Raw genomic sequence first — 57,671 nt, 5'->3', positions numbered from 1 at the left:
GCTGCACAGCTGTTCAATGCTCTGCCCGCTAAGGCCGCTCGCGGCTTCGGCGCGCTGCAGGAGAAGCAGGACGCATAGATTCGGCTCTTTGCCGGTTCAACACCAATAAGATCCGCTCTTTGCGCGACTGCGTGAGAGCAAACATCAAGGAGATACACAATGGCTAAGCTTTCAACAGAAGAGCTGCTTGAGCAGTTCAAGGGCCTGACCCTCATCGAGCTCTCCGAGTTCGTGAAGGCATTCGAGGAGACCTTCGACGTCTCCGCTGCAGCTCCGGTTGCAGTTGCTGCTGCTGGCCCCGCTGCCGCTGCAGAGGTCGTCGAGGAGAAGGACGAGTTCGACGTCGTCCTTGAGTCGGCTGGCGACAAGAAGATCCAGGTCATCAAGGTTGTGCGCGAGCTCACCGGCCTGGGCCTCGGCGAGGCGAAGGCTCTCGTTGAAGAAGCTCCCAAGAACGTGCTCGAGGGTGCGAAGAAGGAAGCTGCTGAAGAAGCAAAGGCAAAGCTTGAAGAGGCAGGTGCGGGCGTCAAGCTCGTCTAGTCTTTTCGCTGACGCGAATCGGGGCGGCTCTCCTTCGGGAGGGCCGCCCTTTTTTATGCGTATTGCGGGATCATCTGCTAAGGTGATCCGGCTGCTGGACTCTATGGGGGTTTCATGTGACTCCTGGACACCAGCATTTGAACTACAGAAAGGACCCTAGTGGCCCTCATTTCTTTGATTGCCCAGTACGCGAAACGCTACTGGGTCTTTGTTGTTGCGGTGGTGATCCTGCAGCTGCTTTCGACGATCGCGGCCCTGCTGCTTCCGAGCCTGAACGCGAAGATTATCGACACCGGCATCGCCAAGGGTGACACCGGCTTCATTTGGAGCACCGGCGGGCAGATGCTCCTCATCTCCCTCGGCCAGGTCATCACTGCCATCATGGCGGTCTACTTCGGTGCCCGCAGTGCGATGGGCGTTGGGCGAGATCTGCGTCGTGCCGTGTTCCGCAAGGTCGATTCGCTATCGACTCTGGAAACGACAAAGTTTGGTGCTGGAACGCTCATTACCCGCGGCACGAACGACGTGCAGCAGGTCCAGATGCTGGTGTTGATGGCCCTGAACTTCATGATTTCGGCGCCGATTATGGCCATCGGCGGCATCATCATGGCGCTGCGGGAAGACGCGGGCATGTCGTGGTTGGTGTGGGCGTCTGTGGGCCTTCTCGCGGTGATCGTCGGCTTCCTGGTGTGGCTGCTGCTGCCCTTGTTCCGGGTGATGCAGGAGCGGGTCGACTCGATCAACGGCGTGCTGCGCGAGCAGATCATGGGCATCCGCGTCGTCCGCGCGTTCGTGCGTGAGAACTTCGAAGCCAAACGGTACGGCAAGGCCAACGCCGACATTACCGAGGTCTCCGTGAAGGTCGGCAACATCTTTGTGCTGATGTTCCCGGTCATCATGATGGTGCTGCACTTCGCGACGGCAGCCGTGCTGTGGTTTGGTGGGCACCGCGTTGAGACGGGCGCCGTTGAGGTGGGATCACTGACCGCTTTCCTGCAGTACCTCCTGCAGATCCTGATGGCCGTCATGATGGGTGTCTTTATGACCATGATGATCCCGCGCGCTGTCGTCTGCGCTGAGCGTCTTCGTGAGCTGTTCGATACAGATTCAACACTGTCGTTCCCGACCGCAGAGGCTCACCCGACCCCGCACGCCGGCCGTGTCGAGTTTCGCGATGTCACCTTTGGCTTCCCCGGCGCCGAAATGCCCGTTCTGAAAGACGCGAGCTTCGTCGCCGAGCCCGGCACAACGACCGCGATTATCGGGCCGACCGGCGCGGGAAAGACGGTGCTGCTGAATCTCCTGCTGCGGCTGTATGACGCCGACACCGGTGAGATCACGATCGACGGTGCTCCCGTCTCCGAACTCACCCGATCCCAGATGGCCACGGCGATCACGCTCGTGCCGCAACGTCCCTACCTGTTCTCCGGCACGATCGCCTCGAACCTGCGGTTTGGGCGCAGCGAGGCCAGCGACGAAGAACTGTGGGAGGCGCTGCGTATTGCGCAAGGCGAAGACTTTGTCCGGGCGAAAGAACTGCAGCTCGAAGAGACGGTGTCGCAGGGTGGCACCAACGTCTCTGGTGGGCAGCGGCAGCGACTGTCGATCGCTCGCGCGCTGGTGGCGAAGCCGCGGGTGTATCTGTTTGACGATTCGTTCTCCGCTCTCGACGTGGCGACCGACGCGCGTCTGCGCGCGGCGCTGCCTCGCGCGACGGCGGGGGCGACCACGATCATCGTCGCGCAGCGCGTTTCGACGATCACCGAAGCCGATCAGATCCTCGTGCTCGAAGACGGCGAGATCGTGGGACGCGGCACCCACAGCGAGCTTCTCGCAAGCAACAGTGTGTATCAAGAGATCGTTCGGTCTCAGCTCGAAGAGGCGGAGGCGGTCTAATGGCGCGCAAAACGAAGAACTCGGCCAAGCTCGCCGAGACCGAAGCGAAGGTCGCCGAGGCGATCGAACTTGAGCTCCCCGATGACTATCAGCCCGACGGTGACGATTGGTACGGCGGTCAGGCCGCGAAGAAGGCGAAGCATTTCTGGCCCGCTGCGAAGCGATTGATTGGCCTGCTGGCGCCCGAGAAGTTACTGTTCTCGGTGGTCGTCGGACTCGTGGTGATCTCGGTGGTGCTGACCGTCATCGCACCGCGGGTCCTCGGCCAGGCCATGGACGTGATCTTCAACGGTGTGCTCGGTAAACAGCTCCCCGCAGGCGTACCGCTTGATCAGATCGTGGCAGGTCTGCGCGACAAGGGCGAAGACCAGTTCGCGGATGTGCTGGAGGGATCGAACGCCGTGCCCGGCGAGGGCATCGACTTCGGTCTGCTCAGCCGCCTGATCCTGGTGGTGCTTGCCCTATACCTCGTTGCCTCGTTCCTGATGTGGCTGCAGGGTACATCCTCAACGGGCTTGTCATGCGGATCGTCTACCAGCTGCGCCAAGACATCGAGACGAAGATCAACCGTCTCCCGCTGAGCTACTTCGATAGCCGGCAGCGCGGCGATGTGCTGTCGCGGGTGACGAACGACGTCGACAACATTCAGCAGGCACTCCAGCAGGCGTTCTCGCAGCTGGTGCAGTCGGTGCTCACGGTGATCGGGATCGCGGCCATGATGTTTATCGTGTCGTGGCAGCTCGCGCTGATCGCGCTGATCGCGCTCCCGCTGTCCGGAATTATCGCCGGTGTTGTCGGCACGCGCGCGCAGAAGCTCTTTGTTGCGCAGTGGAAGAACACGGGCGATCTCAACGGCCACATTGAGGAGTCCTTCACAGGGCACGAGCTTGTGCGCATCTTCAACCGTGATGCCGAGATGCTTGAGGAGTTTGACCGCCGCAACGAGGGACTCTATGAGGCGACCTACAAGGCGCAGGCGCTGTCGGGCACGATCATGCCCTCGATGCAGTTCGTGCAGTACCTCAGTTACGTGCTCATCGCGGTCGCGGGTGCGTTGAAGGTGACCGCGGGTCAGATGTCGCTCGGCGATGTCACGGCGTTTATTCAGTACTCGCGCGAGTTCTCGCAGCCGATTGGTCAGATGGCGGGCATGGCGAACATGCTGCAGTCGGGCGTGGCCTCGGCGGAGCGCACTTTCGAGCTGCTCGATGCCGAGGAACAGGATCCCGACACCGCGACCGAGCATCTGCCCGCGCGCAGCGACGGCCACGTCGAGTTCGAAAACGTGAACTTCAGCTACGATCCCGAGCAGCCACTGATCGAGGATCTGTCACTCGAGGTGAGCCCGGGCCAGACGGTCGCGATTGTTGGGCCAACCGGAGCGGGGAAGACCACGCTTGTGAACCTCGTGATGCGGTTCTATGAGCTCAACGCGGGCGGATCCTGGTCGATGGCGTGGACATCACCCAGCTCTCGCGCGACGAACTGCGCGGACAGGTCGGCATGGTGCTGCAGGATGCGTGGCTGTTCGAGGGGACGATCCGCGAGAACATTCGCTACGGCCGTCTTGACGCCACCGACGAAGAGGTGATTGCAGCGGCAGAAGCCACCATGGTGGATCGCTTCGTGCGGCAGCTTCCCGAGGGCTACGACACCGTCATCGAGGAAAATGCCTCGTCGCTATCGGCCGGTGAGCGGCAGCTGCTGACGATCGCAAGAGCCTTCATCGCGAACCCGTCACTCCTGATCCTCGACGAGGCAACCTCCTCTGTGGACACCCGCACCGAGGTGCTGGTGCAGACCGCCATGAGTGCGCTGCGCGCCGAGCGAACCTCGTTTGTGATCGCGCACCGCCTGTCCACGATCCGCGATGCCGACTCGATCCTGATGATGGAGAACGGACGCATCGTGGAGCAGGGGTCGCACGACGAACTGCTGCAGCGCCAGGGCGCCTACTATCGTCTCTACCAGGCGCAGTTTGCCGGTGAAATCGAGGATCCCGAAGTGGACACCGCGTCGGCGGTCGCCCCCGAACAGCACCCCGAGTAGGCTGCGGGCGTGAGTGAGCGCGCACGGAACGAGCCGGCGCTCCGGATCGTTTCCAGGGGGTGTCCCGCAGCACTCATCGGCATCCGCTAGACTGTTCAGGCCCCCCATGTGGCGGTATCCAGGCGAACTCCCCCAGGACGGAAACGGAGCAAGGGTAGTCTGGCTCTATCGGGTGCATGGGGGTCTTTGCTGCCCGCTGGCAGCCTGTTGTGGGTTCGGTCGCTCCTGTTGTGTGCGCAATTCGTTCTTATCCGGGCGCATAAGAACAACCTGCGCACACGCCACAGCGCAAGTTACACGCCAAAGAGCGTCAGGGTGTAGAGCACGAAGATCGCCAGGTGTGCGGCACCGTGCAGGGCCGTGGTGCGCTTGCGCGCGAACGTCACGATCGACAGCAGCAGCGTCGCCCCCAGCAGCACAAGGTTGCTTGGAGACTCCGCGAGCGTCACGGTCTGCCCCGTAAGGATCCCGATCGTGAGCACCGCCGGGATCGTCAGCCCCACCGTCGACACGAGCGCGCCGTGGCAGAGGTTGTTCACCCGCTGCGCCTCACCCGCCGCCGCCGCGCGAATGGTGGTGATGGTCTCCGGGAGGAACACGATCATGGCGATCAGCAGCCCCGAAAGCGCGATGGGGGCACCTAAGCGGTCTAGCCCGGTATCGAGCAGCTCGGCCATGTCGTGGGACAGCAGCACGATCGGGATCACCGTCGCGATCAACAGCAGTGTGCGGGCGATGAGCTCGTTTCGGTGCATGCCGAGCATCGCGAGAACGGAGGTCCCGGATCCTGACCCGGCGGGGGCGTCGGATCCCGCCGACACCTCCTGAAAGTCGGCCTTCTGCGCCCCCATCTGCCGCACCAGGAAGAATGCGTAACACGCCACCGTGAGCGCCGCGATCGGGATCGCCTGAGCCGGCGTGTATGCTCCATCCGCGCCAATGAGCCCCGGCAGCGCAAACGCGAGGGCCGTGAGTCCGAGCAGTATTGCGAGGTAGATCAAGGTCCCCCTGCGATTGTGGCGCAGGCCACGCTTGCCGTCGCCCTGATCCCGCGCGCGCCGGAGTCCGCCAACAATCAGCGCGACCCCGATGACGAGGTTGAGGATGATCATCGACACGGCCATCACGGAGTCACGAGCGATAGTGGGATGCTCGCCGGGTGACAGCATCACAGCCGAGATCAGGATCACCTCAATCGAGACGATCGAGAGGGTCAACACGAGAGTGCCGTAGGGGTCTCCGAGACGGTGCGCAAGATGCTCCGCCTCAATCACCACGCCAAATGCGCAGACAAGGATCACGCCGACGATGGCGGTAAGGAGCCCGGCGAGCGCGGCCCCGGGGAGCGCGGACGGAGGGGTGTTCTGCAACACCAGGAGGGTGCCGAATGCTCCCCAGCCAAGAAGCAGGCGCAGGATCGCGCCGGGAGTCAAGATCGCGCGGAGTGGGGTGTGAGATCGCGGCGGCGTAGGGGATTCAGGGGCAATCATGGATCGAACCGTATCTGCCGGGCCGTCCCCGCACTGTGCTTCTCGCAAGCTGGCCGTCCGGCTTGCACCTTCCTCAGAGATTCTAGCGAGCGGCACTGTGCGGCGCCTGACTAGTCTTGACGTGTGACCAGATCCCGAAGCGCCGCCGTGATTGGCGCCGGCCCCAACGGGCTCGCCGCCGCTGTGACTCTCGCGCGAGCCGGGGTTCCTGTCACGGTGTATGAGGCAGCCGAGACGATCGGCGGCGGCACGCGCACGGCCGAGATCGTCGAGGCCGGGGTGCTGCACGACGTCTGCTCGGCGATCCACCCGATGGCGCTCGCCACCGAGTTCTTTCGGCAGTTCGAGATCACGCGGCGCATGGAGTTCGTCATCCCCGACGCCTCCTACGCGAATCCCCTCGCCCGAGTCCGGGCGGCGCAAACCCGCAGGCAGCGCTCGCCTACCGCGATCTTGAACGCACCTCCCACGAGCTTGGGCGCGACGGCAAAGCATACGCCCGCTTCTACCGTCCGTTACTCAATCGCCTGGAAGGGGTCGTAGGATTCACCCACGGCGGCGGCATGCTGCGGGTACCCGGAGATCCTGTCGCGGCGGTCCTCGCCGCCCTGCGCATCGCGGAACAGGGCACCCCGCTCTGGAACCTCCGCTTCCGTGATGAGGCTGCGCCCGCGCTCATCACCGGGGCAGCTGCCCACAGCCCCGGCATCATGCCGAATCTCGCCACCGCGGGGTGGGCACTGTGCTCGGCGCGCTCGGGCACGCGGCGGGCTGGCCGGTGCCGGTGGGCGGATCCCGAGCCATCACCGATGCGCTCGCCGCAGACCTCCTCGTGCACGGCGGCAGGATCGAGACCGGCCGCGCAATTACCGACATGCGTGATCTCGGCGAGAACACCGTCACCCTGTTCGACACCTCCGCGCGCGGCCTGCTGCAGATCGCAGGATCCCGTCTCCCTGCGAAGTACCGCCGCGCACTCTCCAAGTTTCGCTACGGCAGCGGGCCACGAAGGTCGACTTCGTGCTCGACGGGCCGATTCCGTGGGCGGATCCGCGGGTCGCGCAGGCCCCGACAGTGCACCTCGGGGGGAACCGCGCGGAGACGGCCGCGGCAGAGCGCGCGGTGGCCCGGGGCGAGCACCCGGAGCGACCCTACGTGCTGCTCGCCCAGCCGGGGAGTGGGATCCCGCGCGCAATCCAGCGGACGTGAACGCGGTGTGGAGCTACACGCACGTGCCGAACGGCTCGAATCTGGACGTTTCCGCGCAGGTGATCGCGCAGATCGAACGGTTTGCACCGGGGTTTCGGGATCGGATCCGGGCGCTTCACGTCACGACGGCGGCAGATTATGCCGGCTACAACCGCAATTACCACGGCGGTGACTTCAGTGCCGGTGCGGTGTCGCTGCGGCAACTGCTCGCGCGGCCCGTGTTCGCGCGCGATCCCTGGCGCACACCGGCTCGGGGGATCTATTTGTGCTCCTCGTCAACCGCGCCCGGGCCGGGAGTCCACGGGCTTTCGGGGTGGTACGCTGCCCGTTCAGCGCTCCGGCACGAGTACGGTCTCCCCGCCCGGACCTGTCGCTCCGCTGACGCTGCGTTGATCCCGTTCGCGCTCGCCGCATATTCTTCTGCGACGACGGGGTGCGTCGACACGCGGCACTAGACTGGAAGTCGTGGCAGCAAGCATCTACTTGACCTCTGCCGAGGGACGTACCGGGAAGAGCGCCGTGGCGCTCGGGGTCCTCGACGCACTCCTTCCAGACGCACCGCGGGTGGGGGTGTTTCGACCGCTTATTCGCGCCGGTGCTGAACGTGACCGGGTGCTCGAATTGCTCCTCGCACGGGCAACCGCCGAGGTGCCATATGAGGCCTGCATCGGTGTCACCTACGAAGAGGCCAACACCGATCCCGATGCGGCGATGGTCAAGATTGTGGCCGCCTATCAGTCTCTGAAGGCGCACTGTGACGCCGTGGTGGTGGTCGGTTCAGACTTCACCGACGTTGCCGTGCCCACCGAGCTCTCGTTCAACGCGCGGGTCGCCGCGAACCTCGATGTCCCGGTGATGCTCGTGCTGAGCGGCCGCGAGAGCGATGGTCTGGAGCAGCTCGGCCAGATCCCGGCCCGCACCCCCGAAGACATCGCGCAGCTCGCCGAGATCGGCCTGCACGAGCTTGAGAAGGGCCACGCCACCGTGCTCGCCGCGCTGGTCAACCGGGCGGATCCCGAGCGCCTTGAGCAGATTCAGGATCGCGTCACCCGCTGCCTCCCCGACGGTGTACCCGTCTGGACGGTGCCGGAGCAAGTGCTGCTGGTCGCGCCCCCGGTGTCGGCCGTGCTCGATGCGGTCGAGGGTGAACTGGTGCGCGGAAGTGCCGAGTTGCTGGCGCGCGAGGTGCGCGAGATCGTCGTCGCCGGTATGGCGATGGAGCATGTGCTGCCGCGCCTGCTCGAGGGCTCCGTGGTTGTGATCGCGGCGGATCGCTCGGAGACACTGCTCGCGGTGTCGATGGCGCACGAAGCCCCGACCTTTCCGACGATCGCCGCCGTGGTGCTCAACGGTGATTTCGAGTTGCCGCCCGACGTGGAGAGACTGCTCGACGGCATCGATTCGACGCTGCCGGTGATCCGCACGAGCTTCGCCACCTTCGAGACCGGGCGTCGCATTATGCAGTCGCGCGGCCTCATCACCGAGGAATCTCCGGCCAAACTCGACGTCGCTTTGTCACTCTTCGAACGTCACGTGGATGCCGCCGTGCTCCGCGAGCGGCTGCGGCTGCACCGCGGCGGGATCCGCACCCCGGTGATGTTCGCCTACGAGCTATTCCAGCGGGCGGCCGATGCCGACGCGCACATCGTGCTTCCCGAGGGCGGTGATGACCGGATCCTGCGGGCCGCGAGTACGCTCCTTGCCCGGGGGGTAGCCAGGCTCACGATCCTGGGCGACGAATCGGCCGTGCGGAAGCGGGCGGGCGAGCTCGGGCTGTCGATTATTGATGCTGAGGTGCTGGATCCGCGCCTGTCGCCGCTGCGCGAGGAGTTCGCGGCGGAGTATGCTCGGCAGCGCGCGCACAAGGGCGTCACGCTGGAGCGTGCGCTCGAGGTGATGCAGGACGGCAGTTACTTCGGGACGATGATGGTCCACCTCGGCTACGCCGACGGGATGGTGTCGGGTGCGGCGAACACGACCGCGCACACCATTCGCCCGAGCCTCGAATTTATCAAGACCAAGCCGGGCGTTTCTGTCGTGTCGAGCGTGTTCTTTATGGCTCTTGCGGATCGCGTGCTGGTCTACGGTGACTGCGCGGTGAACCCCGATCCGACGGCGGCACAGCTGGCCGACATCGCGATTTCCTCGGCCGAGACCGCGGCGCAGTTTGGGGTGGAGCCGCGGATCGCGATGCTGTCGTATTCGACCGGCGAATCCGGATCCGGCACCGACGTAGACAAGGTGCGTGAGGCGACGGCGCTGGCCCGGGCCGCGCGCCCCGACCTCCTGATCGAGGGGCCACTGCAGTACGATGCGGCGAGCGATCCGCGGACGGGCGCCTCGAAGCTGCCGGGATCCGAGGTCGCGGGGCGGGCCACCGTGTTCATCTTCCCCGACCTGAATACGGGCAATAACACCTACAAGGCGGTGCAGCGGTCGTCCGGCGCGGTGGCGGTGGGACCGGTGTTGCAGGGCCTCAACAAGCCTGTCAACGATCTGTCTCGCGGTGCGACCGTCGAGGACATCCTGAACACGGTCGCGATCACCGCGGTTCAGGCGGGCGCGATGAAAGCTGCGGAGGAAGCGCTATGACGTCGGTGCTAGTGATCAACAGCGGATCCTCTTCGGTGAAGTATCAGCTGGTTGATGCCGATACCGGCGAGCGGTACGCATCGGGACTGGTCGAGCGGATCGGCGACGCGCTCGGGCGGATCCAGCACCGCTCGGGCGATACGCTTGACGAGCGGGAGCTTGCCGTGCCGGATCACGCCGCCGGGTTCGCGGCGATGCTCGACGCCTTTGCGCGCGCGGGAGCCACCGTCTCTGAACTCGGGATCTCCGCCGTTGGGCACCGGGTTGTGCAGGGCGGCAGCGAGTTTGTTGCGCCCACACTGATCACCGACCAGGTTGCGGAGAGGATCCTCGCCCTGGGTGCACTCGCCCCGCTGCACAACCCCGCGCACTACCAAGCGATCGTTGCGGCACGACAGGCCTTCCCCGATGTGCCTCACGTTGCGGTGTTCGATACGGCGTTCCACCAGACGGTCCCCGCCGCGGCACACACCTATGCGATCGATGCCGAGGTTGCGGCCGAGCACGGGATTCGCCGCTACGGGTTCCACGGAATCTCGCACCTCGTCGTGTCGCGGCGAGCAGCGGCGTATGTGGGGCGTCCGGTGGCTGAGCTCAAGCAGATCGTGATGCACCTCGGGAATGGCGCGTCGGCGTGCGCGATCGATGGCGGGCGATCCATCGATACCTCGATGGGGCTGACCCCCCTCGAAGGCCTCGTGATGGGGACGCGCAGCGGCGACATCGATCCCGGCCTGATGCTGCACCTTCTGCGTGCCGGATACGACGCCGCGCAACTCGATAACCTCCTCAATAAGCGATCCGGGCTGATGGGTCTTGCGGGTTCGAATGATTTCCGTGATCTCTTGGCCGCGGCCGACAGCGGTGATGCAGCGGCGCAGCTCGCCTTCGACGTGTACGTGCACGCGATCAGGCGCTATCTCGGGGCGTATCTTGTGGCGCTTGGCGGGGCCGACACGATCGTGTTTACCGCGGGTGTCGGCGAGAACTCGGCTGAGGTTCGTGCGGCTGCCTGCGCGGGGCTTGAGTGGTGCGGCGTGCGGATCGATCCCGATCGAAATGCTGCCGCGTCGCGCGAGGCGCGGCGGATCAGCACTGATGACTCCAAGATTGCGGTGTTGGTGGTGCCCACGGACGAGGAAGCGGAGATCGCGCGTCAGGCGTGGCAGCTCGTTTCTGGGTGAGCGCCCACCCTAGCTGCGAGTGACCACCATCCCTGCGCGTTGGTATGGTGGTCACTCGCAGGATTGGGTAGACCTCACCGTTTCTTAGCGGTGAGTTCGGGATCGCCTGCCTCGAATGTCGGTGCCCCCGGGTAGCATTGGAACGTGGTTGCCGCACTGTATCGCCGTTATCGGCCAGAAACCTTTGCCGAGATGATCGGCCAGTCTCAAGTGACCGATCCTTTGATGACTGCGCTCCGCACGGGGCGCATCGGTCACGCGTATCTGTTTAGCGGCCCGCGTGGCTGCGGCAAGACGACCTCTGCCAGGATCCTGGCCCGCTGCCTGAACTGTGCTGAGGGGCCAACGGACACCCCCTGCGGGACCTGCCCGAGCTGTGTCGAGCTTTCACGCGACGGCGGTGGCTCGCTCGATGTCGTCGAAATCGACGCTGCCAGCCACGGTGGTGTCGACGACGCGCGTGATCTGCGTGAGCGCGCAGTGTTCGCGCCGGCGCGAGACCGCTTCAAGATCTTCATCATCGACGAGGCCCACATGGTGACGGCGGGCGGCTTCAACGCGCTGCTCAAGATCGTCGAGGAGCCCCCGCCGCACGTGAAGTTTGTCTTCGCGACCACCGAACCGGAAAAGGTGATCGGTACCATCCGATCCCGCACCCACCACTATCCCTTCAGGCTGATCGCGCCCGGCGCACTTATTGACTACATTCAGTCGCTGTGCGACAGCGAGGGCGTGCAGGTCGAGCCTGGCGTACTCCCGCTGGTTGTGCGGGCGGGCGGCGGATCCGCGCGGGACACGCTCTCAATCTTGGATCAGCTCATTGCCGGTACCGACGGCAACACCGTGTCGGCCGAACGGGCCGCAGGGCTCCTCGGTTTCACCCACACGGAGCTGCTCGATGACGTCGTGGTGGCGTTTGGTGCCCGCGACGCGTCGGCAGCGTTCACCGCGACGGATCGCGTGGTGCAAACCGGGCAGGATCCGCGCCGCTTTGTCGAAGACTTGCTTGAGCGTCTGCGCGACCTCATTGTGGTCAGCGCGACGACCGTTGACGGCGCTGCGGCCGTGTTTCGTGGGGTGCCGCAGGATCAACTCACGCGCATGTTTGACCAGGCGCAGTCGTTTGCGCGCGGCGAGCTGTCGCGTATCGCCGACACCGTGAGTGCTGCGCTCGACAAGATGGCGGGAGCCACAGCGCCCAAGCTGCAATTGGAACTGATGATCGCGCGCGTGATGGTCGCGATTGAGCAGCACGCTGGCGCGCAGGCCACTGCGGTTCCTGCGGTTCCTGCTGGGAGAGTACCGGCCGCGGCGCCCGTGGCGACTGCACAGGCCGCACCGGCTGCGGTTCAGGGAGGCCCTGTTCCGGCGTCGGGACCCGCGCCAGTTGCCCCGAATGGCGAGGGTTCTGCGCCCGCTGCGCCCGCGTCTGCGCCGGTCGCCGCTCCGAATCCGAGGCCGGCGGCCCCCAACGCCGCCGAGACCGCAGCATCGATCCGGCAGTTTCTGCGTGAGGGTGATGCCGCGGGTAACTCAACTCCGCACCCGAATGAGGGGGCAGCTGGCTTTGGCCGTCCGATCTCTGATGTGCTGAGCCCCACTCAGATCGAGAGCATCGGAAGCGAGCATACCGCGAAAGCTGCTCCGGCACCGGCTCCGGCAACTACTCCTGCTGCGCCGCAGGCCGCACCAGTGCCGAGCGGGTCAGCACCCGCAGTATCCGCAGCAAGCTCAGCTGCTCCGGCCGCAGGTGCGCAGCTTGCACCCGATGACACAGCGGATGCTCCAGGGTTTGCCGATCTGATGGAGCTGTGGCCCGACTTCCTTGAGGAGATCCTCGAGCGTGACCGCGAGGCATGGAACGCGGTTCGCGCGGTCACCCCGCTCAATTTTGAGGGCGATGTGCTGTCCATTGGCATGGCTTCGCAGTCTGATCTTGCGGCGTTCAAAGCGGTGGGAGCAGGACCGCTTCGTGAGACGATTTTGTCTGCCGTCGGGGTCAGCGTGAAGTACTTGCCGAAGCGCCTCCCCGAGGGGCACACTGCGGGGCAGGGCGGTTCGCCGGAGACCACAGGGGCGCCGGCTGACGCAGAGGAGCCTCATCGAGCGGGGCCTCCTGCTCCCGATGATCTCGAACAGCGCGCGGCCGCAAGGTTGAGTGCGCTTGGTCCCGCACTTGCAGCTCCAGCATGGGCGGATCCGCCCGTGGCCGGGGAACTGAAGACTGTCGGAACTGAATCTGAAAACGAAGTCGCGTCGCGTGTGCCCGGCCCTGAGACTGCCGCGTCTGAGGAAACTGTGTCTGAGGCATCCGTGCCTTCGTCTCCTGACCCCGAGACCTCTGCGCCCGCGGTCCCACAAGGCAGCCCGGAGCAGAGTGATGATGTCGAGCCGAGCCTGGGGGATGCAGATCCCTACCCAGACGGTGACCCCTACCCGGACGGAGACCCCTACGCGGGGGGCGAGAGCGATTCCGCCCCGGAGCACATCGAAGGAGCTCCGGCTCCGGCTGTGCCTGCTGCGTCCGCGCCCGGGCCTGCTGATCCTGATCCTGCACCTGCTGAATCTGCACCTGCTGCGTCTGCATCTGCACCTCCTGCGTCTGCAGCTCCCGCACCCGTACCTCCTGCGCCCGCTGCTGAAGAAACTTCGCGCCCTGCTCCGTCTTTCACGAGATATGGCGAGGCCGTCGTCCGCGAAGTGCTGGGCGCGCGTTTTATCGAGGAGCGTCCACTTCCACCCCGGCTGGAGGCCTAGCCCATGTATGACGGCATTGTCCAAGACCTGATTGACGAGTTCGGCAGGCTGCCCGGGATCGGTCCAAAGTCCGCCCAGCGGATCGCCTTCCACATTTTGCAGACCCAGAACTTCGATGTGACCCGTCTAGCTGAACTGCTCACTGACGTCCGCGAGCGGGTGCGGTTTTGTGATGTCTGCGGCAACATCACAGAAGAGGAACGCTGCTCGATCTGCCGTGATCCTCGCCGAGATGAAACCCTGATTTGTGTCGTCGAAGAGCCCAAAGACGTTGTGGCGATTGAGCGCACGAGACAGTTCCGTGGCCTTTACCATGTGCTCGGCGGGGCGATCAGCCCGATCGACGGTATTGGACCCGATGATCTCAGCATCCCCAAACTGATGCAGCGTCTCGGATCGGGTGAGGTGAAAGAGGTGATCCTGGCCACGGACCCGAACCTTGAGGGTGAGGCGACTGCGGCCTATCTCTCACGTCTGCTTACGGCGATCGAGGTGCCGGTTTCCCGTCTTGCTTCGGGATTGCCCGTCGGCGGCGACCTCGAGTTTGCCGACGAGATCACCCTCGGTCGCGCGTTTGAGGGACGCCGCACCGTCGAGTAGCCGCGACCCACCCGGTCCTCGTGTCCGCAGGTCATGTGCCGATACAAGAGTGCAGCCAAATCGATAGTCTGAGGCGCGCCAACTATCGATTTTGTCACCGGTTTTGAGCCTCGCCTGCAGCGGCTGATCCCCCAATTTTACCAATTATTGGTACAATTCGTGTATGGCCACCAACACTTCGATCAGTCTCGACGAGCACTTCTCATCGTTCCTTGCCCGCGAGGTTTCGACCGGGCGGTACCGTTCTGCGAGTGAGGTCGTACGTGCGGGTCTGCGCTTGCTCGAGGACCAAGAGAATCAGATGGCCGCCCTGCGTGCCGCGCTCGTAGCCGGAGAAATGAGCGGCGAAGCTGAGCCTTTCGACTTTGACGCATTCGTCGCTGCGAAGAAGGCGTGAGCGGTTACCGGCTGACTCCGGCCGCACAACGGGACCTCTCCTCGATTTGGGACTACACCTTCGAGATCTGGAACGTGCAGCAAGCAGAGACCTACTTCCTTGACATCAAGGAGGCCATCGAGCGCGTCGCGCGCGACCCGGATCGTGGGCGAAGCTGTGACGATATTCGTGAGGGGTACCGACGCTATGCGGTAGGAAGCCATCTGATTTTCTATGTCTTGCAGGGGGATCGCATTGACGTGATGAGGATCCTGCATCAGCGCATGGATCCAACCCGGCATGTGTGAGTTCACCCCGCTTCAGGTGTCACGAATGTGTACGTAACTCTTGGGAAGTACACATTCGTGACACCTGAACGGGGAAGCAAGGGCTACGGACCCGCCGTCACACGCATATTCCGTCCGGTAGACTGGCGGCTGGCCAAGAATTCTAGGAGGAACCCGCGTGGCGTTGATCGTGCAGAAATTCGGGGGTTCGTCCGTTGCCGATGCGGAGAGCATCAAGCGTGTGGCGAAGCGGATCGTCGAGGCACGTCGCGCGGGTAACGATGTTGTGGTCGCGGTCAGTGCGATGGGTGACACCACCGACGAGCTGCTCGATCTTGCCGCGGCATGCACGCCGATTCCCGCCCCCGTGAGCTCGATATGCTGCTCACCGCGGGCGAGCGAATCTCGATGGCGCTGCTCGCGATGACCATCAAGGGCATGGGCGTTGAGGCGCTGTCGTTCACCGGCAGCCAAGCGGGCATGATCACGACCGCCGAGCACGGATCGGCGAAGATCGTCGACGTCACTCCGGGGCGTGTGCGCGAGGCGCTTGATCAGGGCGCGGTCGCGATTGTGGCTGGGTTCCAGGGGTTCAGCCGCGATTCCCGCGATATCACCACCCTCGGCCGCGGTGGATCCGACACCACCGCTGTTGCGCTCGCCGCCGCGCTCGGCGCGGATGTGTGCGAAATTTACACCGATGTTGACGGTGTGTATACGACGGATCCTCGTCTTGTTCCGCTCGCGCGCAAGATCGACTCGATCACCGCCGAAGAAATGCTTGAGCTTGCCGCTTCCGGCGCTAAGGTGCTCCACCTGCGTGCCGTCGAATACGCTCGCAGGCACGGAGTTGTGCTGCACGTCCGTTCCTCGTTTTCAAGCGAAGAGGGCACGATCGTCTATGACCCCGCAAAGGGGCATCCGAAGGGAGAACAGGTGGAAGAGCCGGTCATCACGGGTATCGCCGCGGAGAAGGACGAAGCAAAGATTACGGTTGGTGGCGTCCCAGACGTGCCCGGTAAGGCCGCACAGATCTTCGAGATCGTCGCGACCACCCACGCCAACATCGACATGATCGTGCAGAACGTCTCGGCGGCCGACACGAATCGCACCGACATTTCCTTCACCGTGCCCACCGGTGACGGCAAGCGTGTGATCGAAGCGCTCGAAGCTGAGCGTGACGCGCTTGGCTTTGAAAACCTGCAGTATGACGACCAGATCGCGAAGGTCGCCGTCGTCGGCGCTGGGATGCGAACGAGCACCGGCGTTTCGGCCAAGCTGTTCCGCACGCTCTACGAGGCCGACATCAACATTGAGATGATTTCGACCTCAGAGATCCGGATCTCTGTGGTCACTAGGGCCGATCTCATGGCGAAGGCGGTACGCGTTCTGCACACCGCGTTCGGTCTTGACGCCGACACCGAAGCAACCGTCTACGCCGGCACCGGCCGCTAAGGAGCAACACCCATGTCAGCAGGTCTTTCGATCGCCGTAGTTGGAGCAACCGGCCAGGTCGGCGCGGTGATTCGACGCCTTCTTGACGAGCGAGATTTTCCGGTCGGTTCGCTGCGTCTGTTTTCGAGTGCGCGCTCGGCGGGCAGCACGATTGAGTTCCGCGGGCAACAGATTGTTGTTGAAGATGTGGCGGTCGCAGATCCCGCAGGCATCGACATTGCCCTGTTTTCTGCAGGTGGCGCGGCTTCAAAGGCCTACGCTGAGAAGTTCGCCTCGGCTGGCGCGACCGTGATCGACAATTCGAGCGCCTGGCGTCTCGATCCCGAGGTCCCGCTCGTTGTCAGCGAGGTGAACCCGCACGCGATCGACGAGGCCGTGAAGGGCATCATCGCGAACCCGAACTGCACGACGATGGCGGCGATGCCGGTGATGAAAGCGCTCGACGCTGAGGCCGGGCTGGAACGTCTGATTGTGACGACCTTCCAGGCGGTTTCAGGATCGGGCCTCGTGGGTGCCACCGAGCTCTCCTCGCAGGCCGCCGCCGCGCTCGAAAGCGGCAACTTGGAGCGCCTCGTGCACGACGGCACCGCGGTTGATTTCCCGGCACCTCGGGTGTACACGAAGACGATCGCGTTTGACGTGCTGCCGCTTGCCGGATCCATCGTTGATGATGGCCAGGGGGAGACCGACGAGGAGAAGAAGCTCCGTAACGAGAGCCGCAAGATCCTTGAGCTGCCCGAGCTGCTGGTGTCCGGCACCTGCGTGCGCGTGCCGGTGTTCACCGGCCACTCGCTGTCCATCAACGCCGAGTTTGCGAGGCCCATCTCGGCCGATCGCGCCCGCGAGGTGCTTGCCGCGGCTCCCGGCGTGGAGCTGAGCGACGTGCCGACCCCGCTTGAGGCAGCGGGCAAGGATCCGAGCTTTGTGGGCCGTATCCGTGAGGATCAGTCCGCGCCCGCTGGCCGCGGACTTGCGCTGTTCATCTCGAACGACAACCTGCGCAAGGGTGCCGCGCTGAACGCCGTGCAGTTGGCGGAGCTTGTCGCGGCGCGCAAGCTCGGCTGAGCTCGCCCCATACACACATACACACAATCACGCCCCCCAATCACGCTCCGCCCCGCGCGTAACCACGGCCCCACTGTGTGCGCAAATCGCTCTTATGTGCCCGCTTAAGAACGATCTGCGCACACGCTGATCGTGGCTCGTGCCTTAGGGGCTTCGTGGCTCGTGCCTTAGGGGCTTCGGGCTTTCGGACGTTCCTGCGTTCGGGAGGTCGGGCGTCCTTGCTCCCGGGGGTCGGGGCGCGATTCTTCGATGCGCGGTGCAGCGGACCAATTTGCGGACCACTCCGTGCACCATTTTGGGGCTGCCCGGGTCTGTGAATTCCCCTCACTGAGTGGCGTGGCCGCACACTCAGAATGACACGGCGTACCGTGCAGTCAGACACCCTTTCCGGCTGCGGGCGCCGCAAGCAAGGGGGAGAAGACCATGACTCATGAAGCGCATCACAGCGTTGCCACGCCACGCATGTCCGGCCGTCTGCGCTCGGTGCTTGTGAAGGGTGCGCTCCTCGCACTCGCCATTTCTGTCGGGACGCTGCCGATGAGCAGCACCGCCTTTGCGGTCGCGGGCAACGATTCCGGCAGCGGTGAGGTCACCCCGGGCGTGAGGACGTACGGCGAACCCGAACTCGCCAACTGCGGCACCATCTACGGACTCAGGCTCGAACGCCCCCACAATGTTGAGCGGATCGACCCCGTGAGTGGGGATTCCACGGTCCTGTTCAGCATGGGGGATTCAGTGCGGCAGCTCAACGGCCTCGCTCTTGACCGCAACACCAAGACGTTTTGGGCGGTGCAGCAGAACGGCACGGGAAAACCAGGGACCACCACCACACCTTCCGTGTTCTCCTACGACACGAGGACGAATACGGAGAAATCGTACACGGGTGCGAAGCTTCTGACGCCCCAGCCTCGGGAGGGGATCGTTGCGGGTGCGTTCAACCCGAGCAGCAATATCTTCTACTACGGCCAACTCCACGACAACAGCTTCTACGTCTACGGTTTCGACGCCGAAGCTCAGCAAGCGATCCCGGGCATCGTCGCAATCATTGAGGTCGGTCAGTACACGAACGGTGACTTCGCGTTTGATAGCGCAGGCAGACTGTACATTGCCGCTGACGGCATGCTGCTCGTCACGCAGAGTGCCCTTCCGGCGACGGGGTCCGAGGATCCGCCGCGGATGGTCGCGCGGGGCATCGCGAAGCTCTCAGACTCCCCCTTGGCTCCGGCGCTTTCGGCAGTGACGGGACTCTCTATGTCGCCGACGCAAGAGGCACCGTGCTCACGGTAGATCCTTCTTCGGGAAAGACTCTGCACACGTCACAGCTGGAACCGAGCAGCAATTGGCTGTCTGACTTCGCGTCGTGTTCTGCTCCGCGGACGTTGACGCTCATGAAAGACCTTCCCGAGGGGCGCGCGAACCCTACAGACCAGTTTATGCTGACGATCGATGGCGGCGGTCTCGCGTCCGGCAATGTTGGCACCACGACCGGCAGAGAACCGGGGATGCAGGATCGTGACTTTAACGCCTACGCAGGGCCGGTCGCGGTGAAACCGGGCGAGACCTATACGCTCTCCGAACTCGGTGTTAATGGCGCGCAGGAAGAGGATTATGCCTCGCGTTGGTCCTGCAAGCAGGGGGAGGAGGAGATCGCGCACGGGCGAGGCGTAGAGGGCTCGGTGACGATCCCGGAGTCGCCGGCAAACGGCACCGATGTGGCGTGTACCTTCACTAACGCCATCGTGGGCGGGCTGAGTGCGAGCAAGAGCGCGGTCCCCGCCTCCGGCACTCCTGTGCAGGCGAACGACACGATCACCTACACGCTGCGCTTTGCAAACTCCGCCTCGACTCCTGCAACGGTCGACACGACGGATGACCTCAGCGACGTGCTGGGGAACGCGACGATGATTCAGGACCCGGTTTCCTCCTCCGGCACGCTCGCCGTGGTGAGAACGGGCAAGAAGCTCGCGATCACGGGCGCCCTTGCTGCGAAGTCAACGGCGACGGTGAGCTACACCGTGCGGGTGCACGAGAAGAGTGAGCGGGCGAGCAACACGGTCACGAACACCCTTCAGGGTTGCGCATCTCCAGAAGACTGCACTACGGAACACCCTGTCGCGGCGCTCGGTGTCGAGAAATCAGCCGAGGCAGAAATCGGTGTGGTGAACTACACGGTTACTGTCACGAACACGGGCGAGATCGCCTACACCGCGGACAAACCGGCCACGATGACGGACAACCTCGCGGGCCTAGTCAAAGTGGGCGCCGTGTACCGGGGGACGTGCGGTCAAGCTCGGGGACGGCGAGCGTGGTGAATGACGTACTGAGGTGGTCCGGCCCACTCGCAGTTGGCGAATCCGTGACAATCACCTATTCGATCAACACGGCGGGCGTTGACGTCGACGTGTACACCACTCTGCCCAATAGCGCGTGTGTGCCGCTTGCCGGGCAGGATCCCGAGTGCGCTTCGCTCGTCACGCCCGTGCCACCAGCAACCCGGGAGACCCCCGCGTGTGTTGGCCCGGATTGTGCGGACCTTCTCCCCGAATACACGAAGGTGCTCGAAGGGGTTGGCGCCACGCTGAACGCGGACGGAGAAGCGGACTACGTGGTGAGCATCAGGAATCCCTACGATGAACTCCTGCACGTGGAACTCGTCGACTATCTGAGCGACGTCCTTGATGATGCGACGATCATCGGCCCGCCGACCGTCTCTGTTAGCACCATCTCCGTTGATCGCACCGACGCTGCCGCATGGGTGATTCACGGAGAGTTGCAGCCGGGGGAGACGGTGCAACTGCGCTACCGGATCAAGGTGCACAGCCCGAATGCGGCGGGGAACAGGATCCTTGACAACTACATTGTGCCGTCGACGGTGGACAAACCAACGGCGTGTACCCCAAAGCCCAGGAGGATCAGCACTGCACGCACCATACGGTGCCGGATCCGCTGCCCCCGGAGGGGAAGATGAGCGCTGGCAAATCCGCGGATCCCGCGGCGGGATCGCCGCTGCACACGGGAGACCTCGTCACGTATACCTTGAGTTTTGTGAACGGTACCTCGTCCGCAATCGACATCGACACCTTCGATGATCTGAGTGGAGTGCTCAATCACGCGGAGATCGTGATGCAGCCGACGGCGTCGAACGCGGGTCTTGATGCCGTGTTAGCGTCAGACCGCATCTTGATTACCGGCAAGCTGCCTGCAGGATCCCGCTCCACCGTTACCTACGCGGTGCGGGTGCTTGCGAACGATTTCCGCGTCACGAGCGAGATGGTGAACACCTTTGCGGGGTGCACCCCGGGTGAAACCTGTGAAACTCGACACCCGATCCCCCCGGCGAAAAAGCCACCAAAATCACCGAAAACACCGACATCGCTGCCCCAGGCACCATCGGGACCTCCGGTGCCCGGAGGATCTGAGTCGCCGGCGCCCCCGCCACAGGGTTGGTGAACACCGGAATTGACAGCTTGCCTGTCCTGTGGCTTGGTGCGGCGGCTGTCTGGGGCGCAGGAATCGCGTTTGGAACGCAACTGATGCGCCTGAGAAAGGGGAAGTGAAACCCGGGCGTTACCCGGAGAGAAAACGCCCCTGCCTCGCATAGCAGTTTCACTGATGACCGAACATGTTATGTTGGCTAGATCAGGCCGCGCTCCGGCAACGTCGATGCCCAATACTCAAGGACGCATGTTTACACAGATTCCAACCCATCAGGAGACCTTGATTTCAAGGCCGCGCCTACTCACAATGATTGGTATTCGCCCAGGGATCACTGTCATTGAAGGCCTGCCGGGCGCAGGCAAGACGCTGCTCGCCACTGAATGGGCGGAAAAGCACGCCGAAACGAGCAGCACCTACTGGGTCAACGCGATTGGGCGCACCACCGTGGAGCGAGTGCAGGATCTTTTTCGCGAGATTGAATCCTTGGGAACTCGGGAACCGCTGGGCACCGGTGAGTCTGTGGGAATCGTGATCGATAACCTGATGGTTCCCCTCGACGCATCGCTTCGAGCAATGGTCGAGGCCCTGCTCATTGCGCGCCCCACCACGCAGCTTGTCATTTGCTCGCGCTGGGGAGGAACGCCGGTGTCAGGGGGAAGCTGGGGACAGAGCCCCGTCTCGGTGATTCGGCATGAACAGATGTGCGCCACACGCGAGGAGAACCGGCAGTTCGTTGAGCAGCTCAGGGGAGGGGCTGAAGAGGGGCTGGCCGACGTCATGTGGCAGCAGTTTCGCGGGTGGTATCTCCCCACAAAGATCGCGATTGAGACGGGCGGAGTGTCAGGAATCCAGCAGACACATCAGTACGTCACCTCAGACCTGATCCCGAATCTCGCCTCGCCCGGACTGGTCGCGATGTTTCTGCTCGCACGCCGGCTTCGCGGATTCACCCCTGAACTCTTGACTACATTGCTTGCGAACCATCAGATCCTTAGGGATGTGACCGGGGGAGCGAGCGCAGAAGACATTATTTCTTCGTTGATTACGTGCGGTCTCCTCACGCGGAGCCACATGTCTCACACCTTCCCGCTCTGGGTCGTTCCCGCCTGCCTCGAACACACCGCTGGCACGCAGCGTTTCACGAGCGAAGAGTACGTCAGGGTGAGTGAGTCGACGATGCGGTTTTGGTCGCAGCAGAATGAGACCTCCGCCGTCACGGCAATGCTTCTCGCGAACGCGCGAGACGCGCGGGCGTGGCGTACGCTCGAAAAAATTCGGGTCAGGGAGGGGGCGGCGCTGTTTCGTCAATTCCCGCGTGCCTCCATTGAAGCGCTGTATGGTCTCCCGGCTTCCCTGTCTCGTTCCTTTCCGCAGTTATGGGCCACCAGCCACCTCATCACCGCGATCATCGATGGCGCGCGGGCGAAGGCCGTTACTGAGGTACCAGCCGATGTTGGCGCAGGATCCACCGGGGGTGGGCCGCGAACGGGGAAGGAGAGTTCTGATCCCGTAGCGCTTCTCCTCGGCGCTACCGACCATATTGCGAGGCTCCTACGGGCCGGTCGTGCCGAAGCCGCGCTCACCGAAGCGCACGCGACGCATGTGCGTTTTCGGAAGGTGGGGCGGGCGCTCGCCACGCCCGAGCGGGTCATGTTTCTTGCCTGGTTTGAAATGCACTGGGCGATGGCTGAAATACACAATATGAATCGAGAACTCGGGCTGACCATCTTGCGTCGTGCCCGCAAGCATGCGCGGCAATCTCAGCTTGACCTATTGACGGTATCTGTGACCTCGCGGTTGGCGCTCCACTGCGTCTTTGTGGGCTACACCGTCGAAGCTGGTGAACTCCTTGACGAAGTGCGAGACAGCGCGACACACTTGGAGCAGGTGCTTCCAGAAGTTGAACTCGAGACCGCCCTGGTGTCGGCGGCGCAGTGCACAACTCGACTCGATGCTGCCGGCGCACTCTGGCACTTGAACTGTGCGTCTCAGTTCGGGGAAGAGTTTGAATCTTGGCCGTTGCTGGCTCTCATCAAGACCCAGCACGCCCTTTACTACGGCAGCCCCCGGGTGATGCTGGACGAACTGCAACGTCTGCGGCGGAAGATTGATCAGCGGATTGAAAACTCCGCGCGAAGCAGAATTATCCTCGCGCGGTGCGGGGTCGATCTGCTGTTGAGCCTTGGCGAGACAACCCGGGCAAAAGAGATCCTCGAAATGATGCCGCAGGGGAACCCTTTCCTCTTCGTTCCTCAAGCGCGACTTGCGTTGATTGAAGGCGAAGATTCCGCGGCGCTCGCGCTCGCAGCTTCAGGCAAATGGCAGGAGTCCGTGTCGCGGCGAGATCAGCTCGAGCTTGCCATCATCGAGGCCGAAGCTGCAGACCGCGTCGGCAAGCCCGACATTGCACGGGCTGCCTATATGCAAGCTGTTGAAATGTCAGACGCGATGCGCGTATATACGCCGTTTCTCACCCTTTCCGACGAGCGCAGAGCGGCGCTCGATGCGTTGCTTGACGAGCAGCGACGACGGCCATTCAACCGTCCGAAGGAGGCAAGGCCGGAGGTGTATCCCAGCGCGCAGAGCGCAGTGGCGCTGACCCCTCGAGAACTCGTGGTCTTGCGGGCCTTGAGTGAAGAAGAAAGCCTTGCTCTGGTCGCCCAGAAGCTGTCAGTGTCGGTGAATACGGTGAAGAAGCAGAGCGTTTCCTTGTATCGGAAGCTTGGTGTTCATTCACGTACCGAAGCGATGGCCGAAGCTTTGCGCAGAGGCATCAAGCTCTAGGGGATGCAGGACACGAGCCGGTGGTGGCGGCTCAATGCGGACCAATATAGGGACCACAGTCGATACCATAATTTCACCCTTGCTGCCCTTCGCTGGGGGTGGACGCACCGGGCCCGGTCACACTGTAATTGTGGTTCTCGTAGGGCGAGCGAGAGTAGCGACCGAGTCCCCCCGTACAGCATGTAACCACATGTTTCGTTCGCTGCTCTCGCCCGGTTTACGAGAAGTCGAGTCGCGGTGTTCTGCGAATGTGGCAGTCGGAGTCAGGGCACTAGGGGCGCGCCGCCTCGAGGGTGATCAGACTGGCCTCGGGTCGGCAGGCGAAGCGCACCGGGGCGTAGATGGAGTTGCCAAGACCCGCGCTGACGTTTAAGAACGCGGCGCGGTGGGCGTCGTACCAGACGCTCAAGCCGCGGGCCTGCATCGTGGGGAGGTCGCAGTTCGAGGTGAGCGCACCGACGCCCGGCACGCGCACCTGACCGCCGTGGGTGTGGCCGGCCAGGATCAGATCGGCACCGTCGCTGAGAAGCTCGCCGAGTGGGCCTTGGTAGGGGGCGTGGACGACGCCGATCTGAACGGGCGGGGAGGTTGTTTCTGAGCCCTCGGCCCGCAGCGCGGCCCGAGCTTGCCGCATCAGCTCGACATCGTCGTAGCGGATATGGGGATCGTTCAGGCCAAAGAGTTCGACCCGGCTCCCGCGCACATCAAGCACTGTGGCGGAGTTATTGAGATCGGTCGCGCCGAGACCAACGAGCCCGCTGGTCAACGCGGCATTGTCAATATCGGGTTCCCTAGTGCTCAGCCGGCTCGGCTCCATCAGATATTTCAGGGGGTTCTTCAGCCGCGGCCCGTAGTAGTCGTTGGAGCCGTGCACAAACACTGTCGGGGCTGCGGCAGTCAGCGGTTCGAGCGCGTGTAGCAGTGCGTAACGCGCCTGCAGGTGACCCATGAGGTCTCCGGTGAGCACCGCGAGATCCGGCCTGAGCTTGGCGAGCGAACGCACCCAGTTGATCTTGTTCGTCTGCCACGGCGCGAGATGCAGATCGGAAAGCTGCAGCACGCGAAGTGGTGCGGCCCCGTCGGCCAGGATCGGCAGTGTGTGGCGTCGGATCGTGAAGAGGCGCCGCTCGATGAGCGTTGACCACGCGAGCACTCCGGCTGCGGCCACCCCGAGGGTGGCCGCAGCGCGGCGGGATGATGTCGCCACGGGCCAGATCAGCTCTTGGGCGTGCAGGTCATCGCCAGAGTGATCTGGCTGCTTGTTCGTGCTTCTGTGCCGCTTGCGGGGTCAGTGAAGGCGACCGTAGATTTCGCGTCGTGGGTGCCCTCAACATCGCAGCCGACCTTGATGGAGCTGAAGCCGGCCCGGCCGAGGATCGCCCGCGCTTCTTTCTCTGTCGCACCAACAAGCCCATCCGGCACAACGGTTGCCTGACCGTTACTGCGGTAGACGGTAACTTCTGTTCCGATCATCGCGTCGGATCCGGCTACCGGGCTGGAGCTCGCGATCCTGCCCTGTGCGACAGAAGAATCAACCTCGCCACCGTCGACCACGGAGAAGCCTGCCTGCACCAGCAGATTCGTGGCCTCGTCGAAGGTCTTGTCCCTGACCTCCGGTACCTTGCCCGTGATCTTCTGCGTCGCTGCGGCAGTGGGTTTCGGGAACGCGTCGCCGCCGTAGTAGCCGTCCGCAACATTCATGATCGCGGGCCAGATGGCCTGGTCCGCGTACATCAGCCTGCCGAAGGGCTGGGTGGAGACTCGCTTCCCATTCGCGTTGGGGCCGGCGTTACCCACCCAGACTGCCGTGGCCACCTTGGTGCTTGCGCCAACGGTCCAGTTGTCGACCACGTCATCGGTGGTGCCGGTCTTGGCGAGGTGCGGGATCCCCATGCTTGAGCGTGCGTGCCTCGCAAGGCCATTCTCGGCAGTGTACTGGAGCGCATAGGCGACGCCCGCCGCGACTTCGGGGGAAATGGCCTGCGAGCACGAACTCTTCGTGAAGGGCACGGGGTTGTCGTTCGTGTCGGTGATGCTGTCAATCGGCACGGGTGTGCAGACCGTCCCGTCACCAGCGAAGGCCGCATAGGCCGCCGCCATGGTGATGGGAGCGATCTCGTCGATGCCGCCGTAGACGTTGGAAGGAACAACCGAGAGATCACGAGGCTCTTTGTTGAGCGTGGGAACCACGATCTGACCGACAGACTCCTGACTCGTAAAGCCCGCGTCCGCGTCTGCTTGAGTCCATACCCGCTGATCCGAGGCGCGGTGCACGCCGAGCTTCTGGGCAATACTAAAGGTGTTGCAGAGGTCCATTTTCTGCTGCATTGACATCAGGCCACCATTAATGGACTGTGCGATCGCGGTGAGCACGGGCTGGTTGCCCTTGATGCCCAGGTTGTCGTTGGAGAAGTCAAATGATCCAAAGCCGTACACGCCGTCAGGCAGGCACGAAGCCTTCAAAGAGCTTTCCTGCACCCTGCGGCCGTTCACGTTCACAATCTCTTGCACCGAGTGCCCCTCGCTAATCCAGTTGGCGAGGGTGAACGGCTTAAACGTTGAACCCACCTGGAAACCGCTTGAGCCGCCCATTTCGTAGTCGGTGTTGTAGTTGACCGTGGTGTAGCCGGGGTTGCTAGAGAGGAAATCCTCGGCGTTATTGAAGGGCCGGTTTTGTGCCATCGCGAGCACCCGCCCGGTGCCGACCTCTGTGCTCACGCCCGCGGCGCCGACATCGATGCCGTCGAGAAGTGACGGCACGTTCTCGCGCAGGGAAGCGGTGGCCGCGTTTTGCATGTCGTAGTTGATCGTGGTGTAAATCTTGTAGCCGCCGCGGCTGAACTTGAACTCGCGCTCGGTCGGGGAATCGCCAAACTTCGGATCCTGTTTGATGTAGCGCAGCACGTAGTCGCAGAAGCTACCGAGGTTGTAATTCTGCTCTGCGATATTGCAGCCCGCGGGTCGGGGCGTGATCACAGGCTCGATCGGAGTCGCAATCGCCTCATTGTACTGCGCCTGCGTGATCTTGCCGTGCTTCAGCATGCTGCGGAGAATCTTGTCTCGCCGCTCCTGGTTGGCGGGGATGTTCTCGGGAATATCGATCTGCAGCTTGCTCGGGTTGTTGACGGTGGCGATGAGGCTTGCTGCCTCGGCCAGAGTGAGATCCTTCGCGGATTTCCCCCAGTAGAACTGCGCGGCGGATTCGATGCCGTAGACCTGGCGCCCGAAGAGCGCGATGTTGAGGTAACCGAGCAGGATCTCGTCCTTCGAGAACTTCTTCTCAGTACTGATCGCGTACTTCATCTCCTTCAGCTTACGATCGATGTCCTGTCGCATTGCGTCTTCGTAGGCCGCATCGCGCTCATCTGGATCTGCGATGGCCTCGGCTTCTTGTACGAGCACGTTGCGCACATACTGCATCGTGATCGTTGAGGCGCCGGAGAGGTTGGAGCCTGCCGCGTTTTGCAGCACTGCGCGGCTCGTCGCGAACACGTCCACACCGCCGTGGGTGTAGAAGCGAGGATCCTCCTCCGCCACTGCGGCATCTTTTGCGAACTGGGAGATCTCGTCCCAGCCCACCATATGGCGATCTTGTTCGTAAAACGTGGCGATCTCGTAGTAGCCGTTGCCGTCAGGCATTAAGCCGTACAGCGTGGACGGCTCGGCAAGCTGGCCCGGATCCAGGTGGTCGGGCAGCTTCTCAAAGATATCGATGGCGGAAGCCGCCGAAATGCCGCTCAGCGCGACGACGGGAGTGACAGCCGCGGTGACGAGCACGCCAGCCACGGCGCACATCGCCACGGCTCCGAGGATGCCTCCGAGGGCTCCGCCTGCGCTGCGCGGTTTCATCGTCCGGGCGCGCGAAGACTTAGATCTCTGTGGGGTCATAGGATCTAGGGTAAGCGAATGTTGCTGACAATTCAGCATCGCGGGGTCTCAAAAACCTGTATGCCTTGAGATCCCCAGCTTGTTCCACCCATTTTTCAAGGAGACCACACGTGAGTGAATCGGCCGAAGCCCCGCGTTGGGAGTACTTCGTCACCCCGCTGCTGCTGCACAACGAAGCCCAGATCCTGAACAATTGGGGCGCTCAAGGGTGGGAGCTTGTACAGATTATCGAAGGACCGGCAGGCGGCAACGTCGCATATTTGAAGAGGAAGGCCTGAAATGTCAGTGATTGAGGAGCGTTTGGGAGAGCTCGGCTACGTCGTGCCCGAGGTGGCCGCGGCCGTGGCGGCGTATGTTCCCGCCATTCGTGATGGCAACTACGTCTACACCTCGGGCCAGCTGCCCTTCGTTGAGGGCAAGCTACCGATGACCGGTAAGGTCGGCCACGGGGAAGGGGCCGTGTCGCCCGAGGATGCCGAAGAACTTGCGCGGATCTGCGCTCTCAACGGTCTCGCCGCCGCGCGCGGAGTGCTGGGTTCGCTCGACAAGATCGCTCAGGTGGTGAAAGTCACCGCCTTCGTGGCGTCTGATCCCTCGTTCACCGCGCAGCCCACGGTCGCGAACGGCGCCTCGGTGTTCCTGGGCAAAGTGTTTGGTGACATCGGAATCCACGTGCGCTCGGCCGTCGGAGTCGCGGTGTTGCCGCTCGATGCCCCGGTCGAGATCGAGTTCGTGTTCAAGATCGCGGAGTAGGTCCGCCGCTCCGCCGGTTGAGCGCGAGCCCCCTCCCGCCGGTTGAGCGATGAGCGTAGCGAAAAGTCGAAACCAAGAGATACGGTTCCCTTGGTTTCGACTCGCTAGCGCTCACTCAACCGGCGGCGGGGGAGCGGAAGCAGGGATCCGCCTACTTGATCCCCGAGACCTTCGCCTGGATCACCGACATCACCATGGTGTCGGCGAGCGTGGATGTGTCTCCCACGTCCTTGCCCTCGGCGAGTTGCTTCAGGATCCTGCGCACGATCTTGCCCGATCGTGTTTTCGGTAGCTCGTTCACGATGTAAATGTTGCGCGGCCGGGCGATCGCGCCGATCTGCGCCGCGACGTGCTTTTTGAGTTCACCCTCGGCGTCTTCTTCGCTCAGAATGTTCTGCTGGCTCTTCAGCACGCAGTAGGCAACAACCGCCTGGCCCGTGGTCTCGTCGTCTGCGCCCACGACGGCCGACTCCGCAACCGCGTGGTGCTCAACAAGCGCTGATTCGATCTCAGCGGTCGACAAGCGGTGCCCGGAGACGTTCATGACGTCATCGACACGACCCATCAGCCAGACATCGCCATCCTCGTCGACCCTGGCGCCGTCGCCGGCGAAGTAGCGATCACCAAACTGCGACCAGTAGGTGTCGACGAATCGATCCGGATCGCCCCAGATGCCGCGCACCATGCTCGGCCACGGCTTCCGCACGGTGAGCAGACCGCCCTGGCCGCGATCCACCCGGTCGCCAGCGTCATTGACGATGCTGATGTCGATCCCGGGCTGTGGCACCTGGGCGCTCCCGGGTTTGAGGCTCGTGAGGCCCGGCAGCGGAGCGATCATGATCGCGCCGGTTTCGGTTTGCCACCAGGTATCAACGATGGGCGCCGATCCCGCGCCGATGACCTCGTGATACCACCGCCAAGCTTCAGGGTTGATCGGTTCACCCACACTGCCGAGCACGCGAATGCTCGATAGATCGTACTGCTCGGGAACCTGACGCCCGACCTTCATGCAGGCGCGGATGGCGGTCGGCGCCGTGTAGAAGATGGTGACACCGTACTTCTGGATGATGCTCCACCAGCGGCCCCAGTCGGGGGTCTCGGGGGTGCCCTCGTAGATGACCTGGGTGGCGCCGTTTGCGAGGGGGCCATACACAACGTAGCTGTGGCCGGTGATCCAGCCGATATCGGCGGTGCACCAGTAGACGTCGGTTTCGGGCTTCAGATCGAAGACGTCGCGGTGGGTCGCGCTCGCCTGGGTGAGATAGCCGCCGGAGGTGTGCAGGATCCCCTTGGGCTTTCCGGTTGTGCCGGAGGTGTAGAGGATGAAGAGTGGGTTCTCTGCGGGGAATCCCAGCGGTTCGTGCTGGTCGTCGAAAGAGGGGATCTCCTCGTGCCACCACAGATCCCGGCCCGCCTCCATCGCGACGCCCTGCGCGGTCCGCTCCACTACCAGCACTTTCTGTACGGTGCTGCCGCCGCCGTGCAGCGCGAGCGCGTCGTCAACGGTTGGCTTCAGCGCCGACACGCGCCCCTTGCGGTAGCCGCCGTCTGCCGTGATCACCAGTTCTGCCTCGGCATCGTCGATGCGGGCGCGCAGGCTCTCGGCGCTGAAGCCGCCAAACACGACGGAGTGCGCGGCGCCGAGACGCACCACGGCGAGCATCGAAATGACGGCTTCCGGGATCATTGGCATGTAGATGGCGACTCGATCCCCGGCCTTCACGCCCAGGCTGGTCAGCATGTTTGCGGCACGCTTCACCTCGCTCGTGAGTTCGGCATACGTGATCGAGCGGGTGTCTCCCGGCTCGCCCTCGAAGTGGATCGCGACGCGGTCACCGAGGCCTGCCGCAACGTGGCGATCCAGGCAGTTTGCGGCCACGTTCAGCTCGCCGTCGGCGAACCACTTCGCGAAGGGAGGGTTCGACCAGTCAAGGACCTCGGTGAAAGGCTTGGTCCAGCGCAATTCATTCGCGCGCCCGGCCCAGTAGGCCTCAGGATCCTGCGCCGCACGCCAGTACACGGAGGAATCATTGATGTTCGCTTGCGCCCTAAACTCTGGCGTCGGCGGATAGGTAGTGGCCTCTTCGCCGGGGTTCAACGGGTGGCTTTCAATGGTGCCGTGCAGCTCAGTCATGGACGTCTTTATCCGATCATCTTGTGGTGTGCGAGAAACGTTGGGTGTCGCGAGCCGGACCGAGGGCCGACTGCGAAAGCCGCATTGCCAGCGTATATCCTCTCGCCGAATCTGCGCCCACAGGGCGCGATTTGTGGCCGTAATAATCCAGTTGTCCACAGATTTGAGGATCGGCCCCGTGAGCCCTAAAGAACTGATTTGCTACGGCTATGCAACCTGACTCAAAAAACATGGACTCGGGAGCGGCCCGCCGTGAGATCCCTACTTTCCTTCAAGAAAGCGGGGTTCCCGGCGCGAAACGCCAGGGTGGCTCAGCTCCTGGCGCCCGGGTCACACGGACCGCGGGACTGAGCCTTGCCGCTCGGCGTGCCCTGGGTGGGCTACTCCCACTGCTTGATGAGCCGACGCTCCGGGACGTGCTGGTGCAGGTGCGCAATGGACGCGGGCAACTCTGGGCCGACCGCGGTGGTGTGCTTGCGCGGGCAAACGGGTGGGAAGCGCCGCCAGCGGCGATCCACAAACTCGCGACCGAGCTGATCGCTGCCGGAGGGCGACACCTCGACGAGCTGCATCCGTGTGCTGACGTGCAGATTGGAAACGGGATCCGAGTACACGCGGTGCTCCCACCGATTTCTGCCTCTGGAGCGGCCGTGTCGATCAGGGTTCCCAGGCTATCGCCGCTCACCTTCAGTGCGCTGGTGCGCGCGGGGCTGTGCGATGCAAAGACCGCAGCGCATCTGAAATACCTGATGGCGAGCCGCCGCAACATCCTGATCACGGGAGGCACCGGCAGTGGGAAAACAACAGTGCTTGCTGCGCTGCTCGACCTCACCGCAGCGCACGAACGCATCATCACCATCGAGGATGTGGCGGAGCTCCGCCTGAACCATCAGCACACGATCTCGCTCGAAGCTCGGCAGGCGAGCACGGAAGGGATCGGTGAGGTGCCCGTCGACCAGCTGTTGCGGGAGGCGCTACGGATGCGGCCTGACCGAATCGTGCTCGGGGAGTGCCGGGGCGCCGAGATCGCGACGCTACTCGCGGCTCTCAACACCGGGCACGACGGTGGTGCAGGCACACTCCACGCGAGCGGAATTCAGGAAGTGCCTTCGCGCTTGGAGGCGCTCGGGGCGCTGGCAGGACTCGACAGCCGAGCGCTTGCGCGGCAGGCGGTTTCAGCGTTGCACGCGATCGTGCAGTTGGCAGCGGGGCCTCAGGGCTTCCGGATTGTCGCGATCGGCCAACTGGTCCTTTCGAACTCCGGTGATCTGGCGATTGAGGAGGTGATGCCGTGACGGGCGATGAGGTACAGCTAGCGATAGCGGATGTACGTGGCCCCCAAACCCGCTCGGTGCCTGCCGCGAAGTCAACGGCGAGTTCGGTCGCTGCGCGCTGCACTGCGCTGCTTCGCGGAGGGGTGGCACCCAGGCGGGTCTTTGCTGTACTCGCCTCGGAAGCAGAGCAGGGCGGCGAGGTCCACCAGATTCACGAGCGGGTGAGTGCAGGCGTCGATGTTGCGGCGGCCATTGCGGAGTGTTCTGGCGATGAGTGGTCCGTGCTGGCTTCGGCCTGGCGGCTTTCCGAAGAAGCAGGAGCGCCCCTGGCACCCACGCTCGCACGAATGGCGGCCGCTCTCCGTGCGTTGGAACAGCTCCGAGAACGGCGTCGTGTGCTTGTATCGGGGCCCCAAGCGACCGTGCGCCTTGTGGCGTCATTGCCTCCGGTGGCCCTCGGTCTCGGGTGGCTCATCGGGTTCGACCCGCTGCCACTACTCATCACGCCGCTTGGCTTTTGCCTGGTGTTTCTTGGCGTGGCGCTCCTCGGAGGCGGGATCTTCTGGGCCCGGTCTCTGGTGAGGGGTCTGCGGCTCGCAGACCGTGTCGCGGGGCTCGAGTGCGACCTTGCCTGGATCGTGCTTGGTGGCGGGGCAGCGCCGGGCGAGGCGATCCGACGGGTCGTCGACTGCGTTGCTGATCTCGGGGCCCGCTGGGTGCCGTTCGATGCCTTCTGCTCCGGGGGTGCGTTGCAGACCGCTGTGCGGCGAGCGGCGGTGCTCGGCATGCCACTTCGCCCGCTGCTGCTTGAAGAAGCTGATTCTCTTCGCGACCGCACCCACTCTGAGATGGAGGCCGCAGCGGAGCAACTCGGTGTGCGGGTGTTGTTGCCGCTCGGAGTCTGCGTGCTGCCATCCTTCATCGTCATGGGGGTGATGCCGGTTGTGATCAGCATGCTTGGTCAGAACCCTGGGTTCTGAAAGTGCTGGGTTCTGAACCTGCCGGGTTTTGAACCTGTCGGGTTCTGCACCTGCCGGGTTCGATCGGCGCTCACACCCACCCTTTTCGCCTCGACCAACTGGACTTGTCCACAGATTCCGAATTCCTTGACTATTCGAGGCCTTGAAGCGTCAACATTGAAGGCATCGGGACCCCCGAAGCCGTGCACAAGAGATAAGGGAACCACCGTGAAAAATAGACTTGAACTTGTTTCTGATCGAACCTCTGAGGGGCTGTCGGGGGAGTTAGGCCCTGTCGCAGGGACCCCTCGCACCGCTGCGCCGCTGAGATTCCTCCCCGCCCCTCGGCACCCATCAGCACTGGGAGATCGCCCAGCTGTCGGCTTCAGGACCCGTAATAGGCTGACAACCCTCACTCGTGTGGCCAAGGACGAGAGCGGTGCCGTGACGGCAGAATACGCAATTATTATCATGGCCGCGGTAGCTTTTGCGGGCGTGCTTGTCGCAATCGTACGCTCCGACGCGATTCGGGCGATGCTCGTTGAACTGGTTGAGAATGCGCTGGGTGCTGCGGGATGAACGGGGCACAGTCACGGCGGAGTTTGCGATCGTGTTGCCCGCTGTGCTGATTGTTCTCGGGCTCGTGGTGAGTGGAGTTCTTCTTGCCGCCCATCGCATCACCCTGGTGTCTGTGGCGGGTGAGGTGTCTCGTGCCGAGGCTCGCGGTGATGACGCGGCCGCTACCGCGGCCCTCGGCCAGCTGGGTCGTGACGTGGTGGTTGAACGGGAACATCCCGATCCGCTGCTCTGCGTCACGCTCATTTCCCACCCAGTGCGGGGTATCCTCTCGGAACTCGGGGTATCGGCACGAGCCTGCGCCGCTATGGCGGGGGCGCGCAGATGATGGGAATGACGCGGTGAGCGCCCCGGCGGTGTTGGCTTGCTCGGCGGTGGCGGTGTGTTTGGGACTGTCAGTGATTGCTGCGGCAACCCACGTAGAGGCACGTCACAGTGCCGCTGGTGCCGCCGACGCTGCGGCGCTCGCCGCAGCGGACGCAATGACTGGGTGGATCGATTTGGAGCCGTGCACAGTGGCGAACCAGGTGGTGCTTGAGATGGGTGCATCGCTGGTGGAGTGCAATGTTGACCCGGACCGCGCTGTTTCTCATATCGTGGCGCAGGCAGGCGAGGGGTTTCAGTCAGCCCGGGCTCGGGCCAGGGCTGAGGCGCAGAGCCTTCCGAGCTTCGGAGAGCACGGCTCCGTGGGGTCGGTGGGTGCTAATGGTTGGGCGTGGCCATCTGACTCCCGAGGTGTTACGCAGAGCTTTCACGACGGCTACGCGATTGATCTAGCAGTGACTGCGGAGGGCGCGCTTTTCGCCCCCTTTGACGGAGTGATTGTGGCGGCGGGTCCCGACGGAGGCAGTGTTCCGGCGGTGTGCCAGACGCGGTTGTGGTGGTGGCATGGACCCAACATCACCGTGGTGATGCGGCACGAGGTGTCGGGCGGCTTCATCTACAGTTCCCACAATCACGTGGATCCCGGTTCGCTTTCCGCGCTCGGAATAGCTCCCGGTGTGCGTGTGAGCGCGGGGCAGCAGGTCGCTTCCGCGGGAATGAGCGGGTGCACTTCGGGGCTTCACACCCACTTCACTCTTTCGAGTTATCCGACGAACGCATATCCGGATTTGGATCCTTTTGTGTACATTGGTTTTCCGTGAGGCTGAATGCCTCAACTGAGTGTGCTCGGTGCTGAAGCTGACATTTACATGTCAGACTGTGTATCGTGTCGATGCGTACCGCATCGAAAACGAGTTCGTGCGTGCGTCACTCGCGCACGAACCGAAGAGCCGCACGCGCAACCAGTGTGTCAACCCGTGAAGGAGACCCGTGAAGGGTACGAAGAAACTCGTCATCGTCGAGTCGCCGACCAAGGCAAAGACGATTGGTGCGTACCTCGGAAGCGATTACGAGGTCATAGCGTCAGTCGGACATATTCGCGACCTCGCAGAGCCCTCGGAGTTGCCGAGCGAGCTGAAGAAGGGTCCCTTCGGCAAGTTCGCCGTTGATGTCGAAAATGGTTTCGCGCCCTATTACGTGGTCAATGACAACAAGAAGAAGACCGTTTCCGAACTCAAGCGAGCACTCAAGGGAGCTGACGAACTTTGGCTCGCAACTGATGAGGACCGCGAGGGGGAAGCGATCGCCTGGCATCTGCTCGAGGTTTTGAAGCCGAAGGTTCCCGTGCGCCGGATGGTGTTCCACGAGATCACCAAGGAGGCCATCGAGCAGGCCAAGGCCAACACTCGCGACCTCGACACCGCTCTGGTTGATGCGCAAGAAACCCGGCGTATTCTTGACCGGCTCTACGGCTACGACATCTCTCCTGTGTTGTGGCGCAAGGTCGCCCCGAAGCTTTCCGCGGGCCGGGTGCAGTCGGCGGCCACCAGGCTCGTTGTGGATCGCGAGCGCGAACGCCAGGCGTTCCGTTCGGCCGAGTATTGGGACCTGCTCGCAACGTTCGCCCCGGCGGGAGACTCGGGGTTTGAGGCGAAGCTTGTGCGGCTGGACGAGCAACGTCTCGCGACCGGCGGCGACTTCACCGACAACGGCACGCTGAAGGAGAAGGCCGCCAAGGCCGGCGTGATCCTGCTCGGCAAGGATCGTGCCCAATCACTTGCGGCGCTCCTCACCGCCGATGTCGCCGCAAACGTGCTCTCGGTCGAAACGAAACCTCACACGCGGCGCCCCGCCGCCCCGTTTACCACGTCGACGCTGCAGCAGGAGGCTTCCCGAAAGCTCCGTTACAGCTCCAGGCAGACCATGTCGTATGCGCAGTCGCTGTATGAAAACGGCTACATCACCTATATGCGTACCGATTCGCCGACGCTGTCACAGCAAGCGATCACGGCGGCCAGGTCGCAGGCTGCCGCACTCTACGGCGCTGAGACCGTGCCCGACAAACCGCGTGTCTACACGGGCAAGGCGAAGGGTGCGCAGGAGGCTCACGAGGCGATCCGCCCCGCGGGGGATACCTTCCAGAAGCCGAGCTCGCTCAAGAGTAAGTTGAACGGCGGAGAGTTCCTGCTCTACGAACTGATCTGGAAGCGCACCGTAGCCAGCCAGATGGCAGATGCCAAGGGGTCGACCGACACCGTCACCGTTGGTGTGAAGCTGCAAGAGCACGAGAAGGCGGGCGAGACCGCCGCAGAGTTCACCGCGAGCGGCACCGTCATCACCTTTCCCGGGTTCCTCCTCGCCTACGAAGAGGGCAAAGACGAAAAGCGCGGCGCTGCAGAGGACAACGTCACGCTGCCGCAGCTCACGAACGGGCAACAGCTCGGGATCGAGCAGTCGGAAGCGAAGGGCCACGAGACGAGCCCACCGCCTCGCTACACCGAGGCCAGCCTGACCAAGCGCCTCGAAGAACTCGGCATCGGCCGCCCGTCTACCTATGCCGCGATCATCAGCACGATCATGGATCGTGGCTACGTCAACAAGAAGGGCCAGGCGCTCGTCCCGAGCTGGATCGCCTTCTCCGTGGTGCGCCTACTCGAAGAGCATTTCAGTGCGCTCGTGAACTATGACTTCACGGCAGAGATGGAGAGCGACCTCGACGAAATTGCCGCAGGTGCGACGGATCGCACCTCCTGGCTGAACACCTTCTACTTCGGCGGCGACGATCACCCAGGCCTGCGCGGCGTGGTCGACAACCTCGGCGAGATCGACGCGCGCGCGATCAACACGATCAAGATCGATGATGAGATCTCGCTGCGCAATGGCAAGTACGGCCCTTACCTCGAGGTGTTCGATGAGAAGTGCGAGGTTGGCGAAGACGGCACGTTGAAACCCCGCAGCGTTAACATTCCCGACGGGATGGCTCCTGATGAGCTCACGCCCGAGAAGGCGCATGAGCTTGCCGACGCCGAACCGGCAGAGGATCGTGTGGTTGGCCTGCACCCGGTGACGGGCAAGCGGATCGTCGCGAAGAACGGCCGCTTCGGGCCCTACGTGACCGAACTGCTTGATGAGGGCGAAGAGCTCCCGAAGGGTCAGAAGCCGCGCACGGCCTCCCTCTTCAAGAGCATGGATCCCGCCACCGTGGATCTTGATACCGCGGTCGCGCTCCTCGATCTGCCGCGCGTCGTCGGTAAGGATCCCGAGACCGACACCGAGATTACGGCGCAGAACGGTCGCTACGGCCCCTACCTCAAGAAGGGTACGGAGACTCGTACGTTGCCGAGCGAAGACTCGATCTTCTCGATCGATCTTGCCGGTGCGCTCGAGGTGCTGGCACAGCCGAAGTACGGCGCCCGCAAGGCTGCGTCCGCGCTGAAGGAATTCGACGCGGATCCGGTGAGCGGCAAGCCCGTGAAGGTGCGCGACGGCCGGTTCGGGCCGTACGTCACCGATGGCGAGACCAACGCGACGATTCCGCGCGGCGACAGCGTCGAGGACATCACCTTCGAACGGGCGACGGAACTGCTCGCAATCAAGCGCGCCAAGGGCCCAGCAAAGAAGAAGAAGGCTCCCGCACGCAAAGCTGCCGCCAAAAAGCCCGCTGCGAAAAAGACGGCCGCCAAGAAGACCGCCGCAGCGAAACCGCGAGCCGAGCGGACCCCCGAGCAAAAGGCCGCGACGGCAGCCAAACGTGCCGCGACGATCGCAGCGAAGAAGGCTGCGGCCGAGGCTGCGGGCGGCGCATAGCGTGAGCGGGCTCTTCATCACGCTGGAGGGCGGTGACGGCGCGGGGAAATCGACCCAGGCTGAGTTGCTTGCTGGGTGGCTCGAGGAGCGCGGCCGTGAGGTCGTGCGCACCAGAGAACCCGGAGGTACGACCCTCGGCGTGGAACTGCGCAAGCTGCTCTTGCACGGCGGCGACGTGTCCCCGCGCGCTGAAGCGCTGCTCTACGCGGCCGATCGTGCACAGCACATCGCGACGGTCGTGCGGCCTGCACTCGAACGGGATGCGGTGGTGGTGCAGGATCGCTACATCGACTCTTCCCTTGCGTATCAGGGGGCCGGCCGGGTGCTCTCGGTGGAAGATGTGCGCCGGATCAGCGAGTGGGCCTCTGACGGCCTTTGGCCGCAGTTGACGGTGCTGCTCGACATTGACCCCGGTGAGGGTGCCACTCGTCGTGTCTCCCGTGGCGGTTCAGACGACCGGCTTGAAGCCGAGGCGATCGAGTTTCACCGGGCAGTGCGCGAGGGCTTTCTCGAGCTAGCGAAGCAGGGTCCGGATCGCTTCCTCGTGATCGACGCCACGCTCTCCGCGGACGAGATCCACGCGAGGATCCTCGCCCGCACGGCGGCCTTACTGCCGCGCTAGCTCCACCGCGTCAGCTTGCCACCACAGCGGCCGATGCGTCGACAAAGCACTATCTCGACGAGAAAGCACCCCACCGACGCACGGGGAGTGCTTTCTCGTCGAGATAATGGCTTCTCGACGATGGCCCGGTTACTCGCCGACGACCGGCCCGAAGCGCTCCGGCAGCGTCGCGCGGGAGGCCGCACCGAGCTCAGCGAGGGGCAGCGTGAAGCGATCCTGCACCTCGATCACCGCGTCTGCGCCGGCACCGTCGGTGACGCCGATCCTGAGCACCGGGAAGTCACGCCCCGAGCACAGTCCGCGGAACTTGACTTCTTCTTCGTGCGGCACCGCGACGAGCACGCGCGCCTGCGACTCTGAGAAGAGTGCCGCGGTGGCGTCGACGCCGTCGCGGGAGATGATCTCCTCGATCCAGACGCGAGCACCCACGCCGAAGCGCAGCGCGCCGTCGGTGAGTGCCTGCGCGAGGCCACCCTCTGACAGGTCAACAGCGCCCGAAAGCAGCCCGCCCTGCGAGGCCGCGTGCAGCAGTTCGGCGAGCGCACGCTCTGCGTCAAGATCGGCAACGGGCGGGCGGCCGCCGAGGTGATCGTGCACCGTCTCGGCCCAGGCCGAGCCGTCGAGTTCGTCGCGGGTGACGCCCAGCAGGTAAAGGTGCTCGCCCTGATCCTGCCAGCCGCTCGGCACGCGCCGTGCCACATCGTCAATAATGCCGAGCACACCCACCACGGGGGTCGGATGGATCGGGGTATCGCCAGTCTGGTTGTACATCGATACGTTGCCGCCGGTCACTGGAACCTCAAGCGCGAGGCAGGCGTCAGAGAGACCCTCGACTGCCCGCGAGAACTGCCACATCACTTCGGGGTCCTCTGGGCTGCCGAAGTTCAGACAGTCGGTCACCGCGGTCGGCACGGCACCGGAGGTAGCAACGTTGCGGTACGCCTCGGCAAGCGCAAGCTGCGCGCCCACGAAAGGATCGAGCTGGCAGTAGCGGCCGTTTGCGTCGGTAGCGAGAGCGATGCCGAGACCGCTCTCCTCGTCGACGCGGATCATGCCGGCGCCGTCGGGGAAGGAGAGCGCCGTGTTGCCGAGCACGTACTTGTCGTACTGGTTCGTGATCCAGTCAACGGATGCCTGGTTGGGGGAGGCCGCGACCGCGACCATCTGTGCGCGCAGGTCCTCACCGGAGGTCGCGCGGGCGAGTCCCGAGGCATTCACGCCTGCGGCCTGCAGTGCGTCGATCCACGTCGGGTAGGCGACGGGTCGGTCATATACGGGCCCATCGACGGCGACGGTGGAGGGATCGACGTTCACGATCTCCTCGCCACGCCAGTTAATGATCAGACGGTTCGTGTCGGTGACCTCGCCGAGCACGCTGGTCTCGACGTCCCACTTCGTGGTGACCGCGAGAAATGCGTCAAGCTTCTCGGGGCCACGACCGCCATCATGCGCTCCTGGCTTTCCGACATCAGGATCTCTTCTGCGGTGAGGGAGGGATCGCGCAGCAGTACGCTATCGAGCTCGATGAACATACCGCCGTCGCCGTTTGCGGCAAGCTCCGAGGTCGCGCACGAAATACCGGCGGCGCCGAGATCCTGGATCCCTTCCACCAGCTCACCGTGGAACAGTTCGAGGCAGCACTCGATCAGCACCTTCTCCGCGAAGGGATCACCGACCTGCACGGCGGGGCGCTTCGTGGGGCCACCCTCGCTGAAGCTATCGGAGGCGAGGATCGACGCGCCGCCGATGCCGTCGCCGCCGGTGCGCGCGCCGAAGAGTACGACCTTGTTGCCGAGGCCTGAGGCGTTAGCGGTGTGCAGATCCTCGTGGCGCAGCACGCCCACGCCGAGCGCGTTGACGAGCGGGTTCGCCTGGTACACCTTGTCAAACACGGTCTCGCCGCCGAGGTTTGGGAGGCCGAGGCAGTTTGCGTAGGAGGAGATGCCGGCCACCACGCCGTGTACGACGCGTGCGGTGTCGGGATCGTCGATCGCGCCAAAACGCAGCTGATCCATGACAGCAACCGGGCGCGCGCCCATAGAAATAATGTCGCGAATGATGCCGCCGACGCCGGTTGCGGCGCCCTGGAACGGTTCAATGTACGAGGGGTGGTTGTGGCTCTCGACCTTGAAGGTCACCGCCCAGCCCTCGCCCACGTCGATCACACCGGCGTTCTCGCCCATCCCGACGAGCAGCCGCTCCTTCATCTTGTCGTTCACCTTCTGGCCGAACTGACGCAGATATTTCTTCGAAGACTTATAGGAGCAGTGCTCCGACCACATCACCGAGTACATGGCGAGCTCACCCGAAGTGGGGCGGCGACCCAGGATCTCGCGGATGCTGAGGTACTCGTCCTCCTTCAGCCCGAGGGCGCCGTACGGCTGCACCTTCTCAGGGGTGGCTGCTGCGTCTTGAACAGTATCGGGGCGGGGACCGGTGAATGTTGCGGCGGTGTCAGTCACGCTGAATGTGCTCCGTTGATGTAGGCGGGATCGCTCGCGCAACCGGCACGGATGTGCTGCGCGGACGCGAGCCGAAAGGTCGATCCCTAGTCTACGCGGGAAATAGGCGGTGCCGCTTGCGTGCGGCATAGCTTCTCTTCGAGGGCAGATTTCTGTAAGGATGCACCTTGTAAAGTCGATTTTTGTGCTGTGAGAAGTTGGTGTTTCTCAGCCGAACACGGAAGACTGATGCACATGAGTGATTCGAACACGCAGATCCCCGGAACGAGCGCGACCGAGGCTGCCCCGGCTCATCCTGCAGCACAGAATCCGCAGGAGACTAGCGCGCCCGCGCCCGTCGCGGTGAGCCCCGCAGTCAAGCCTCGAAAGATGTCGACCTTCCTCAAGGTGAGCATTATCCTGCTCGCGGGTCTCACGATCGCGTCGATCTCGCTTGTGTTCATCGGTGAGTTTGAGGGCAAGTTCGAGCGGGTGTTCTCGACGTTTGCACTCTTCGCCGTGTTTGTGCTTTTCACCGCGCTCGATACGAGACGCGAGCAAAAGTCTGACTGGTACGCTCCGGTCGCTCTGATCGCAAACGCGTATATCTTGTCGCTTCTTCTCATCGTGATCTGGATGACCCGCTTCAACTACTTCTCATTGATGTGGGAGATCTTCTGGAAGTCCGTGTTCGTCATCGTTGTCACTCGGCTGGTCATCCTGTGTTGCCAGTGGCTACTCGGCATGGGTGCAAAGACGAGCGAGGTGGTGAGTCGTTTCGCGTTCATCACGAGTGTGCTGGGTGTCCTTTCTGGCATCCTGTTTACCGCTCCCGTCGGGATTGAGGCGTTCGATCTGTTCGTTCCGGATCTGTACTGGAAGATCGCAACCGCGCTGTTGATCCTTACGGCGCTGGGTCTTTCGATTACCTTGCTGCTGCGCTGGTCTCTCGGTTCCGAGGAGCGTGCTGCGGCGCGCGAAGCGCACCAAAGACAGTGGGCTGCGAGCCAGGCTGCGCACGCTGCCGCAGTTGCCGCTCAGCCAGTTCCTGTCCAGCAGATTCCGGATCCGTACGCCTCAGTTCCGCAGACCCCTATCCAGCCGCTCCCGGCCCCCACTCAGCAGTTGCTGCCTTGGCCGACCTTCGCTGACGGCCGCCCACTTCCCGCGGGCCCTGACGGCCAGCCAGACTTCTCCGTTCTGCAGTAGCTCGATCGGTTTCCCGCCAGGTGCATCGCCTGGCGGATCCCTGCCTGGGATCCGGTGCTGCACGGGAAGTGAGGGTTCGCGTGTGCGCAAGTTGTTGTTATCGCGCTGCTTAAGAACCATCTGTGCACACGGCGGTGGGCTCTTTGGGGTGCGCACCCTGCCGCGTGTGCGCAAGCTGTTGTTATCGCGCTGCTTAAGAACCATCTGTGCACACGGCGACCAAATTCTGCGCCCGAACGGCGGCGTCCGCGGTGCCCTAGAATTCTGTGGTGAGTAATTCCCTGATGATTCGGCGGGTGCGCCCCGAAGAGTACGCACAAGTTGGGGCTCTCTTGCGTGCCGCGTATGAGGCTTCGTATGAGCTTGATGCCGAGTATCTTGCAGAGATTGAAGATGTAGCGAGCCGCGATGCGGTGGCGCAAGTGCTTGTCGTCGAAGAAGACGACAGGATCTTGGGATCCGTCACGGTGCCGCACGAGGGTGACCGCCTGCAGTCAGACTCCGCTCCCGGGGAGATGGACATGCGCCTGCTCGGGGTATCTGAGGAAGCTCGCGGACGTGGAATCGGCGAATTGTTGATGCGGCACTGTGCGAAACTCGCTCGGGATCGCGGCGCCCACCGCCTCGTGCTACACACGGGGCACTTCATGGAAGCGGCACAACGGCTCTATGAGCGCCTCGGTTTCGTGCGGCTTCCCGAAAGGGAATTCACCACTCAAGTAGACCGCGGCGAGGTTCGGATCATCTCTTACGGGCTCGACCTCGTGCCCAAGTCAAAGCCTGAACTAGACCCGCTGTGCGAGAACCTTGACGGCCCCCGTGAAGAAGCGCAGTCCGTCGAGGCCTGAGCGCATCGCCTGCGGCGTATCCGGACCAAAACCGGGCTCCACTGCGTGTTCGGGGTGCGGCATCAGACCTACGACGTTGCCACGCTCATTCGTGAGACCCGCAATGTCGGCGAGCGATCCGTTCGGGTTCACGCCCGAGTAGCGGAACGCGATCAGGCCCTCGCCTTCGAGGCGCTTCAGCGTTTCGTTGTTGGCGATGTAGCCGCCGTCGCCGTTCTTCAGCGGGATCACGATCTCTTCGCCCTCGGCAAACTCGCTGGTCCACGCGGTGCGGTTGTTCTCGACGATCAGCCGCTGATCCCGACGCACGAACTGCTGGTTGGCGTTGCGGATCAGCCCGCCAGGCAGCAGGTGCGCCTCAACGAGGACCTGGAAACCGTTGCAGATCCCGAGCACCGGCATGCCCGCGTTGGCCGCAGTGATCACCTCGGTCATGATCGGCGAGATGGCTGCGATGGCGCCGGGGCGCAGGTAGTCGCCGTAGCTGAAGCCGCCGGGCAGCACGATAGCGTCAACACCATGCAAATCGTGCGCTGCGTGCCAGAGTGCTACCGGTTCTGCGCCAGCAAGCCGGATCGCGCGCTGCGCATCTCGATCGTCGAGGGAGCCGGGGAACGTGACAACGCCGATGCGGGGTGCCATTACGCTGCCACCCCGACAGGAGCGCCATCAACGGTGATCGACACCACGTCCTCGATGACCGAGTTTGAGAGAGTTTCGTCGGCGACCTTGCGGATCTCGGCGAGCACCTCTGCGCTCACCTCGCCCTCGACGGTGAACTCGAAACGCTTGCCGATGCGGACGTTCTGGAACTTGCCGTGCCCGAGGCGATCAAGCGCCCCCGTGGTTGCCTTACCCTGCGGGTCGAGCAGTTCGGCCTTGGGCATGACATCAACAACAATCGTGGGCACCGGTTCTCCAAATCCGTCAGAAAGTGAGCACGCCTATTCTAGCCGCTCCGACTGCTCAGCCGGTGCTCACACCTCAGCCGGTGAGATTCAGGGGGATTTCACCGGCTGAATGGTGAGTACCGGCTGACGTGCTGAGTTGGATCAACCCCAGTTCTTACCCGTCAGCCGTGTAAACAGTTCGCGGTAGCGATCCTGAGTTTGCGACACAATCTCCGCTGGCAGCTGTGGGGGAACACCCTGCTGATCCCAGTTGCTGCGCAGCCAGTTGCGCACGATTTGCTTATCGAAAGAGGCGAGGCGATCCGCGCGGCTGAGCGAAGCATCGAAGTAGACGCTCGCATCCCAGTACCTGGAAGAATCGCTTGTCAACACCTCGTCTGCAAGCACGAGTTCACCGGTCTCGGGATCCCGCCCGAATTCGAACTTGGTGTCTGCCAGGATCACGCCGCGCTCGGCCGCAAGATCTCGCGCCGCGGTGAAGATTTTGAGTGACGCTTCGCGCAGCGCCTCAGCGACCTCCGGGCCGACGAGTTCCACACTCTGCTCGTAACTGATGTTCTCGTCGTGTTCGCCGAGCGGGGCCTTGTGGGCAGGGGTATAGATCGGAGTTTCGAGAAGGTCGCCGTCTTCGAGCCCCGCGGGCAGCTCGATGCCGCATACGCTTCCGGTTTCCCGGTATTCGAGGAACCCGGATCCGGTGAGCGCCCCCCGCACCACACACTCGACGGGGTACATCTCGAGGCGGCGGGACAGCATCGCGCGGTCAGAGACCTCCATGGGCACTGGCGGCGCGGACTCGGGATCCGCAAGGTGATTCGGCATGTCAATGCGCGAAAACCACCAGTTTGAGAGCGCTGTCAGAAGAGCGCCCTTGCCCGGGATTGCCGGGTCAAGCACGTGGTCAAACGCACTGACACGATTGCTCGCGACCACCAGCAAGATGTTATCTGGCCCGTTCTCAGGCACGAAGAGGTCACGCACCTTGCCCGAGTAGATATGCTGCCAGCCTGCGAGTGAAGTTGCTGAAGTGGGAAGGTTCACCAGGCCATTCTCCCACTTCCCGGATGCCTCTCAAATCGTTTTCGACATTCCCAGCAGGCTCAGGCGTGTTGTCAGCCGCTGGGCCTACAGTCGTAAAGTAATAGGTCAGATCTGTTGTCTGATCCGTAAATGATTGATGGGTCCGTAAAGTTTTTTGAGGAGAACGATGATCCCACTGGGACCTGTAGTTGCCCGAGGCCGCGCGCGTGCTCCGCGTGCGGCAGTTTGGGCGTACTTCGTCGACTCTGAGTTGCGCAAGGAATGGTGGCCCGAGTTGCGACTTGACCCGCGTGTCGGGGGAGCCGTTGCCGAGCAGTGGACCGAAGCCGATGAAGGGTCTGCCGTCAGCCGCGATGCTTCCGGCGATGTTGACGTGTGGGTTGATGGGCACGCGATCGGGTTTCGCTGGAGTGATGCTGGAGACCAGTACTCCACCGCGGTTCTGGTCACTCTGCGTTCTCGTGGGGCGGATACTGGAATCACGGTCACGGAGACGGGCTTTGACGTTTTGCCGGACGCTGCTGAACGCGCCGCAGCTTCTCAGGAGGGGTGGCAGGTATTGCTCGCCGACCTCGTGGACTCGGTCGAGGCCGCCGTGGCGGCCGGGGCATTTGCAGAGGAAGAAGCTGCAGCTGAAGGTGAAGCCGAGGATGAGGGAGCGGAAGGCGTGACGCCCGCCCTCGAAGATGACACGGCTGAAATACCTGACGCGGCCGAGGCTGGGCAGGACGAGCTTGAATCAGGCGAGGCTGAGGCGGGCGAGCCTGAGCAGGCGCTTCAAGAAGCTAGCACCGACACGGATGAGCTTCTCGAAGTAGAGGCGGCGGAAATCTCGGCGGATACGACTCCCGTTACGGAGATCGCTGCAGCTGAGGCTCCTGTCGAGGAAGCTCCTGTCGAAGAAGCTCGCATCGAAGAGTCTCAGGCTTCGGAATCTTCTCCCGTGGAGGCCCCTGCCGCGGAACCTGACCCCGAAGACCTCGCGTTTGCAGAACTCGGCTTTGGTGACCTCGCCGATGAAGAGATCGCAGACGAGCACGATCCTGAAAACGGCGACTCCGATTCCGCTGACGAGCCCAACTTCGACGACCTCATCCGCGGGTCGCAGAAGGACTAGCGCCACCGGCGAAGGGCGCGCCCTGGGCGTGAGCTGCTACAGTACGCGCGCGGCGATGTCGGTGCGGTGCTGCGATCCTTCGAGCTGGATCTTGCCAACGGCCTCGTACGCGCGTGCTCGGGCCTGGACGAAGTCTGAGCCGCGCGACACCACGCCGAGCACGCGCCCCCCGGTCGCGATCCACTCACCCTCCAGGCCGCGAGCCGTCGCGGCGTGCACCAGGTGCGTGCCGGGCACCGCAGAGGCGCGGCTGAGTCCGCTGATGACGCGGCCTGTGGCCACCTCGCCCGGGTAGCCCTCGCTTGCGACCACCACGATGACCGCCGGATCCTGAGCAAACACCGGGTCCGGTTGCGCCGCGAGCGTGCCGTTCGCAGCGGCCAGCAGGTACTGGCTGAGCGGAGATTCGAGCCGGGCCAGCACCACCTGGGTTTCGGGATCGCCGAAGCGTGCGTTGAACTCGATAACGCGCACGCCCTTCTCAGTGACGATGAGGCCGCAGTAGAGCAGCCCAATGAAGGGTGTGCCCTCCGCCTCAAGCTGGCGCACGGTGGGGAGCGCGACGGTGCGGGTGATCTCCTCAACAAAATCTGAAGACACCCAAGGCAGTGGGGAGTATGCGCCCATGCCGCCGGTGTTGGGGCCCTCGTCGCCGTCGAAGATGCGCTTGTAATCCTGGGCGGGGCTTAACGCGATGACGTCGTGACCATCTGCGAAGAAGAAGAGGGAAACCTCCTGGCCATCGAGGAACTCCTCGATGAGTACGTCGCCGTGGGGCGCCCAGGTCGCGACGTGGTCCAGTGCTGCTGCCCGGTCCTCCGTCACGAGCACACCCTTGCCTGCGGCCAGGCCGTCGGCTTTCACCACATAGGGCGCCCCGAACTCGTCGAGCACGGTCTCTGCTGCTTCGGTCGACTCCACGCGGACTGCACGCCCGGTGGGCACCTGGGCCGCATCCATGACGCGTTTCGCAAAGGCCTTCGATCCCTCAAGCTGCGCGGCATCCTGATTCGGACCGAACACGGGAACCCCGGCAGCGCGCAGCGGGTCCGCGACACCGGCAACGAGCGGTGCCTCGGGGCCGATCACCACAAGGTCGAAGCCGCGATCCGCGACGAAGGCCTCAACGGCTGCGGGATCGGTGTACTCGAGCGCGGGGGTCTCCACGCCCGACGCAGCGATTCCTGCGTTCCCGGGGGCGCAGACAACTTCGTGCCCGGCCTCCTCGGAGATGAGAGAGAGAACAAGGGCGTGTTCGCGGGCACCCGGGCCCAGCACGAGGATCTTCACCGAACCAGGATACCGGGTTGCTGCGTGCTGCGTGCTGTGAGTGACCGCGTTCCCCGCGAGTCACCGTATTCCCTGCGTTTGGGAAGAGGGCCTCTCGACGGGAAGTCGGTCACTCACCACACCCGGGGTTACTGGGCGCCGGGCCGGAGCCGCGTCGGCACAGGGGAGGCCGCGCCGGATAGGGGGCGCCAGTAGGATAGGGGCCATGGCGCTCCACTGGAAGCTCGTAGTCGATTGCCGGGATCCGAATGCGCTCGCCGACTTTTGGGCGGCGGCGCTCGAATATGTGGTTGAGGACCCGAGCGAGTTCATTGCGCAGTTGCGTGAATCCGGTCAGCTACCGGATGCGGCGGTGGTGGAGCACGGCGGGGGGTACCGCTTTGCCGGGCTTGCCGCGATCCGGCACCCGGATGATCCCTTTGTCCCGCTCAGCGGCATTGGGGAAGGGAGGAGAGTCCTCTTCCAGGGTGTGCCCGAGGCGAAAACAGTGAAGAATCGCCTGCACCTTGATCTGCAAGTCGGACCCGATGCGTTGGCACCTCTGGTGACGCGGCTGGAATCGCTCGGCGCTGAGAGGGTCGCGTGGGTTGACCAGGGTCCAGCGGGATCCTGGTGGGTGATGCGTGACCCTGAAGGGAATGAGTTCTGCGCCGGATAGCCCCACGACGAGTCGGCAACCCTGGGCAACCGTGAGTGGTATCACTCACGGGAAGTAGTTGTCATGGTATCAATCGTGGAATGAAGGCTCGATGAATCCGTCAGGCGGCGTCTCGTCACACAGCATGAGGAACAGCGGTCGCTCGATGGTAGCGGAGGTCCGTGAGATCCGTTATTTCGACAACGATGCCGCCACACACTGCGCAGATATCGTTGCTGCGCGACGCGAAGCACTCGGGACTTTACAGGGAAGGGCATCGAGATTGTGGATCCCCCGGGCCGTCTCAGGGAGGTTCACCGCGAGACTAGGATCGGTGGCGTGGCAAAACGAAAGATCTCAGTCGAAGACGGGCAGGAGGCGCTCGCCGCGGTTGTCGGCGGCAGCACGGCGAGGGCCGAAGTGGCGACGGCCGTACGGTTTTTGCTTGAGGATCTGGCCGAGCTGGCGCCCGGAAACTCAGTCGAGGTGCGGGTTCCGCCCTTTGGTGCGACGCAGTGCGTGCAGGGCCCCAGACATACGCGAGGCACCCCGCCGAACGTGATCGAGATGGATCCCGCAACCTGGATCGCGCTCGCCACCGGTGCTCTCGAATGGGAAGAAGCGCTGGATACTGCCAGGGTGATCGCTTCAGGATCACGCGCAAACCTTGATGGCCTGCTGCCATTCGCGCGGCATTGATACCCAGACTGTTCGTTTGCTCAGCTGTAAACTGAGAGAATAGAGCCATGAGTATGTCTGATCCCGCGGAAGAGCCCGCCCAGGAACCCGTGATCGAGGAGTCCGAGGTCCAGGTTTCCCTGCAGCGTTCCGTGCGCGTGGGGCGGGTAGTTGTTGGGGCGGGAATCCTGGGCGCACTGGTTGCGGCCTTGCTGCCGCTTTTCTTCCCGGTTGCCGAAGGGGCCGATTACACCATGGGTCAGGTGATGGGATTCGTGGCACTCATCGGTGCGGTGGTCGGGCTCGCCGTTGGTGGGCTCCTCGTATTGCTCCTGAACTCGATCGCAAGCCGCCAGAGCGGCACAGGGGTTGCAATCCAGTCTGACGTGCGATAATCGCCGTAGTTGATCGAACGGAGTCTGAATTATGCTGCAGAACCTCGGGGGCGGGCACCTCATAGTCATACTCTTTATCGTGCTGTTGTTGTTTGGTGCACCGAAGCTGCCCGGTCTTGCCAAGAGCCTGGGGCAATCGGCACGCATTCTGAAGAAGGAAGTTACTTCTGAGGACGGCGAGAAAACTGAAAGCGGAGCGGTCGCGGCAGATGCTTCCTCTGCGGTGTCAGAAAACGCCGAAACGTCAAAGACGACTCAGGATCAGTCCCTGTCTGAGAGGCCGACGCCCGACGTGAGATAATGGGCTGAACTTAACGATCGGATCGGTCCCTCATATGCTTGGAAACTTGAACGGCCCAACGCTGTTCGTCATCCTCTTCATCGTGCTGCTGTTGTTCGGTGCGCCGAAGCTTCCGGGGCTCGCGAAGAGCCTGGGCCAGTCGATGCGGATCCTGAAGAAGGAAGTTCGTTCCAACGACGCGGAGAAGCCTGACGCCGCCGCTGACGGGACATCCGACGCGGAAAAGCCCGAGTCCGACAAAAAGTAGTCAGGGCCGCTCGTTTGTTCGGTGCCCTTGATTTCGACTCCTGCGTCGCTCAATCGGGGGTGTGAAAGTCGTTCAATCGGCTAGAGTTCCCGCCGATTGAGCGAGCGTTCGTTCCCGCCGATTGAGCGAGCGATAGCGAGTCGAAATCCCCGCAACCGGGAGCCTAGCTTTCCTGTGTCTCCTCGACCCAGGCGAGGTACTCTGCGTCGATGTTGCCCGCCAGGTATTCCCCGGTGAAGCAGCTCTCCTCAAGCTCGGTAACCTCGGTCTGCCCCTCGAGGATCGCGCGATTCATACCCTCGACGGTCTGGTAGATGAGGTGATCCGCGCCGAGTTCAGCCGCAATTTCTGCCGGGGTGCGGTCGTGCGCAATCAATTCTCCGCGCGAGGGCATGTTGATGCCGTAGACGTGGGGATGCGTAACCGGGGGAGCCGCCGACGCGAAGATCACGGACTTTGCGCCCGCGGCCCGCGCCATCTCGACGATCTCCCGAGACGTGGTGCCGCGCACGATCGAGTCGTCAACGATCAACACGTTCTTGCCCTTGAACTCGACACTCATCGCGTTCAGCTTCTGCCGCACGCTCTTCTTGCGCACCGCCTGGCCCGGCATGATGAAGGTGCGGCCCACGTAGCGGTTCTTGAAGAAGCCCTCGCGGTACTCGATCCCGAGCTTCTGTGCGACCTGCATGGCGCTTGGCCTCGCGGAATCTGGGATCGGCATCACCACGTCGATGTCGAGGTCGGGCAGCTCTTGCTGGATCTGCTCGGCGAGCACGTCACCGAGGCGCAGACGGGCGTCGTAGACCGAGATCCCGCTGAGCACCGAGTCGGGGCGGGCGAGGTAAATGTATTCGAACGCGCACGGGAGCAGGCGAGGGTTCTGGGCGCACTGCCGGGACTGCATGGTGCCGTCGGGGGAGATCAGGATCGCTTCGCCCGGTTCGACGTCGCGCACAATCTCGTATCCGCCCGATTCGAGCACGAGCGATTCGGATGCCACCACCCAGTCGTCTGCCCCGTTCGCACCGGTGCGGCGGCCGAGGACCAGGGGGCGGATCCCGAACGGGTCACGGAATGCGAGCAGCCCGTAACCGGAGATCATGGCGATGGCCGCGTACGACCCCTCGACACGCTCGTGGAGGCGGGAGACCGCGCCGAAAACCTGGTCTGCGTCGAGAGCGAGCCCCGCGATCCCGGCCTGCAGCTCGTTCGCGAGGACGTTGAGCAGCAGTTCCGTGTCGGAGTGGGTGTTGAGGTGGCGGCGATCCACGTTGTACAGGTCTGCCGTCAGCTCGCGCGTGTTCGTAAGATTGCCGTTGTGAACGAGGATGATCCCGTAGGGCGCGCCCACATAGAAGGGCTGCGCTTCCTCCTCGCGCTCTGCCGATCCGCGGGTGGCGTAGCGCACATGCCCCAGCCCAACATTGCCGATGAGCCTGCGCATATCGCGGGTGCGATACGCCTCGCGCACCTGACCCTTCGCCTTCACCATCTGAAAGAAGTCGCCGTCAAGGGTGGCGATCCCGGTCGAGTCCTGGCCGCGGTGCTGGAGGAGGAGCAGGGCGTCATAGACCTGCTGGTTGACGGGCTCGGACGAGACAATACCGACGATGCCGCACATGCTGAGTGATTTGCTCCCTGGGAGATGGGCGAGGCGCCTGGCCGACGCATCCACAAGTTTCCCACACTTGAGCCGCATGTTTCTTGGTGGTCACCGTTTTCCAGGTTTCGGGCAGGGTACTCTTGAACGGTGACTGATAATGCGTCGATCTATGCCAAGTCCGGAGTCGATACCGCAGCGGGGGATCTCGCTGTCGAACTGATGAAGTCGGCGGTGTCTCGCACCCACGGACCCGAAGTTGTCGGCGGCTTCGGCGGCTTCGCGGGGCTGTTCGACGCTTCTGCCCTGCTCGGATACAAGCGGCCGCTGCTCGCTTCTTCAACTGACGGCGTCGGCACCAAGGTCGCGATCGCGCAGGCGATCGACAAGCACGACACCATCGGTCAGGATCTCGTCGCGATGGTCGTTGACGACATCGTTGTTGTGGGGGCGAAACCGCTCTTCATGACCGACTACATCGCGTGCGGCAAGGTGGTTCCTGAGCGCATCGCCGACATCGTGCGCGGGATCGCGGACGCCTGCACCGCCACCGGCACTGCGCTCGTCGGCGGTGAAACCGCGGAACACCCTGGGCTGCTCGGCCCCGATGACTATGATGTTGCGGGCGCGGCGACCGGAGTGGTTGAGGCCGATCGGATGCTCTCGGCATCGCTCGTGCAAGACGGCGATGTGGTGCTCGCGATGGGCGCCTCTGGCCTGCACTCGAACGGCTTCTCGCTGGTGCGCCACATTCTCTCGGAGCGCGGCATCGGCTACGAGCGGCACAGCGCGGATCTCGGTGCGAGCTACGGCGAGGCACTGCTGACGCCGACGGCGCTCTATACCTCTCCGCTTCTGCGCGTACTCGAGGATCCCGCGCTCGAAGGCGCGATCCACTCCCTCAGCCACGTCACCGGCGGCGGGATCGCGGCGAACCTGGCGCGTGTGCTTCCGTTGGGATCGTGGGTCGAGTTGGATCGCGGCACCTGGTCGCCGCTGCCGGTGTTCCGCCATCTTGCGGACCTCGGAGGGCACACCCTCGAATCCTTGGAGGGGGCCTGGAACCTCGGCATCGGCATGTTCGCGGTGGTTGCGGCCGACCGCGCCTCACACGTTGCGGCGGCGCTTACCGCCGAGGGTCTTGACACCTGGGTCGCCGGCACGATCTCGATGGCGCCGCGCGACTTCACTGGCTTCGAACAGGGCGCCAAGGGCACGAACGGCGGCGCTGTGCGCCTCGTGGGGGCGTTTCCGGCGTAGGCTCTCGCCTTCGCCTCGTGCCTCGCCCTCGTGCCGAGGCCTCGTGCCTTGCCCTCGTGCTGGGGCCTGCGACCCCGAGGAGCCTGCATCGCCGCGTAGCCCGCGTCTCCGAGTAGTCCGCGTCTCCCGTTGTAGTGTGTGCGCAGATTGTTCTTATGCGCTCTCGTAAGAACAAGTTGCGCACACTCGGGGGTCTATGCGCTTGCGCTTGGGGGCTACACGTCGGGGTGCGGGGTGGTGAGCACGTTATCCCCGCGTGATCAGCGCGGTCGCGATGACTGCAACACCTTCGCCGCGGCCCGTGAAGCCGAGGTGGTCGGTGGTGGTCGCGCCCAGACTGACCGGGGCGCCGATTAGATCCGAAAGCACCCGCTGAGCCTCCCCGCGCCGCGGCGCGAACTTCGGCCGCTGACCGATGATCTGCGCCGATACGTTCACCGGTTGCCAACCGTGCTCGGCGAGGCGGCTCAGCGCGGTGGTGATGAAGCCAGTGCTGGCGGCGTTTTCAGTGCCCGGCTGATCCACGCCGACGAGCTCGCCGATGTCGCCCAGGCCCGCAGCGGAAAGGAGAGCGTCCACAATCGCGTGACACACGGCGTCGCCGTCGCTGTGCCCCGACAGTCCCGGTTCGCCGGGCCACTCAAGGCCCGCAAGCCACAGGGGAGCTGCGGGATCATAGGCGTGGACATCAAAGCCGTTGCCGACGCGGATCATGCGTTCTCCTTCAGGCCGAGCGCGTGTGCGGTGAGAAAAAACTCGAGCAGGCGGAGGTCTTCTGGGGTAGTGAGCTTGTGGGCATTGATTTCACCGGGCACGGTTCGGACTCGTCCACCCGCACGCTGCACAAGCTCCGCGTCATCAGTGGGAATGTCAGCGTGGAGTTGCGCGGTCGCGTGCGCGGCTGCGAGCGTTTCACGGGGAAACCCTTGTGGGGTCTGTACGGCAACGAGCGGTGTGCGATCGACCGTCTCGTGCACGATGCCCTCGTCGTCGATGCGCTTCAACGTATCGGCCACCCGCAGTGCGGGAATGACGGAGTCGCCGGTGCGGCGTACCTCACCGATCACTCGCTCGAACAGTTCGGCGCTGGCAAACGGCCTCGCGGCATCGTGAACCAGCACGGTATCAATCGAGTCCGGGAGCGCGTCGAGGCCGAAACGCACTGACTCGTGCCGCTCACGACCTCCCGGCACCACCGTGACCGTCCAGGGGGAGTCCGCGGGAACCACTCGATTGACGATCTCGAGTGCCTGGGCTGCGCGATCCTCGGGCACGACCACCGCCAGGTGGCCAGTGTGCGGAAGTGAGGTGGCGACCGCGATCCCAAACTCGATCAGCTTGCGTCCGCGCAGATCAATGAAGGCCTTGGGGGCTGACGCGCCGAGCCGTTCACCTCGGCCGGCTGCGACGAGCACAATCCCGAGCGTTGGGAGGGTGTGCGGTGTGGCGCCGCCGGGCGCTTCTTCGTTGTTGAGCGCGGAAGCAGTCATGAGACTAGTCTCCCACGCTGCTCGGTGCTGAGGCCCAGCCGGGGCGTCCCGCAAGTTGGAGTGGGGATCGGCGGGTGCTCCTTGGGGGCCCAGATCGCGATTCATGCTTCGTCCACAGAGGCCAGATTTTTCCAGGATCCAGCGACTTATCCACAGATTGCATTTTCGGCCACAACGTCCGCCAGAGCCCTGGCATTCTCTATTGAAACCAGTCAAAATGGAGGCATGATCACAATGAATGAGCCGCAGGTATGGACCGTCATCGGTGTCTTTGCCGCTTCAATGGCGGTCCTCATCACCGCCTTTACGCAGACGATGTCCGCGAAGTTTGAACGAGTGATCGATCGCGTCGACGGGCTCAAAACGGAAATGGTGATCCGGTTTGAGAAAGTGGACCAGCGCTTCGAGCAAGTTGATCGGCGTTTCGAACAAGTGGACCAGCGCTTCGAACAAGTTGATCGGCGTTTCGAACAGGTGGACCAACGCTTTGAGCGAGTCGACGAGCGCTTCGGTCGGCTTGAGGCTCGCGTTGACGGAATCGAGACTCGTCTGGATGGGATCGACCGCGACGTCCAGACGGTCATCACCCGAGTCTTCCCCCTTGACGAGTGAGCGGCAAAACGACTAGCGCCCCGCATAATGTGCGGGGCGCTAGTCGTTGCTGAATATGTAGGTGCTACGGCGTAGCGAGCACCTTGTCGAGCACGGCGCCAGCCTGTTCCTCATCCGTCTTCTCTGCAAGCGCGAGCTCAGAGACGAGAATCTGGCGCGCCTTTGCGAGCATGCGCTTCTCTCCAGCTGACAGTGAACGCACCTCCTGATCGCGGCGCCACAGATCGCGCACAACCTCAGAAACCTTGATGACATCGCCCGAGGCGAGCTTCTCAAGATTTGCCTTATAACGACGTGACCAGTTCGTCGGCTCCTCGGTGAAAGGCGCACGCAGCACCTCAAACACCTGTTCGAGACCTTCCTGGTCAATGACGTCACGCACGCCAACAAGATCGCAGTTTTCCGCGGGTACCTCAATGGTGAGATCGCCCTGATTCACCTGCAGCTTCAGGAAGAGTTTCTCTTCACCGCCGAGTTTGCGCTTCTTCACTTCGATGATCTTGGCTGCACCGTGGTGGGGGTAGACAACAGTCTCTCCGACCTCAAATTGCATCGAGTGGCTCCTTTACAGTCCAGCCACTAGAATACCACAGCTGCCTGGATTCAGTTAGGCTAGCCTAAGCTGCAACTCATTGGCGTTCACAGATAAGATAAAGATAACTGTGAACGCTTTTGCGACGCACACCATGCTCAACCACGGCTCGGAGGATCACCTTGAAGATTCGGATCGCCTCGTCCATCGCAATTGCGGCGACCATTGCACTCGGGGCAACCGGCTGTAGCCTCATTGCTCCGCAGGGAACGACGGTGCCATACGCGCCGAGTGACGGTATCAACGTTGACGTTGAGGGTGTGAGCGTGCGCAACCTCATGTTGATCGCCGATGAGAGCGGCAAAAACTTCAACGTCGTATTCAGTACGGTTAACCTCACGAGTCAGGACCAGGAACTCATCATCACCTTCACTGGTGAGGGGACGCAGCAGGCCCGCGCAGAGTTCGTGGTGCCGACCGGTAGTACTCGGTTCGGAAACCCGGATGGTCCTGAGGTTCCCGTTCTGGTAACAATCCCTAAGCTGGAGCCGGGTGCCACCGTTGACGCCTACCTGCGCACCTCGGGCTCTGAAGAGAAGCAGCGCTTTGTGCCGGTCCTTGATGGAGAACACGAGGAGTACCGTGCGTATGTGTTGCCCGCTGACTTCGCCGAGAAGGCGAGTGCGGAGGCGAAGAAGGTTGCCGATGAGGATGCCGAGTCGGCTGAGCCTAAGGTGAATGACGACCAACCGGTCGGTTAAGCCTCGTTCGCGTGAAGGGCCACCGCAGAGCGGGGCCCTTCACGCGTATGCGCGGGTCAACCGAAGCGGTATCCCACGCCGCGCACGGTTGAGATAAGCTTCGGCTTCGAGGGTTCTTCCTCGATCCTTGCGCGAATCCGCTTTACGTGCACGTCGAGCGTCTTGGTGTCACCGTAGTAGTTTGTGCCCCAAACTCGATCAATGAGCTGGCCACGCGTCAGCACTCGGCCCGCGTGACGCATCAGCATTTCTAGCAGCTCAAACTCGCGCAGCGGCATTGAGATCTCCTTGCCGCGAACCGTTACCGTGTGTCGTTCAGCATCGAGACGCACCCCGAGCATGTCGATCACTAGCGCATCAGGCCCATCCGAAGTCGGAGCCTCAGTCGCCGCGGGCACACCACGGCGCAGGGCTGAGCGTACCCGGGCGAGCAGCTCACGAGTGGAATAGGGTTTGGTGATGTAGTCGTCAGCTCCGAGCTCAAGCCCCACCACGATGTCGATCTCGCTATCCTTCGCGGTCAGCATGATGATTGGCACCTGTGAAGTCTGCCGAATGGCGCGACAGACCTCGGTGCCCGGGAGGCTCGGCAGCATAAGATCGAGCAGCACCAGGTCGCTCGGACGTGCCGCAAATGTGCTCACGGCCTCTGCTCCGTCACTGGCGATCTCCACCCGATACCCTTCCCGTTCCAGCAAAAAAGCGAGCGGTTGCGAGATCGAGTCTTCGTCTTCAACGAGCAGAATGTGCTGAGTCACTGCTGGGGTCCCTTCTTGGTGCGCTTGGATGACTTGCTCTTGCTCTTGCCTTTATCCTCGGGAAGCGGGAAGGACAGGGTAAAACTTGAGCCGACGCCCGGCTGCGACCACACGTCAACGTCTCCGCCGTGCGCGCGCATGGTGTGTCGGGCGATACTCAAACCGAGACCGGTGCCACCCTCGCCGCGGGTTCGGGCGCCGTCGACGCGGTAGAAGCGTTCGAAGATGCGCTGCAGGTGCTCGGGTGCCACGCCCTCGCCCTGATCGGTGACGGTGACGAGAAACGCACCGCGCTCAATACTCATACCGATCCCGACCCTGCCGCCCTCAGGTGAGTGGCGAATCGCGTTACTCAGCAGGTTCGCGATTGCCGAGCCGAGGGAGGTGGGCCGACCCAGGATCACTGCTTCGCGATCCAGTTTCGCGTCATCGGTCACCACCAGTTCGACGCCGTGCTGCGCGGCGAACTCGCGGTGGGATTCGACCTCGCCCCGCACGAGATCCCGCAGCGATACCTCCTCGCGGTCCTCGGGCCGCAACGTCGATTGCGCTTCTGAGAGCTGGATCACGTCGCGGGAGAGCTCCCCGAGGCGACGCGATTCTTTCACGAGGCTCTTCGCAAAGCCCCGTACCACCTCCGGCTCGTCGGCCGCCTGTTGCACGGCCTCGGAAAGCAACCCAATTGCCGCGATCGGGGTCTTCAACTCGTGGCTGACGTTCGCGATGAAGTCCCTCCGCATTGCATTCACGCGCTGCTCCTCCCCGAGGTCCTCGGCAAGTACGACCACGAAGCGGCGCTGCAGGCGAACAAAGTGTATCCGCACGGTGTCGAGTGAGTTTTCTGGATCCGGAACGTGCAGTTCGGAGACGCCCGTTGACATTACGCGCCTGACGCGCCCCAGAAAGTCGGGCTCGCGAAGCTGTTCCGCGCTCACGTGCTGTTCGCGCCGGGCGGTCGGATTCGCATAGACCACGGACAGGGAAGCATCGAGAATCAAAGCAAAGATCTCGATTTCGTTCAGGATCGACGTTGCGATCTCCGGGAGTTCGGGGCGCATTTCGGCTGCGCGTCGTCTCCCTGCGGCCCTGCCGCTGACGATCGCTAGGGTGGTACCTCCCCCAATTGCTGCGCCAAGCGCCACGGAGGCGAGCACGATCAGAGTCGGATCCATGTAATCATCGTATGTGCCGAGCCCGAGTGAACGGGCAGAGTTCAGCTGTTGTTCACCTCTCGGTGTGGTGCGGTTTACCGGATACGTTCACACTTGAAACAGTGCGCATGGGCGCAGAATGTGCGCGTGAGCGCGAAACGAAAGGAAAACGCATGCGTGAGGTTTTTCAGCAGTCGCTGCGCGAAGTGCAGGATCGCCTGGTCGAGGTTGCAAGCCTGGTCGAAGCATCGATTACCGATGCGAGCAAAGCCTTTGGCAATTCGGACGTCGCACTCGCAGAGAAAGTCATCGACGGTGTCGACGAGGTTG

General features: G+C 63.3%; 50 protein-coding genes, 1 other RNA gene and 4 pseudogenes (2 of these 55 running past the window's edge). 40 read left to right on the top strand and 15 right to left on the bottom strand.

Annotated features, from left to right (window positions below; all coding sequences use genetic code 11):
* The 5 genes and pseudogenes from rplJ to ffs form a co-directional block, all read left to right on the top strand.
* Nucleotides 1-78 carry the 3' end of a 50S ribosomal protein L10 gene (rplJ, locus tag G7067_RS00800; RefSeq protein WP_166321330.1) on the top strand. The gene continues 432 nt to the left of window position 1, outside the view, so 78 of the gene's 510 nt are visible here — the last part of the coding sequence; its start codon lies off the left edge, out of view; the stop codon is at nt 76-78.
* Between the two features lie 81 nt (nt 79-159).
* The gene (rplL, locus tag G7067_RS00795) at nt 160-540 is read left to right on the top strand and encodes a 50S ribosomal protein L7/L12 (protein ID WP_166321329.1); all 381 of its coding nucleotides are present in this window, start codon (nt 160-162) and stop codon (nt 538-540) included.
* Between the two features lie 159 nt (nt 541-699).
* Nucleotides 700-2,436 (top strand): ABC transporter ATP-binding protein, encoded by a 1,737-nt coding sequence (locus tag G7067_RS00790; protein WP_166321328.1) that lies wholly within the window; start codon nt 700-702, stop codon nt 2,434-2,436.
* Nucleotides 2,436-4,485, top strand: a pseudogene (locus G7067_RS00785) (ABC transporter ATP-binding protein). The gene G7067_RS00790 and the pseudogene G7067_RS00785 overlap by 1 nt, the downstream one beginning before the upstream one ends.
* Before the next feature lie 94 nt (nt 4,486-4,579).
* An RNA gene (gene ffs, locus G7067_RS00780) (signal recognition particle sRNA small type) lies at nt 4,580-4,677 on the top strand.
* Between the two features lie 101 nt (nt 4,678-4,778).
* Here ffs and G7067_RS00775 read toward each other — a convergent pair.
* A complete protein-coding gene (locus tag G7067_RS00775; protein ID WP_166321327.1) occupies nt 4,779-5,975 on the bottom strand; it encodes a calcium:cation antiporter in 1,197 nt (398 codons plus the stop codon).
* 123 nt (nt 5,976-6,098) lie between these two features.
* Here G7067_RS00775 and G7067_RS00770 point away from each other — a divergent pair.
* The 14 genes and pseudogenes from G7067_RS00770 to G7067_RS00705 all read left to right on the top strand — a co-directional run bounded on the left by G7067_RS00770 (nt 6,099) and on the right by G7067_RS00705 (nt 23,722).
* A pseudogene (locus G7067_RS00770) lies at nt 6,099-7,639 on the top strand (phytoene desaturase family protein).
* A gap of 10 nt (nt 7,640-7,649) precedes the next feature.
* Nucleotides 7,650-9,776, top strand: a complete 2,127-nt coding sequence (pta, locus tag G7067_RS00765) for a phosphate acetyltransferase (RefSeq protein WP_166321326.1) — start codon at nt 7,650-7,652, stop codon at nt 9,774-9,776.
* Nucleotides 9,773-10,960 carry an acetate/propionate family kinase gene (locus G7067_RS00760; protein WP_166321325.1) on the top strand — a complete coding sequence of 396 codons (1,188 nt, stop codon included), beginning with the start codon at nt 9,773-9,775 and terminating at the stop codon, nt 10,958-10,960. The genes pta and G7067_RS00760 overlap by 4 nt, the downstream gene beginning before the upstream one ends.
* A gap of 144 nt (nt 10,961-11,104) precedes the next feature.
* Nucleotides 11,105-13,717, top strand: a complete 2,613-nt coding sequence (locus G7067_RS00755; protein WP_166321324.1) for a DNA polymerase III subunit gamma and tau — start codon at nt 11,105-11,107, stop codon at nt 13,715-13,717.
* A gap of 3 nt (nt 13,718-13,720) precedes the next feature.
* Nucleotides 13,721-14,317 (top strand): recombination mediator RecR, encoded by a 597-nt coding sequence (recR, locus tag G7067_RS00750; protein WP_166321322.1) that lies wholly within the window; start codon nt 13,721-13,723, stop codon nt 14,315-14,317.
* Nucleotides 14,318-14,480: 163 nt separating this feature from the next.
* A complete protein-coding gene (locus tag G7067_RS00745) occupies nt 14,481-14,714 on the top strand; it encodes a type II toxin-antitoxin system ParD family antitoxin (protein WP_166321320.1) in 234 nt (77 codons plus the stop codon).
* On the top strand, nt 14,711-15,001 hold the full coding sequence (locus G7067_RS00740) for a type II toxin-antitoxin system RelE/ParE family toxin (protein WP_166321318.1): 291 nt from the start codon (nt 14,711-14,713) through the stop codon (nt 14,999-15,001). Before G7067_RS00745 ends, G7067_RS00740 begins: the two co-directional genes overlap by 4 nt.
* Nucleotides 15,002-15,158: 157 nt before the next feature.
* Nucleotides 15,159-16,435, top strand: a pseudogene (locus tag G7067_RS00735) (aspartate kinase).
* A 12-nt stretch (nt 16,436-16,447) separates the two neighbouring features.
* Nucleotides 16,448-17,500, top strand: a complete 1,053-nt coding sequence (locus G7067_RS00730; RefSeq protein ID WP_166321315.1) for an aspartate-semialdehyde dehydrogenase — start codon at nt 16,448-16,450, stop codon at nt 17,498-17,500.
* 423 nt (nt 17,501-17,923) lie between these two features.
* Nucleotides 17,924-18,787 carry a hypothetical protein gene (locus G7067_RS00725; RefSeq protein WP_166321313.1) on the top strand — a complete coding sequence of 288 codons (864 nt, stop codon included), beginning with the start codon at nt 17,924-17,926 and terminating at the stop codon, nt 18,785-18,787.
* Nucleotides 18,788-18,888: 101 nt separating this feature from the next.
* Complete coding sequence (locus G7067_RS00720) at nt 18,889-19,812, top strand: DUF7927 domain-containing protein (RefSeq protein WP_166321311.1); 924 nt, start codon at nt 18,889-18,891, stop codon at nt 19,810-19,812.
* Between the two features lie 44 nt (nt 19,813-19,856).
* Complete coding sequence (locus G7067_RS00715) at nt 19,857-20,468, top strand: DUF7927 domain-containing protein (RefSeq protein ID WP_166321309.1); 612 nt, start codon at nt 19,857-19,859, stop codon at nt 20,466-20,468.
* Complete coding sequence (locus G7067_RS00710; RefSeq protein ID WP_166321307.1) at nt 20,465-20,950, top strand: DUF7927 domain-containing protein; 486 nt, start codon at nt 20,465-20,467, stop codon at nt 20,948-20,950. Before G7067_RS00715 ends, G7067_RS00710 begins: the two co-directional genes overlap by 4 nt.
* A 234-nt stretch (nt 20,951-21,184) precedes the next feature.
* The gene (locus G7067_RS00705; protein WP_166321305.1) at nt 21,185-23,722 is read left to right on the top strand and encodes a LuxR C-terminal-related transcriptional regulator; all 2,538 of its coding nucleotides are present in this window, start codon (nt 21,185-21,187) and stop codon (nt 23,720-23,722) included.
* A 271-nt stretch (nt 23,723-23,993) separates the two neighbouring features.
* Here G7067_RS00705 and G7067_RS00700 read toward each other — a convergent pair whose 3' ends face one another.
* On the bottom strand, nt 23,994-24,929 hold the full coding sequence (locus tag G7067_RS00700) for a metallophosphoesterase (protein ID WP_166321303.1): 936 nt from the start codon (nt 24,927-24,929) through the stop codon (nt 23,994-23,996).
* An 8-nt stretch (nt 24,930-24,937) separates the two neighbouring features.
* Complete coding sequence (locus G7067_RS00695; RefSeq protein ID WP_244301156.1) at nt 24,938-27,610, bottom strand: transglycosylase domain-containing protein; 2,673 nt, start codon at nt 27,608-27,610, stop codon at nt 24,938-24,940.
* 110 nt (nt 27,611-27,720) lie between these two features.
* Between G7067_RS00695 and sp36 the strand changes: the two genes are divergently transcribed.
* Entirely contained in the window at nt 27,721-27,888 is a 168-nt protein-coding gene (sp36, locus tag G7067_RS00690) for a Sp36 family protein (protein WP_166321301.1), read from the top strand.
* A gap of 1 nt (nt 27,889) precedes the next feature.
* On the top strand, nt 27,890-28,363 hold the full coding sequence (locus tag G7067_RS00685) for a RidA family protein (protein ID WP_166321299.1): 474 nt from the start codon (nt 27,890-27,892) through the stop codon (nt 28,361-28,363).
* Between the two features lie 151 nt (nt 28,364-28,514).
* On the opposite strand, the gene acs is transcribed toward G7067_RS00685, so the two are convergent.
* The gene (gene acs / locus G7067_RS00680) at nt 28,515-30,497 is read right to left on the bottom strand and encodes an acetate--CoA ligase (RefSeq protein ID WP_166321297.1); all 1,983 of its coding nucleotides are present in this window, start codon (nt 30,495-30,497) and stop codon (nt 28,515-28,517) included.
* A gap of 230 nt (nt 30,498-30,727) precedes the next feature.
* Between acs and G7067_RS00675 the strand changes: the two genes are divergently transcribed.
* The 7 genes from G7067_RS00675 (at nt 30,728) to tmk (ending at nt 38,059) form a co-directional block, all read left to right on the top strand.
* On the top strand, nt 30,728-31,792 hold the full coding sequence (locus G7067_RS00675; protein WP_166321295.1) for a TadA family conjugal transfer-associated ATPase: 1,065 nt from the start codon (nt 30,728-30,730) through the stop codon (nt 31,790-31,792).
* Nucleotides 31,789-32,751 (top strand): type II secretion system F family protein, encoded by a 963-nt coding sequence (locus G7067_RS00670; RefSeq protein ID WP_244301155.1) that lies wholly within the window; start codon nt 31,789-31,791, stop codon nt 32,749-32,751. Before G7067_RS00675 ends, G7067_RS00670 begins: the two co-directional genes overlap by 4 nt.
* Nucleotides 32,752-33,150: 399 nt before the next feature.
* Complete coding sequence (locus G7067_RS00665; protein ID WP_244301154.1) at nt 33,151-33,309, top strand: DUF4244 domain-containing protein; 159 nt, start codon at nt 33,151-33,153, stop codon at nt 33,307-33,309.
* Complete coding sequence (locus G7067_RS00660; RefSeq protein ID WP_166325534.1) at nt 33,287-33,634, top strand: TadE/TadG family type IV pilus assembly protein; 348 nt, start codon at nt 33,287-33,289, stop codon at nt 33,632-33,634. The genes G7067_RS00665 and G7067_RS00660 overlap by 23 nt, the downstream gene beginning before the upstream one ends.
* A 13-nt stretch (nt 33,635-33,647) precedes the next feature.
* Nucleotides 33,648-34,451: a M23 family metallopeptidase gene (locus G7067_RS00655; RefSeq protein WP_166321293.1), complete on the top strand. Its 804-nt coding sequence runs from the start codon at nt 33,648-33,650 to the stop codon at nt 34,449-34,451.
* 169 nt (nt 34,452-34,620) lie between these two features.
* Nucleotides 34,621-37,437 (top strand): type I DNA topoisomerase, encoded by a 2,817-nt coding sequence (topA, locus tag G7067_RS00650; RefSeq protein WP_166321291.1) that lies wholly within the window; start codon nt 34,621-34,623, stop codon nt 37,435-37,437.
* A gap of 1 nt (nt 37,438) precedes the next feature.
* Entirely contained in the window at nt 37,439-38,059 is a 621-nt protein-coding gene (gene tmk, locus G7067_RS00645; protein ID WP_166321289.1) for a dTMP kinase, read from the top strand.
* A gap of 129 nt (nt 38,060-38,188) precedes the next feature.
* Here the strand turns inward: tmk and purL are convergent.
* Nucleotides 38,189-40,521, bottom strand: a pseudogene (gene purL / locus G7067_RS00640) (phosphoribosylformylglycinamidine synthase subunit PurL).
* 234 nt (nt 40,522-40,755) lie between these two features.
* Here purL and G7067_RS00635 point away from each other — a divergent pair.
* Together G7067_RS00635 and G7067_RS00630 are read left to right on the top strand one after the other, a co-directional pair.
* Nucleotides 40,756-41,709, top strand: coding sequence for a hypothetical protein (locus G7067_RS00635; RefSeq protein ID WP_166321287.1), 954 nt, complete (start codon nt 40,756-40,758; stop codon nt 41,707-41,709).
* 269 nt (nt 41,710-41,978) lie between these two features.
* The gene (locus G7067_RS00630; RefSeq protein ID WP_166321285.1) at nt 41,979-42,557 is read left to right on the top strand and encodes a GNAT family N-acetyltransferase; all 579 of its coding nucleotides are present in this window, start codon (nt 41,979-41,981) and stop codon (nt 42,555-42,557) included.
* On the opposite strand, the gene purQ is transcribed toward G7067_RS00630, so the two are convergent.
* From purQ to G7067_RS00615, 3 genes are all read right to left on the bottom strand, one after another.
* Nucleotides 42,495-43,199, bottom strand: a complete 705-nt coding sequence (purQ, locus tag G7067_RS00625) for a phosphoribosylformylglycinamidine synthase subunit PurQ (RefSeq protein WP_166321283.1) — start codon at nt 43,197-43,199, stop codon at nt 42,495-42,497. The genes G7067_RS00630 and purQ overlap by 63 nt on opposite strands.
* Entirely contained in the window at nt 43,199-43,468 is a 270-nt protein-coding gene (gene purS / locus G7067_RS00620) for a phosphoribosylformylglycinamidine synthase subunit PurS (RefSeq protein ID WP_166321281.1), read from the bottom strand. Before purS ends, purQ begins: the two co-directional genes overlap by 1 nt.
* Before the next feature lie 141 nt (nt 43,469-43,609).
* A complete protein-coding gene (locus G7067_RS00615) occupies nt 43,610-44,509 on the bottom strand; it encodes a phosphoribosylaminoimidazolesuccinocarboxamide synthase (protein WP_166321279.1) in 900 nt (299 codons plus the stop codon).
* Nucleotides 44,510-44,675: 166 nt separating this feature from the next.
* Here G7067_RS00615 and G7067_RS00610 point away from each other — a divergent pair, with 166 nt between their 5' ends.
* The gene (locus G7067_RS00610) at nt 44,676-45,626 is read left to right on the top strand and encodes an SRPBCC family protein (RefSeq protein WP_166321277.1); all 951 of its coding nucleotides are present in this window, start codon (nt 44,676-44,678) and stop codon (nt 45,624-45,626) included.
* Between the two features lie 36 nt (nt 45,627-45,662).
* Here the strand turns inward: G7067_RS00610 and purD are convergent, their stop codons facing one another.
* Nucleotides 45,663-46,916 carry a phosphoribosylamine--glycine ligase gene (gene purD, locus G7067_RS00605; protein ID WP_166321275.1) on the bottom strand — a complete coding sequence of 418 codons (1,254 nt, stop codon included), beginning with the start codon at nt 46,914-46,916 and terminating at the stop codon, nt 45,663-45,665.
* 205 nt (nt 46,917-47,121) lie between these two features.
* On the opposite strand from purD, the gene G7067_RS00600 reads away from it, so the two are divergent.
* The 5 genes from G7067_RS00600 to G7067_RS00580 all read left to right on the top strand — a co-directional run bounded on the left by G7067_RS00600 (nt 47,122) and on the right by G7067_RS00580 (nt 49,174).
* Entirely contained in the window at nt 47,122-47,574 is a 453-nt protein-coding gene (locus G7067_RS00600) for a VOC family protein (protein ID WP_166321273.1), read from the top strand.
* A 318-nt stretch (nt 47,575-47,892) separates the two neighbouring features.
* Nucleotides 47,893-48,252, top strand: a complete 360-nt coding sequence (locus G7067_RS00595) for a sterol carrier family protein (RefSeq protein WP_166321271.1) — start codon at nt 47,893-47,895, stop codon at nt 48,250-48,252.
* A gap of 47 nt (nt 48,253-48,299) precedes the next feature.
* Nucleotides 48,300-48,626, top strand: a complete 327-nt coding sequence (locus G7067_RS00590; protein ID WP_166321269.1) for a hypothetical protein — start codon at nt 48,300-48,302, stop codon at nt 48,624-48,626.
* Between the two features lie 31 nt (nt 48,627-48,657).
* A complete protein-coding gene (locus G7067_RS00585) occupies nt 48,658-48,927 on the top strand; it encodes a twin-arginine translocase TatA/TatE family subunit (protein WP_166321267.1) in 270 nt (89 codons plus the stop codon).
* 46 nt (nt 48,928-48,973) lie between these two features.
* On the top strand, nt 48,974-49,174 hold the full coding sequence (locus G7067_RS00580) for a twin-arginine translocase TatA/TatE family subunit (RefSeq protein WP_280115725.1): 201 nt from the start codon (nt 48,974-48,976) through the stop codon (nt 49,172-49,174).
* 163 nt (nt 49,175-49,337) lie between these two features.
* Here the strand turns inward: G7067_RS00580 and purF are convergent, their stop codons facing one another.
* Nucleotides 49,338-50,798: an amidophosphoribosyltransferase gene (gene purF / locus G7067_RS00575; RefSeq protein ID WP_166321264.1), complete on the bottom strand. Its 1,461-nt coding sequence runs from the start codon at nt 50,796-50,798 to the stop codon at nt 49,338-49,340.
* A 129-nt stretch (nt 50,799-50,927) separates the two neighbouring features.
* Between purF and purM the strand changes: the two genes are divergently transcribed.
* On the top strand, nt 50,928-52,037 hold the full coding sequence (gene purM, locus G7067_RS00570; protein ID WP_166321262.1) for a phosphoribosylformylglycinamidine cyclo-ligase: 1,110 nt from the start codon (nt 50,928-50,930) through the stop codon (nt 52,035-52,037).
* A gap of 246 nt (nt 52,038-52,283) precedes the next feature.
* Here purM and ispF read toward each other — a convergent pair whose 3' ends face one another.
* Together ispF and ispD are read right to left on the bottom strand one after the other, a co-directional pair.
* Nucleotides 52,284-52,751 (bottom strand): 2-C-methyl-D-erythritol 2,4-cyclodiphosphate synthase, encoded by a 468-nt coding sequence (gene ispF / locus G7067_RS00565; protein ID WP_166321260.1) that lies wholly within the window; start codon nt 52,749-52,751, stop codon nt 52,284-52,286.
* Nucleotides 52,748-53,527 (bottom strand): 2-C-methyl-D-erythritol 4-phosphate cytidylyltransferase, encoded by a 780-nt coding sequence (gene ispD, locus G7067_RS00560; RefSeq protein ID WP_166321258.1) that lies wholly within the window; start codon nt 53,525-53,527, stop codon nt 52,748-52,750. Before ispD ends, ispF begins: the two co-directional genes overlap by 4 nt.
* A gap of 81 nt (nt 53,528-53,608) precedes the next feature.
* On the opposite strand from ispD, the gene G7067_RS00555 reads away from it, so the two are divergent.
* Nucleotides 53,609-54,139, top strand: a complete 531-nt coding sequence (locus tag G7067_RS00555) for a hypothetical protein (protein WP_166321256.1) — start codon at nt 53,609-53,611, stop codon at nt 54,137-54,139.
* 64 nt (nt 54,140-54,203) lie between these two features.
* Here the strand turns inward: G7067_RS00555 and G7067_RS00550 are convergent, their stop codons facing one another.
* Nucleotides 54,204-54,692, bottom strand: a complete 489-nt coding sequence (locus G7067_RS00550) for a CarD family transcriptional regulator (RefSeq protein ID WP_166321254.1) — start codon at nt 54,690-54,692, stop codon at nt 54,204-54,206.
* Between the two features lie 161 nt (nt 54,693-54,853).
* Between G7067_RS00550 and G7067_RS00545 the strand changes: the two genes are divergently transcribed.
* A complete protein-coding gene (locus G7067_RS00545) occupies nt 54,854-55,432 on the top strand; it encodes a DNA modification methylase (RefSeq protein ID WP_166321252.1) in 579 nt (192 codons plus the stop codon).
* A gap of 56 nt (nt 55,433-55,488) precedes the next feature.
* On the opposite strand, the gene G7067_RS00540 is transcribed toward G7067_RS00545, so the two are convergent.
* Together G7067_RS00540 and G7067_RS00535 are read right to left on the bottom strand one after the other, a co-directional pair.
* Complete coding sequence (locus G7067_RS00540; protein WP_166321250.1) at nt 55,489-56,190, bottom strand: response regulator transcription factor; 702 nt, start codon at nt 56,188-56,190, stop codon at nt 55,489-55,491.
* Nucleotides 56,187-57,362 carry a sensor histidine kinase gene (locus tag G7067_RS00535; protein ID WP_166321248.1) on the bottom strand — a complete coding sequence of 392 codons (1,176 nt, stop codon included), beginning with the start codon at nt 57,360-57,362 and terminating at the stop codon, nt 56,187-56,189. Before G7067_RS00535 ends, G7067_RS00540 begins: the two co-directional genes overlap by 4 nt.
* Before the next feature lie 152 nt (nt 57,363-57,514).
* Between G7067_RS00535 and phoU the strand changes: the two genes are divergently transcribed.
* Nucleotides 57,515-57,671, top strand: the 5' end (the start) of a protein-coding gene (gene phoU, locus G7067_RS00530; RefSeq protein ID WP_166321246.1) for a phosphate signaling complex protein PhoU. Its footprint extends 485 nt past the window's final position; 157 of the gene's 642 nt are visible here — the first part of the coding sequence; the start codon lies at nt 57,515-57,517; its stop codon lies off the right edge, out of view.

Origin of the sequence: Leucobacter insecticola (assembly GCF_011382965.1) — a bacterium.
Lineage (GTDB): Bacteria > Actinomycetota > Actinomycetes > Actinomycetales > Microbacteriaceae > Leucobacter > Leucobacter insecticola.
Note: the sequence above shows the minus strand (reverse complement) of the source record. Positions and strands in the feature narration are given on the sequence as shown.

What these genes read in the sequence shown, in the direction of transcription:
- rplL (WP_166321329.1), top strand. Translation starts at nt 160, where the DNA reads ATGGCTAAGCTTTCAACAGAAGAGCTGCTTGAGCAGTTCAAGGGCCTG.
- G7067_RS00775 (WP_166321327.1), bottom strand. Translation starts at nt 5,975, where the DNA reads ATGATTGCCCCTGAATCCCCTACGCCGCCGCGATCTCACACCCCACTC.
- G7067_RS00760 (WP_166321325.1), top strand. Translation starts at nt 9,773, where the DNA reads ATGACGTCGGTGCTAGTGATCAACAGCGGATCCTCTTCGGTGAAGTAT.
- recR (WP_166321322.1), top strand. Translation starts at nt 13,721, where the DNA reads ATGTATGACGGCATTGTCCAAGACCTGATTGACGAGTTCGGCAGGCTG.
- G7067_RS00745 (WP_166321320.1), top strand. Translation starts at nt 14,481, where the DNA reads ATGGCCACCAACACTTCGATCAGTCTCGACGAGCACTTCTCATCGTTC.
- G7067_RS00730 (WP_166321315.1), top strand. Translation starts at nt 16,448, where the DNA reads ATGTCAGCAGGTCTTTCGATCGCCGTAGTTGGAGCAACCGGCCAGGTC.
- G7067_RS00725 (WP_166321313.1), top strand. Translation starts at nt 17,924, where the DNA reads ATGACTCATGAAGCGCATCACAGCGTTGCCACGCCACGCATGTCCGGC.
- G7067_RS00720 (WP_166321311.1), top strand. Translation starts at nt 18,889, where the DNA reads ATGAAAGACCTTCCCGAGGGGCGCGCGAACCCTACAGACCAGTTTATG.
- G7067_RS00710 (WP_166321307.1), top strand. Translation starts at nt 20,465, where the DNA reads ATGAGCGCTGGCAAATCCGCGGATCCCGCGGCGGGATCGCCGCTGCAC.
- G7067_RS00705 (WP_166321305.1), top strand. Translation starts at nt 21,185, where the DNA reads ATGTTTACACAGATTCCAACCCATCAGGAGACCTTGATTTCAAGGCCG.
- G7067_RS00695 (WP_244301156.1), bottom strand. Translation starts at nt 27,610, where the DNA reads ATGACCCCACAGAGATCTAAGTCTTCGCGCGCCCGGACGATGAAACCG.
- G7067_RS00685 (WP_166321299.1), top strand. Translation starts at nt 27,890, where the DNA reads ATGTCAGTGATTGAGGAGCGTTTGGGAGAGCTCGGCTACGTCGTGCCC.
- acs (WP_166321297.1), bottom strand. Translation starts at nt 30,497, where the DNA reads ATGACTGAGCTGCACGGCACCATTGAAAGCCACCCGTTGAACCCCGGC.
- G7067_RS00675 (WP_166321295.1), top strand. Translation starts at nt 30,728, where the DNA reads ATGGACTCGGGAGCGGCCCGCCGTGAGATCCCTACTTTCCTTCAAGAA.
- G7067_RS00660 (WP_166325534.1), top strand. Translation starts at nt 33,287, where the DNA reads ATGCGCTGGGTGCTGCGGGATGAACGGGGCACAGTCACGGCGGAGTTT.
- G7067_RS00635 (WP_166321287.1), top strand. Translation starts at nt 40,756, where the DNA reads ATGAGTGATTCGAACACGCAGATCCCCGGAACGAGCGCGACCGAGGCT.
- purQ (WP_166321283.1), bottom strand. Translation starts at nt 43,199, where the DNA reads ATGGCACCCCGCATCGGCGTTGTCACGTTCCCCGGCTCCCTCGACGAT.
- G7067_RS00610 (WP_166321277.1), top strand. Translation starts at nt 44,676, where the DNA reads ATGATCCCACTGGGACCTGTAGTTGCCCGAGGCCGCGCGCGTGCTCCG.
- G7067_RS00600 (WP_166321273.1), top strand. Translation starts at nt 47,122, where the DNA reads ATGGCGCTCCACTGGAAGCTCGTAGTCGATTGCCGGGATCCGAATGCG.
- G7067_RS00590 (WP_166321269.1), top strand. Translation starts at nt 48,300, where the DNA reads ATGAGTATGTCTGATCCCGCGGAAGAGCCCGCCCAGGAACCCGTGATC.
- G7067_RS00585 (WP_166321267.1), top strand. Translation starts at nt 48,658, where the DNA reads ATGCTGCAGAACCTCGGGGGCGGGCACCTCATAGTCATACTCTTTATC.
- purF (WP_166321264.1), bottom strand. Translation starts at nt 50,798, where the DNA reads ATGTGCGGCATCGTCGGTATTGTCTCGTCCGAGCCCGTCAACCAGCAG.
- ispF (WP_166321260.1), bottom strand. Translation starts at nt 52,751, where the DNA reads ATGATCCGCGTCGGCAACGGCTTTGATGTCCACGCCTATGATCCCGCA.
- ispD (WP_166321258.1), bottom strand. Translation starts at nt 53,527, where the DNA reads ATGACTGCTTCCGCGCTCAACAACGAAGAAGCGCCCGGCGGCGCCACA.
- G7067_RS00550 (WP_166321254.1), bottom strand. Translation starts at nt 54,692, where the DNA reads ATGCAATTTGAGGTCGGAGAGACTGTTGTCTACCCCCACCACGGTGCA.
- G7067_RS00535 (WP_166321248.1), bottom strand. Translation starts at nt 57,362, where the DNA reads ATGGATCCGACTCTGATCGTGCTCGCCTCCGTGGCGCTTGGCGCAGCA.